We start from the raw sequence: 46,605 nt of genomic DNA on the forward strand, positions 1-46,605 counted from the left end.
GCCCAGCACGTGGCCGGCCCCATCCTCGATGCGGAAGGCATAGGCATCGGGGTAGCGCGTGAAGGTCTGCATCAGCCGGCTTGATGGCTCGAAAGCCAAACTCCCATCCGGCCCTGCCCTCAGCGCCTCGGCGAGGCGGTCGATCTGGTGACTGACCTTTTCACGGCGCAAGCCCTCGGGGTCGGAGCTGTAATAGGCCGTGACGAAGGCGATGTTGAGCAGGGTCAGAAACCCGCCGACCAGCAAAAGCCGGCGGATGAGAGTGATGACAAGCGACCGGCTCATGCCCGATCCGCCTCGGTGAGGAGATAGCCGACGCCCCGGATCGTGTGGATCTCCACATTCGCACCCGCTTCCGCGAGCTGGCGCCGGAGGCGCGAAACGGATGCCTCCAGCGCGTTGGGACCGGGCGCCTCGTCCAGCGTGTAGATCGCATCCTCGATCACCCGGCGCGGCACGGATTGCCCGAGCTTTCGCAGCAGCACTTCCAGCACGTCGATCTCACGGCGCGCGAGGTTCACGGACCGCCCGGCGGCGGTGACCTGGCGCGAGGTGGTTTCGAAGGCGAGATTGCCGAGCTGGAGCTTTCGCCCCAGCAGCCCGCCGGGCCGCCTCAGCAGCGCCCTGCAACGCGCGGCGATCTCGGCCGGGGCCGCAGGCTTCACGATGTAATCATCCGCGCCACGATCGAGCCCGTCGATCCGGTCATTCAGGCCGGCGCGGGCGGTGACAACCAGCACGGGAATGGCGCTGCCTTCGTTCCGCAGGCCATGAAGCAGATCGAGCCCGTCGCCATCGGGAAGGCCGAGATCGAGCACGATCACATCCGGCGGAGCTACCGAGAGGATGGCGCGCGCCGATTCGACGTTCGGCGCATGATCCACCGTGAAACCTTCCGTCTCCAGAGCTTCGCGAGTGAGCTGGGCCAACGGCGGCACATCCTCGATCAGCAGCAGTTTCATCCATCAGGTTCCCGTCAGGCTCGGCCCTTATTGCTCGACGCCCGAGACCGGGAGGTCAAGTCGATGCTGAAACTTCTCGCCACCATCCGCAACCAGATCCCGCTCACGCGCTACGCCTACCGGGGCGAGGAAGCGCCGTGCAACCTCTGCGGTTCGCATCATCGCCTGATCATCGGCCAGACGGACCGGCGGCTGAAGACGCTGAAAACCGTGGCCTGCGAGCAATGCGGCCTGATCCGCACCGATCCGATGCCGACAGATGCCGAGCTCGACGCCTATTATGCCGGTGAGTACCGGCTTGATTATCAGTTCGCCTTCTCGAAGAAGCCGCCGCGCTTTCACATCACCCGCAGCCAGCGCGACGCCGAGGCGCGACTCGCGCTGCTGGAGCCGGCGCTTTCAGGCCCGAAGCGGGTGCTCGATTTCGGCTCCGGCTCTGGAGAGTTCCTCGTGGCTGCGGCAAAGGCCGGCCATGCGGTCGAGGGCATCGAGCCGGGCGAGAGCTTCGCAGCCTTCGCGCGCGAAGCCTATGGCGTGAAGGTCGAGAGCTGCGTGTGGCAGCAGGCCGAATTTACTCCCGGAAGCTTCGATGTCATCACCTCTAACCACGTGCTCGAACATCTGCGCGAGCCGGTGAACGCGCTGAAGCGCATGGCCGAATGGCTGGCGGAGGATGGCGTGCTGTTCGTTTCCGTGCCGAATGCGCTGGGTAAAAGGCAGCACAGCTTCCAGCATTTCCACTTCGCGCATGTCTATAATTTCACGCCGCAGGCGCTGGTCTGGGCCGGTCTGGTCGCGGGGCTGGAGCCCGATCCGCGCTTCATGAATGCCGGCACAACCATTGTTTTCCGCAAGCGGAAAGAGGGCGCGGCGGTGCCCGCCTGGGGCGAAGAGGAGGGGCACCAGGTCGCCTCGCATTTTGAGCCCTCCTCGCCGCTGCGGTTCTTGCTCTCCGGGCGCTGGATCCTCGATGCCCTGCGACGCTTCCGGAAAGTGGCAGGCGACAGCTTCGTGCGCGCCTGAAGGGTTGCGACGCCAATCCTGCGCCCGCCGCGACATGGTTTGCAGCGGCACACGGAACGTGCTATCAACCCAAAATCGAGTTTTGGCCGAATGAATTTGCCCCTGCGGAACCGCGTTTCGCCCTGGCCGACGACCTCTTCCTTCTCATCGATCCAGGCCGTGTCTGCCGGTGCTGATCCAGCTCCGAAAGCGCGGTTGTTTTTCTCGTTTTTTCAAAGGTAGCTCCCCATGCATAACGGAACCGTGAAGTGGTTCAATTCCCAAAAGGGCTTCGGCTTCATTCAGCCGAACAATGGCGGGACGGATGTTTTCGTTCACATCAGCGCCGTCGAGCGCGCGGGCCTCAACGGCCTGAATGAAGGCCAGAAGGTGGTCTTTGACATCGTGGCCGATCGCCGGACCGGAAAGTCGGCGGCTGATCGCCTGCAACTCGCGGATTGATGATCCGCGCCGGCCCCGCTTTCGGGGCCGATTGGCGGCGCGGGCCGGAACCGGCCTCGCGCCTTCCTCTTTCTCTTTTCCGGAGGGTGACCCTTGCAGGTCCTGGTTCGTGACAACAACGTCGAGCAAGCGCTTCGCGTGCTCAAGAAAAAGATGCAGCGCGAAGGCGTTTTTCGCGAAATGAAGCAGCGCAAGGCCTATGAAAAGCCTTCCGAGAAAAAGAACCGCGAGAAGGGCGAAGCCATTCGCCGCGCCCGCAAGGCCCAGCGCAAGCAGATGCAGCGCGATGGCCTTCTGCCTGCCCCCAAGGCCAAGCCCCGTCCCACCGGTGGCCGTGGCCGCCCGGCGGTTGCCGCCGCGCCGGCCGGGCGCTGAATTCAAAATCCGGATCGGGCCGCTGGCCCGCTCCCTCCGCCCGTTTTCGCTTGACATTGCAGTGCAACAAGCGCAGGGCTTTTTCCAGAACGTCAGCGCGATCTCCGCGCTTGAGCGAAGCAGCGTGACAGCGCCCGCCTCTTTGAGGTGAACCGGCGCCGGGCTTCCCCCTTCAATCGTTCCCTTCCGGGCTCCCCCTCACGCGGGTCGCTTTTTTCAGCCTGTTCGCGATGAACGCGTCCGGGCCATTGCGGCTTGCAAGCCGCTGACCCTGAAAGTTAATTCCTTGGCTACCTTCAAAGATTTCGCCCTTCTCGCGCCGTTGAACCGTGCGCTCGAGGCCGAGGGCTACACCACCCCGACCCCCATCCAGCTGCAGGCGATTCCGCATGCGCTGGCGGGCAGGGATCTCCTTGGCATCGCGCAGACCGGCACGGGCAAGACCTGTGCCTTCGCGCTGCCCATCCTCCAGCGGCTCGGCAAGAGCGGCACGACGCGCAAGCCGAAGAGCTGCCGCGCGCTGATCCTCTCGCCGACGCGTGAACTCGCGAGCCAGATCGCGGCGAGCTTCCGCGCTTACGGCCAGTTCATGCATCTCTCGATTGATGTCGTGTTCGGCGGCGTGCCGATCGGCAAGCAGACGAAGCGCCTCGCCACAGGCGCGGATATCCTCGTGGCCACGCCCGGTCGCCTGCTCGATCTCGTCAACCAGAAGGCCCTGCGCCTCTCGGATATCGAGATTCTCGTGCTCGACGAGGCCGACCAGATGCTCGACCTCGGCTTCATCGTGCCGCTGCGCCGCATCCAGGCGATGCTGCCGAAGCCGCGCCAGAGCCTCTTCTTCTCGGCCACCATGCCGGACACGATCTCGGGCCTCGCCAACAGCTTCCTCACCGATCCGGTGAAGGTGGCGGTGACCCCGGTCGCCACCACGGCCGAGCGCGTGACGCAGGGCGTGATGCATATCGCTCAGGGCGCGAAGCCGGCGCTGCTTTCGCGCCTCATCGCCGATGGCGAGCAGGGCCGCACGCTGGTCTTCACCCGCACCAAGCATGGCGCGGATCGTGTCGTGAAGCATCTCGCGCGGGACGGCATCGAGAGTGCCGCAATCCATGGCAACAAGAGCCAGGCCCAGCGCGAAAGGGCGCTCGGTGAATTCCGCACCGGCAAGTGCCGCGTGCTGGTGGCGACCGATATCGCCGCGCGCGGCATCGATGTCGAAGGCGTGACGCATGTCATCAATTTCGACCTGCCGCATGTGCCGGAATCCTATGTGCATCGCATCGGCCGCACGGCACGCGCCGGCGCGGCGGGCATCGCGATCGCGTTCTGCGCGGGCGATGAGCGTCCGCTGCTGCGCGACATCGAGAAGCTGACACGCCAGCCCGTGCCGGTTCTCGCGCTGCCGGAAGGTTTCGCGCCGGAGCCCGCATCGATCCGCGAGGTGAAGGAAGGCGGCAAGCCGCAGCAGCATTCGCGCCCGCCGCAGCAGCATCGGGGTGAGCGGAATCGCTCCGATCAGGGTCGTGGCAAGCCGGGGCAGCATCGCCGGCATGCATCTCGCCGTGCGCGCCCCGGCGCTTCCGCGTCTGGCATGCCGGGTGGTGCGCAGGCCGAATACAGGTAGCCGATCCTGGATCGCCTGATGTCGTCGATCACCACGCGCGGTTTCTGCGCGTGGCCTGCGACCTCAAGCCGTTATGCGACCCGCAGGCGTGCGATCTCTCTGCAGCCGGAATGTCGGAAACGCAGGGGCGATCATCAGCGGCTTCATGATCAAGCTCAGAAGATCATCCCGTCAGCGCGAGCGGGCCGGCCCCCGGCGCGTCGCGAGGGGTCGGGATGACCGCCCTCTAGCCCAGCAGCAGCAGGAAATCGCGGGCCTGGTCGTTGCCCATGTTTGTGGTCGCCTGGGTCAGTTTCTGGCGGATGCCCTCGGCCATGTCGCGCGCCTCCTCCCAACTTAGGTAGGAATCGAGCATCTCGGCCGCGAAATTCTTGAGATCGTTGCCGATATCACGATAGCTCGCCTCCATTGCGGTGAGAGTCGCAAGGCGATCGGTCAGCTGCGCCAGAGTCTGGTCCACCTGCCCGAGAGCGGTAACGATGTTGTCGCGCGTGGCTGTGATCATGTCCTCGGAATTCGCCCAGTTGTCCCACGGCGTGGCCGCGTTGAGCGTATTCACTGTCGTCAGGATCTCGTTGACGGCCACATTGTTGCCGTAGGCGACGCTGGAAAGCGAGGCCACGGTGCGCGCGATACGGCTGTTGAGGATGCGCCCCATGGAGCCGATCTGTTCAAGGATGGTGCGCTCGGGCGGCACATCCGGCGGCGGCCGGTTCTTGATGAAGCGCATCGGGCCTGCCTCGGGATCAAAATCGCCGGTTTGCTCGACAATCGTGATGGCGCCACCATCCTGCGACCGCAGGCGCAGGCTGCCATCGCCGGCGATCTCCGCGATCACGTTGCTGCGGAACCCCTTGATTTCCTCAATCATCGTGATCGGCGAGGTGCTGGTGCCGGAAGCCACCCAGTTGCGGGTGATGCCATCGCCATCGATGAAGGTGATCGAGGTGCCGGCCGAGATCGTCTGTGCCGGGCCGAGCGTCTTCACCGCCGCGCCCCGCCCGAACACCATGCCGTTTTCCTTGGCGGCCAAGCCGACAGCCGGCCATTCGGCGCCATCAGCGAACATTTCCGCGCGGAACGGGCCATCATAGGGTGAGGAGATGCCAAACAGATCATCCACGACCTGCCGCGAGGAGGTGCCGTTGATGCGGAAGCCAAGGCGATCATCGACCGAATAGATCGAGAGGCGCGGCGATCCGATCTGGTTTTCATCGAAGCGGATGCGCACGCCGATATCGGCCAGCGCCAGGGCATCGGCCACCTGGCCCCAGGTTACCGTGTCAGCATCCATGCCAAAGGTGTAGGTGAAATTCGCGCCATTATCGGCGGTGATGGAGAAGCGCATGCCGTTGGTGGCGCCGGAAACGCGGCTGTCGCGGCTAAGCTGTGCGCCAGCGCGCGCGGCACTCGCATCCTCCGCGTGGCTGGGCTGCGGCGGCGGATTCACGTCGCGCGCGAGAGCCATGCTACCGCCGGCCGCAAAGCTTCCCTGCGCGAGCCCCGTGCCGACATCGCCTCCTTGCGTATCACGCAAGCGCAGGCGGCCATCCGCCGTCATTTCGGCCACAACGCTGCCGCGCATCGCATTGATGTCGAGCATCGCCTGACGCACGGTCGCGCCCGAGGAAGTGCCCCATTGGCGAGGCACCCCATCACTGCCGATGAAGCGCAGGACACTGCCGGCGGCAAAACTGCCCGCGCCGGCCGTAACCAGCGAACCGCCCGAGCCGAAGGTGAGCCCCTGCGGGCCCGAGCCACCCATGGCCGAAGAACCGGCACCATCCGTGAATTTCGCGTCGCCATAACCGCCGTCATAGGGGGAGGAGATGCCGACAAGGTCATCCACCACCTGCCGGGAGGAAGTCCCGTTGATGCGGAAGCCGGTTTTGGCATTGGCGGATTCCAGCACGAGGCGCGAACCGCCGGGGCCGCTGGCATCGAAGCGCGCCCGAACGCCGATCTCCGCCGCGTTGAGACTGGCCGCCACCTCGCCCCAGGTCGTGGCATTGCCGGTGAAGGTGAAGATGAAATCCTCGCCGTTATCTGCGGAGATCGAGAGGCGCATCCCGGCAGTCGCGCCCTCGACGGGCGTATTCGCATCGATCGGAACCGTGGTCCGCGCTTCGATGGGCGGCGGGATGAACGGCGTTGCAGGCGGCGGAGCGGGTGTTGTCGGCGGCGCAGTCTTCAGGCTCAGCGCTTTGTTGGCGAGCGACTGGAGGTCGACAATATCCCCCCGCAACGCGATTAACGCATCCTCGGTGTCGTCGATGGGGCGCAGCACATTGAGGAGACGATTGTTGCCGGCATCAAATTCGCGGATGCGGCTTAGCGTGTTGTAGGAGATGCCGGAGCGATCTGGCCCCAGTGTCACGTTCTCGATGAGGGTCGGAACCTGCGGAACGGTCGTGGAGACCGTATAGGCATCAAAAAGGCTGATATAGGGAAATGAAGCAGACCCAACCGTGGTCATTCTGACCTCCATGGATGCAGGAAAAACGGCATCGCGTCTGGGAAAACTCAAACATCATTAAGGTTAAAACTTTCTGAGGGGCGGCACATCGGAATGTCCTTGCGAAGCGGCCAGTTCCCTGTCCCCCGGTTCGGAGCCATACGAGCCGGAACGAGCCGACCAACGCCGAGATGCACCCCGGCGAACCGGGTCGCGGCCAAAAAACCACCGGCATCGGTCGCGCCGGTCACGCCCGGGTGTTTCCACGCCCGGCAAGGCGATGGGCCAGCACGACGCGCATTCGGGCCACTGAACCGCGAAAGACAAGGTCCGGGGCCGCTTGCGGTTTTGGACCTCTCCCTCTCCTTCAGGCCCGGTCGCCGAAATAGCGGGCGGGCGTGGTGCCGAAATGCTGACGGAACAGCGCGATGAAGCTCGAGGGGTTTTCGAACCCCACTTCGAAGGCCGCATCCCCGATGCGCGCGCCAGCTGCGATGGCTTCCAGCGCGAACATCAAGCGCAGCTGCTGCACCCATTCCCTGATCGCGAGCCCGGTTTCGGCCTTCCAATGGCGTTCAAGCGTGCGCAGGCTCGCGCCTGCTTCGGCTGCCAATTCCATGAGAGAACGACGTTCGGCTGGCTTCGCGTAGAAGATCGCCGCAAGCTTGCGCGCCCGAGTATCCCGCAGTTCTGGCAGATGCACCGGCTCCTGCTCCAGCATCACGAGTTCATCGCAGAGCACGCGGGCGAGGCGCGCGCTGCGCCCCTCCGGCGCATGATCCCACGGCGCTTCGACCGCCGCGAGTATCAGCTCGCGCAGAAGCGCCGGCACGGCGATGACCTGCGGCGCGGCGGGGGTTACGATCCAGCCCGCCTCCTCCGCGAGGTAGAGCGTGCGCAGCTCCGCCCGGCGCCTGAGCTTCAGCGCATGGCGGAGGCCACCGGGCAGCAGCAGGGCCCGGCTCGGCGGCAGCACCCATGAGCCAGCTTCCGTGAGCACGGTGAGGCTACCCTCCACCGCATACATCAGCTGGATGCGCCGATGCGCATGCCAATCCGTCTGGCCGGGCTGGTAGCTTTCCGCCAGGCCCACGAGAGGAGCCGGTGCCGCATCGGGATCGCGCAGGAACATGATGTCGTCTTTCCGTTATAAAATGACAGAACATCGATAACGCGTCACGTTAAGCCTGAGGCAAAAGGGCGTCAACGCCGGATGGGCCGGCGACACAGACAGGAAGACACGATCATGTCCAAAGGAGCTCTCGCCATGGCCACCGCCCTCACCCTCGCCGCCCTGCCCGCCACCGCCGGCCAGCTCGGCGTCTTTCAGTCCGATGCCAATGGCTTCGACACCCGCACCTACTGGTACGACGATGGCCGCGAGATCACGGTGTTCGACACCCAGTTCGTGCCGCAGCTGACCGATGCGATGGTCGCGACGATCCGCAAATCCTCCGACCGGCCCATCACCCGCGTGGTGGTGACGCATCCGAACCCGGACAAGTTCAACGGCCTCTCCGTGCTGCACAAGCTCGGCGCAACCTCCATCGCCTCGAAGGCTACCGCCGATGCGATGCCCGGCGTGGATGCCTACAAGCGCTATTTCTGGGTGAAGATCGCCAAGGCCTTCACGGACGAAACCTACCCGGCTTTCGAAGCGGTGAAGCAGACCTTCTCCGGCAAGAGCACGATCACGCTCGCTTCGGGCGAGACGATCACGCTCTTCGAACTGAAGAACCCCGGCGTTTCGGCGACGCAGACCGTGGCGCGCATCGATGCGACGGGCGACCTCATCGTCGGCGATCTCGTGCATCACGGGGCGCATGCCTGGCTCGAGGGCGGCATCGTCGAGGGCAAGCCGCGCCCGGATCTCAAGGGCTGGATTGCGGCGCTCGACGAACTCAAGGCGCTCGGCGGAAAAACCGTCCGCGGTGGACGCGGCGAGGATGCGCCAGTGGAGGCCGCCGCCGCGGGCCAGCAGGCCTATCTCCGCGCCATCGATGCGCTGGTGACCGAGTACATCGCCGGGCTCGGCGCGGCGAAGGCGGAACTCGCGGATCCCGCCAAGGCGGGCAAGCACTACACGGCCATCCAGGAGCTCGCGACGGCGCGCTTCCCGGATCGCAAGCTCGGCTACCTCATCGGCTACGGCATCTATGGCCTCGTGAACAGCAAGCTCTGAGGCGCTGAACATCGGATCGGGAAGGCGGGCTTCGGCCCGCCTTTTGCCGTTGCCTCCCCCATGTCACGGCATCGTGCCGCACGGAAAGCAGGTCGATCATCGCAAGCCGGAATGCCGCCTCTGATCCTCAGGCGCTGCTAAAAGCGGCAGAGCCCGTCCAGGGAATCCCGGCGAGCATGCGCTCGAGCACCGCCATGCGCACATAGCTCGAGAGCTTCACCTGCTCGAAATACCGCGCGTTCGGCAGGGCATCACAGGAGGCATCGAGTTCGCCCTGCCGTGGCAGCGGGTTCAGGATGATGGTGTCCGAGCGCGACTTGAGGATCTTGTCGGCGGTCAGCACGAAGGGGTCCTTTTCGACATAGCTCGGCAAATCCCCGCTCTCGAGCGTGGATTTCACCTTGCTGGTCAGGTCCTGGGTCTGGATGTTCAGAACATCATGGTCGAGGCATTCCTCGATATCGTGCACGATCGAGACCTTGGTGCCGAGGGCGGCAAGACCATCCAGCGCGAGTTGGGTCTTTTCGGAGAAATGCGTTTCCGGATCGACGCAGTAGGTCACTCGCTTCGGCGGCATATGCTTCAGAAGCAGCAGGAGCGAATAGGCATAGCGCGCCCGCGAATCGCAACTGATCGCGAGGCTGAGCTTATCCATCGAACCCTTCATTTCCAGCATGCAGAAGAGGTCGATCAGGGCCTGGGTCGGGTGCTCGTCCGAACCATTGCCGCCATTGATCACCGGCACGGGGGCGAGCCGGGCGACCTCATGGCATTTCAGTTCCTCACTGTGGCGGATGACCAGCAGGTCGGCCAGCTGGGCGATCGTGCGGATATGGTCGGGAAAGTTGTCGCCATTGCTGGAGCCCACGCGGTTGCGTTCGGGATCATAGGCATCGATGGAGCGGTGGCCGAGGCGCAAGGCCGCAACCTCGAAGCCCAGTTTGGTGCGCGTCGAACGCTGGAAGAAAAGGTTCGCCACGATCTTCCGACTGTTGGAGGCGGCGCCGCCGCCCTGTCCATCGGACTGCGCCATGCGGCGGCTGCGGGCCATGATGTCGATGAGGTCGGGCGCGCTGAGATCTGCTGCCGACAAAAGATCTTTTCCGAACGGATGATTGGGTGCCATGCTGAGCCCAGAGCCTGATTTACGCTCTGATCTTAACACTTCCTTAACCAGTCGACGTCCGTTTCCGTCTGGCTTGGTTAATGTTCGCGAGCATCCCGTTCGGCTTCATCTTGTGGACGAGCAAAGGCAGCAGCGAAATGACGTCCATGGGTCGGGCAAAAACATAGCCCTGCACGCCATCGATTCCATAGGCACCGAGGGCGGCCAATTGTTCCTCGGTCTCGATCCCCTCGACGATCACTTCCAGCTCGAGATCGCGGGCGATTCCGGTTATGCCACGCATCATCAAGCCGCTGCGCTGGGAGGTATCGATAGAGGTCGTGAAGGAACGGTCGATCTTGACCTTGTCGAGCGGCAACATCTCCAGATAGCTCAGCGACGAATAGCCGGTGCCGAAATCATCCAGCGCCGTGCGCACGCCGATGGAGCGCAGCCGCTCCAGCGTTTCGATCACAAGACCGGAATCGTCGATCAGGATCGATTCCGTGATCTCCAGAGTCAGGCGGTGCGGCGCGATGCCGGAACTCTGCAGGCAGGAGCGGGCAATCGAGACGAGATCGAGATCACGCCGGAACTGCTTCGCCGAGAGATTAACGCTTACGCCCACATCGACGGGCCAGCTCGTGGCGGCATGGCAGGCAGTCTGCATCGCCCACGTGCCCATCAACGAGATGAGACCGGAAGCCTCGGCGATCGGGATGAACACGCCGGGAGAAATGAAGCCGCGCTCCGGATGCTTCCAGCGCATCAACGCCTCCACCAGTGTCACGCGGCGGGTCCTGGGGTTCAAGATCGGCTGGTAGGCCAGCGACAATTCGCCATTCTCGATCGCGCGGCGAAGATCCTGCTCGAGCAGGATACGCTCGTCATATTTCGCACCGAGTTCGGCCGAGTAGACACAGACTTGGTTCTTGCCGGATTCCTTCGCCTGATAGAGCGCGAGGTCGGCATGCTTCAGCGCCATTTCCGGTGCCAAACCCGCGCCCGTGGCGATGCCGATGCTGGCGCCGGCGCGCAGGCGCACATTGCGGACAAGGAAAGGCAATGTGAGGTCGTTCACGACGTCGGTCGCCAGCGCCATTGCCATGACAGCATCCATGCGCGGCGTGATGATCAGGAATTCGTCACCGCCGATGCGGGCCACCACATCGTCATCCGTGAAATGGCGCGTGATGCGCTGCGCGGCTTCCCGCAGCAATTCGTCGCCCAACGTGTGACCGAACATGTCGTTCACATGCTTGAAATTGTCGAGGTCGATCGAGATCAGCAGGAACGGCTTGTCAGCCGAATGCCAGTTTTCCATCTGCTCCATCAGCGCATAGCGGTTCGCAAGGCCGGTCAACGCGTCGCGCTTCGCGAGCATTTCCAGCTTGCGCATGGTCTGCAGGCGGGACACATAGACCTCATGGATGGTCCGGACGCTCGAGAGCGTCGCAAGCAGCGTGAAGGCAACGGCGATGCCGATCAGCACATAGGCAAGCTCGCCGCTGAAGATCAGCCCGAAGATGAAGGTGATCGACACCAGCGCCATCTGAACCTGGGTGATGTAGGGGCGCGAGGTGTTGCGGCCGGAAACGCCGCCCAGATATCCCATGGTCTGCGCCACACCGAGAATCGAGGCCGCCTGATAGGGATGGGCAAGGACGGAATAGGCCCCGAACAGGCCTACCGTGGCGGCCGTGCTCCAGGCACCCACCAGCGCCATCCGCTCAAACTGGCGTTGCACCGCCCGATCCGTTCGCCCGCGCGCCTTCCGGTTGTAAAGGCGATGGCTGAACCAGCGGAAGCCGTTGATCACAAACAGCAGGCAGGCCAGTCCGAGAATGATCGGGTCACCACTCAAGAAATAAGCGCTGAGGATGATGCCGTTGATGATCATCATGCCAAGGATGACGGCCGAGGGTGTACCATACAACGCCTCGATCATGCTTGCATAAAAGGAATCGTCATTCTCGGGTGAGGGATTCAGCTGAACCGCGAACTTCTCGGGCGCATCTGGCATTGCGTTCGATCCTTGCTCGCCTTCCGCTGCTGACATTACGGCCCTCGTTTCTTAACAATTCGTTCCAAGGGGCGGGGACACACGGTATTCTTCAAAAATAACAGAGCTTTCCCGCTGATTGTCGATGCTGCTTGGGCTGCATCTCGATCAAACACATATCAATCTCTGGTTGTATTTTTATGAACTTATTCCAGAGTTTCGCGACAGGTGTCGCCAGCCGGCGACAAATGCAACGGCTGCACCCTTAACCGCTCGGTCGCGTTTTCCCGGGAGATGTGCATTTGTGCAAAGGCAGGATTAGACCGGATGGCGCATGAGCCATGCAACCGCGCCAGCCAGGCTTCCGGAATTGCCCGTCCACGCGACCGGATGAGGGCTCCAGGCCAGGGAGGAGGAAGCCGGCAGTTCCTTCCGCATGGTTTTCCTTGCGCAGGCTATGGCGGGTCCGGGCACTCCGCCCGGTGAGGCCGATGAAATTGATATCATTGAAATCCGCCATCACAGCGACGCCCATTGCGACAGTCGCGGCGAGCAGCGGCGCCGTCTGGATGGTGAGCGAGCGAAAAAGGGGTGAACTTCGCCAGGCCCGCCGACCATGAAATTTCCATGAGTTTGGAAAGCCCGGATTAAGGCTTCATTAAGGGTGTCGGTCTTCTAGTTTTCCGGCCGTCCCATCCACGGCGCGCGCGACCGATCAACTTCGCGTGAGGTGACGGTGAGGTCCAAAACCGGCCTTATTTTGAGCGCAACTTGAAGAAGTTCGAGAGTGTTGGGTTATTTTTCGCTCGCCGAAATGTTTCCCGTCGAAGAAAGAGCCGCCACGCCGAACGAATGCTCCCTTTCGTTCGGTTCGTCCCCTCTGGAAGGAGATGAGCCAAAGCCATGAGCGCCGCGCCGAACCCGAAGCTTGAACGTGACAGGCGGATCGATCTGTTCCGCGGTATCGCGCTTGTGATGATCTTCATCAATCACATGCCCGCGACGCCGTGGAGCCTGCTGACCTCGCGCGCCTGGGGCTTTTCGGATGCGGCGGAAGTGTTCGTGCTGCTGGCCGGCCTTGCGGCTGCCCTCGCCTATCATCGCTATTTCGCCAATGGCGCGACGGGTATCGGCTTCGCCACCGTCTTCTCGCGCATGTGGAAGCTTTATCGCACGCACCTGTTCCTCTTCCTGATGGTCGGCACGATCTGCGTGATCGGCGCGGAGCGATTCAACGAGCCGAGCCATCTCGAGGCTTTGGGCTTCGACACCTTCCTGCAGAATCCGGGGGCGTTCCTGGCTCATGTGGTGACCCTGCGCTTCCTGCCGGGCTATCTCGATATCCTGCCGCTCTATGTGCTGCTCCTGGCCCTGGTGCCGGCGCTCTTTCTGCTGCACCGCCTGCACTGGATTGCCCCGCTCGCGCTCAGCCTGGCGCTGTGGGGTGCGGTTCAGGGCATCGGCTTCAACATCCCGAACAGCCGCACCGCGCGCGAGTGGACCTTCAACCCCTTCGCCTGGCAGTTGCTCTTCACGATCGGCTTCGTCATCGGGCTCAGGATGCGGTCCGGCCTTGGCCTTGGCCTGCTGGGCCGCCCCCTTGTCGCACGCGGCATCACTATCGCCGCCGCGCTGTTCACGGTCGCGGCCTTCCTGATCAGCGCCCCGTGGCGCGAGATTCCCGGCTACGAGAACGTCTGGCTCGTTGACCCGCTCCGCATTGGCGCGATCTCCAAAACGGATCTCTCCATCATCCGGCTCATCGATGTGCTGGCGAAGTTCTGGCTTGTGATGGTTCTCATCCAGCCGGATGCGCGCTGGCTCTCCTCTGTCCCGGCCCGGATGACGGCACTGATGGGCAAGCATTCGCTGGAAGTCTTCGCTCTTGGCACCATCGGCAGCATCGCCGGCGGCATCGTGATCGTCGTGAACGGCTACCATCCGGCGATCATCGCCGCAGCCGTGCTGACAGGCACCGCGCTGATGATCGGCATGGGCGCTTTCATGGAATGGCGCAGCGGCGCGACGGCGTCCTCGCGCAAGCCCAAGGTCGAGGCGGCACCTGGCTCCGCCCCTGCCCTGCCACCCACGCCCGAGCGGCGCGCCGAACCGGTTTCCTCGCGCTCCACGCTGCTTGCACTCGATCCGCGCGTATGAAACCTTCCAGGGCCAAGATGGTGAGATTCAAACGCCTTAGCCCTTCGAAATCGCTTCTGTCCGTGCTCCTGGCCGGCAGCATGAGCCTTTTCGGTCTTGCAACTGCGCTTTCCCAGTCGCTGCCGCCCCCGGCGGCCCCCGCAACCGTGGTGAGTGTGCCGAAGAAGGCCGAACTCCTTCCGGTGACCGAAATCGAACTGATGGCCAACAGCCAGCCGAGTGCTCTCGCGCTCGACGCGCGCGATGGCTCCATCTGGTTTGCCGCGCCTTCGCTCGGCGCGCTGGGGCGCATCGATGCCGAAACGCTGAAGGTCACCTATCTCTATCTTGGCAAGCGCGCGAAACCCTTCGGTCTCGCCTTCTCGCCGGATGGCGCGCTTTACGCTACCGACAAGACCCTCAACGTCCTCCACCGCATCGATGGCACGACAGGCGAACTGACCCGCATTGCGATGCCGTCAGACCTGCCGACCATGGATCTGTCCGGCCTGCGCTCCGATGGCCTGGGCCGGATCTGGTTTGCGGGCTCGGCCGGCTGGCTCGGCAGGTTTGATCCGCAGAACGGCGCGGTCGAGGTCTCCTCGCACGATGACCTGCAAGGCATGGGGCTGAATGCGCCGGGCGAAGCCGGTGCCATCTGGTTCAGCGCGTGGAAGGCTGGCCGGATGATCCGCCTTGACCCGCAACGTGGCCGCTTTGATTCTACCGCCCTGCCGGAGAGTTTCCGCGGCGCGCGGGGGCTCGCAACCGGGCCAAAGGGCGAACTCTGGGTGTCCTCCGCCAAGACCAATGCCATTGCCCGCTGGGCGGGTCGCGGCTCATGGCAAATCATTCCGCTGCCCTGGCCCGAGAGCCAGCCCCAAGCGCTGCTCGCGCGGGCCGACGGCACGTTGATCATCGCCGATGGCGGACGGCGCGTCCTGCTGCGCTATCGCCCGGAGAAGAATGTTTTCGAGGAGATCGCCCCGCTGGGCGAAGGCGGCATCATCCGCGCGATGATCGAGACGCGCAGCGGCATCGCCTTTGCCGATTCCGGAGGCGACGACATTCGGCTCGTGCCCGACCGGCGGCCGGTCGAGAACTGATTCAAGGACCTAGTCACGAGGACGCGAGAAGGCGAGCCGCATGAGGCTTGACTTCGCAATCTGCTGCGCGAGCAGGGTGCCGGTGCAGAGATGGCCCAAGGCGGTCATGTGCAGGCCATCACCCATCACGAGGTCATCCATCGCCGCGGCTTGCGTGGAAACGAGGTTTTTCATGATCTCGTAGCGGTGGAAGTGCAGCACGCCTTCGGCACGCGCGGCCTCGGCGATCGCTGCCTGCATCACCGGCGTATCCTTGTCGCGATCGACCATCGGCGCGACCTGCAGATCCATCAGAACCACGGGGATACGCTTTTCCCTCAGCCGCTGAAGCGCGATCCGCATATCGGCAATGGCGCTTTCCACGCCATCCATCGAGAGCACGTCATTCACGCCCAACTGCCAGATCACGAGATCCGGCTTCTCGGCGATGACATCGCGTTCGAGCCGCGCAAGCATGTCGGCGATGGTCTCGCCACCCTTCCCGCGATTGAGGATCTCGACGGGGTTCAGCACCTCGCGGGCGAGCACGCGCTCCAGCACGGCGGGGTAGATGTCCTTCTTGGAGAGATTGGGCGTGCCTTCGGTGGAGGAAGAACCCAAAGCGACGATGCGGATAGGCTCACCCGCCTCAAGCCGCGATTCTAGATTGGGCAGCGGCTTTTCCGTGCCGGCGACATGGCGGGCCTTGTTGCAGCGCGGCTCACCAGCCAGAGCCGAAGCTGCAAGCACCAGCGTGAGGCCAAGCCCCGCCAGCGCCAAGGTCGTAACACCCGTTTTCCGCACGTCCCCGAACTCCCGGTTCGCATCAGCGGCGACTGCAGGCTTTCCTTGCTTGCATGGCTGCTCATCGTCCTGCGCAGAATGGAATAAGGCAACCCTTTCGATCATGCCAGCAAAAAAGTTAATCGGTGTTAACGCCCGCGTGCGCTGTCCCTGCTGATCTCGGGAAGGAGGCCAAAAGCATCCTCCAGCCAGCCGGGGTCGAAATCATGCCCGCCGGCATGCAGGCAGAAATCGAGATAGGCCCCGCGCTCGCAGCCTGTCGCGCGACGACAGCCGAGCGCACCAAGCGTGGTGGAAACATCCTCCTCGGCCGGGCGGCAGGCACCGAGTTTGCGCGCGAGATCGATGGCATGGCGGATGCTACCCTGGTGGAACTTGCCGCCGCGCACGGGCCGCCCCTCCAGCGGGAAGGTTACATCGTTGAGGCCGTGGATGTGGCGGATCGCCCGCAAACCCGCCGGGCAGCTTTCCGGCTCCGGCCGCCAGAAAGCGCCGGAGACTGGAAGGTGAAAGCGGAACAGGCCGGGACGCGCGCAGGCGATCGCCCAGACCATCGAGGCTCCCTGACTGAAGCCGGAAGCCCAGAGCCGGTTCTCATCCAGCGGCAAACGCTGGCGCAAATCCGCGAGCAGGCTCTCTACGAAAGCGACATCGTCGCGCAGTTGCGAGGGGGAGCCGGGATGCGACCAGGTCTGCCCCTCCCCTTGCGGCACGACGAGCGCGAAACCGAGCCGACCCGCGATCTCCCGCAGGTCCTCGCGCGCGATCACATCGGCGGCGATTTCGCGAAACCCGTGGAAATGCACGAGCACGGGCAGCGGATCGCGCCCGTTCCAGCCCAGCGGGGTTTCCGCGAAATAGAAGCCGTTGGAGAGGCTGCAGCGCCCGCCCTCACCATCGCAAAGCGGCGAGGCTCCGGCCGATCCAGCAGCCAGAAACAGCGCCAACAACAGAAGGAAAGCCCGAAGCCCCCGCATGCGGGGTGAAGATTGGCACATCTCCGCCTCGGCTGTCGATCACGCTTCGGCGAGCGATGCCGATACCACCCGCCGTCAGATGGCCGTCGCTGCCGGTGCGGGCGAAGCATCCTTCGGTGCCATGTAGCGCGCGGGCACGGATAGCGCGAAGGTTGCTATTTGCCGAAGGGATTCCATCGGCTTGCCATCGCGGGCGCCGATCGACATGCCTTGAACGACGCTCACGAGAAAATCCGTGAGCGCCGCGACGGGCGTATCCGGAATGAATTCACCCGACTGGACGCCCGCCTCAAGTTCTGCGCGGATCACCTCCGCAAAGGCTTTCCGCCGGATGACCAGCATGTTCACGGCTTCTGCATTTTCATTGGAGCAGGAATGCGCGGCCGCGCAGAGAAAGCAGCCGAGCGGCCCGCCCGGTGCGACGAAATTCGTGGCGAAAAGTCCGAACATCGCCTCCAGCCGGCCGAGAGTCGAGCGGATACCCGGCAGCACCTTGTCCCTCTGCTTGGCGAAATCCGCGAGGTAGAGATCGGCGGCTTCGCCGAGCAGCCCAAGCTTGGAGCCGAAGGCCGAATAGAGGCTCGATCTGCGAATTCCCATCGCGTCCTCGAGCTGCGAGAGCGACATCGCTTCAAAGCCATGCTGCCAGATGAGGCGCTGCGCCGAACGGACGGCCATCTCTCGGTCGAAGACGCGCGGGCGACCACGCGGGCGGGCTGTCATTCGCGGGCGGGCTATCATTTTTGTACCGATCCGATCATAATTCTTGACAGGGCGTTCGGCTGCCTGATATTTGTTCCGGTCAGAACATAATCATTCCGGCGGCTTCTGTCACCTTTTGAATGTGTTCGATGTCGCACTCCTGAAAGGATCAGCCCCATGATCTCGCGCCGCTCCCTGCTTGCCTCCTCCCTTGCCGCCGCCTCGCTGGGCGCGACCGGCCTCCCCGCTCTTGCCAAAGCGCCGCTCTCCGGTCGGCAGGTGCCTGGCGTCTTTCGCCAGAAGATCGGGTCCATCGAGATCACCGCGCTGAGCGACGGGTTCGGACCGATCGGCATCGAGGCCTTCACGAATCTCGATCCGGCGGAAGCCCAACGAATGCTCGCGGCGGCCGGCGAGAAGGCGATGGCGCCCACGGCCATCAACGCCTTCGTGGTGAATACCAGCACAAAGACCTATCTCGTTGATACCGGCATGGGTTCGAACAAGGCTTTCGGGCCCTCGCTGGGCCGCATGCGCGCCAATCTCGCCGCTGCCGGCATCGAACCGGGCCAGATTGATGCGGTGATCCTCACCCATGCCCATCCCGACCATGCCGAAGGGCTGATCACCTCGGAAGGCAAGGCGCGCTTCCGCAAAGCCGAGGTGATCCTCCACGAGGCGGAAGCCAATTTCTGGCTCGATGAGGGCGTGTTCTCGCGCGCGCCGGAGGCCGCGAAACCGTTCTTCCTCTCCGCCCGCAACGCGCTGAAGCCCTATGCCAACCGCACCCGCAAGGTGAAGGACGGAGAGGTGGCGCCTGGCCTGACGCTGCAGCTCGCCGCCGGGCACACGCCGGGCCACGCCGTGATCCGAGTCTCCTCCGGCAAGGATCAGCTGCTGATCGCGGGCGATACGCTGCATAACGCCCTGTTCCACACGCTGCGGCCGGAGACGACCTTCGCCTTCGATTCGGATGGGAAGCAGGCGGCGGAGACGCGCAAGAAGATCTTCGACATGGTCGCGACCGACGGCATCCCGATTGCCGCGACCCACGTGCCGTTCCCCGGTTTCGGGCGCATCGTCCGTGATGGTCAGGCCTATCGCTACGTGCCGGCGCAGTGGGGCGACCTCGCCTGATCGCGTTGGGGCAAACGAAAAAGGGCCCGCCTCCGATGAGGCGGGCCCGAAAGTTCAGCGCATCCCCGCGGCTCAGCGCATCGTGGGGATCACGAAATCCGCACCCTGCTTGATGCCCGAAGGCCAGCGCGAGGTGATGGTTTTCGTCTTCGTGTAGAAGCGGAAGGCATCCGGACCGTGCTGGTTGAGATCGCCGAAGCCCGAGCGCTTCCAGCCGCCGAAGGTGTAATAGGCCAGTGGCACGGGGATCGGCACGTTGACGCCCACCATGCCGACATTGACGCGCGAAGCGAAATCGCGGGCCGCATCGCCGTCCCGCGTGAAGATGGCGACACCGTTGCCGTATTCATGGTCATTCGCGAGCTTCAGCCCGGCCTCGTAATCCTGGGCGCGCACGACAGAGAGCACGGGGCCGAAGATTTCCTCCTTGTAGATGCGCATCTCCGGCGTCACGTGGTCGAACAGGCAGCCGCCCATGTAGAAGCCGTTCTCGTAGCCCTGCATCCTGAAGCCACGGCCATCGACCACGAGCTTCGCGCCTTCCTTGACGCCGAGATCGACATAGCCCTTCACGCGATCGAGATGCTGGCGCGTCACCAGCGGGCCGAAATCCGCCGAGCCATCGGTGGAGGGGCCGACCTTGAGGTTCTCGACGCGGGGGATGAGCCGCTTCACGAGTTCATCCGCCGTCTTCTGGCCCACGGGAACGGCCACCGAGATCGCCATGCAGCGCTCACCCGCCGCGCCATAGCCCGCGCCGATCAGCGCATCGACCGCCTGATCCATGTCCGCATCCGGCATGATGATCATGTGGTTCTTCGCACCACCGAAGGCCTGCACGCGCTTGCCCGCCGCGCAGCCCCGGCCGTAGATGTATTCGCCGATCGGGGTGGAGCCGACGAAGCCGATCGCCCTGATATCCGGGTCCTCGATGATCGCGTCGACGCTCTCCTTGTCGCCATTGACGACATTGCAGATGCCCGGCGGCAGGCCCGCCTCGATGAGGATTTCCGCAAGGCGCATCGGCACGCCAGGATCACGCTCGGAAGGCTTCAGGATGAAGGCGTTGCCGCAGACGATGGCCGGTCCGAGCTTCCACATCGGAATCATCGCGGGGAAGTTGAACGGGGTGATGCCCGCGACCACACCCAGCGGCTGGCGCATCGAATAGATGTCGATGCCGGGGCCGGCGCCATCGGTGAATTCCCCTTTCAGCATATGCGGCGCGCCGAGGCAGACCTCGATGACCTCCACGCCACGCTGGATGTCGCCCTTCGCGTCGGGGATCGTCTTGCCGTGCTCGCGCGCGAGGATGTCGGCGAGCTCATCGTTGTACTTCGCGACAAGCTCGATGAAGCGCATCATCACGCGCATGCGGCGCTGCGGATTGGTGGCGGCCCATGTCGGCTGCGCGGCCAGCGCGTTTTCCACTGCGGCGCGCAGTTCCTCCTTCGAGGCGAGCGCGACCTTGGCCCGCACCGAGCCGTCCATCGGCTGGTAGACATCCGCGAAGCGGCCCGATTTTCCGGGCACATGCTTGCCCCCGATGAAATGTCCGTAGGTGATCATGGTTTCCTCCTGTTTGATCGGTTTAGGCTGGGGCCTGCTCGGCCAGTGCCCGGCGCACGGCCGGGCGCGCCTGCATGGCCTGCCGGTGCGCGGCGATTTTCGGGAATTCGTTCACATCGATCTCGAAGCGCTCGAGCCAGCCGGTGAGCGTGAAGAGATAGGGATCGCCGATGGTGTAATCCGCGCCCATCACCCAGGGGCCGTCGAAATACCCTGCCTCGATCAGACGGCAGCAATCGCGCGTGTTCTGCGGCACCTTGGCGCGCATGTCGGCGAAGGAACTCTCCTGATCTGCCCAGCGCGCGGCCCGGCGGAAATGCGCGGTCGCGACATGCATCGTGGAAGAGAGATAGGCCATCAAGGCCTGCAGTTCGGCAAAAGCGAAGGCATCATCCAGCGGCGCGAGACGTGCGGCGGGAAAGTTCTGCGCGATGAAGGTGAGGATCGCCGGCGTCTCCGTGAGAATGCCGCGATCCGTGACGAGCGCCGGTACGCGGCCCTTGGGGTTGATGGCGAGATAGGCCTCGCTGCGCTGCTCGTTCTTCGCGAAATCAAGCGCGATGGCCTGATAATCCGCATCCGCCTCCGCAAGAGCGATATGGCTCGCCAGCGCGATGGTGCCGGGGGCATAGTAAAGTTTCATGCTCATGCTCATGCTGATCCTTCTCCCGCATAACGACGCGCGGTCTCGCGCAAGGCGGCCTGCGCATCGGCCCAGAGCTGGCGGGTGATCTCCGCTGCCGCACCGGGCCGCGCGAGCTTGACACTCTGCCCCGCCCAGAGGGAGAGCGCCTGCGCATCGCCCGCCTTTGCTGCAGCCGCGCGCATTTCCTGCGTCAGCGCATTCTGGATCGGATAAGCTGGAATTTCATCGGAAAACTCCTGCATCTCGCGCATGAAATCATTCTCGATGCCGCGCGCATAGCGCCCGGAGAAGACGCGCGTGAGGTGCGTCGCATCATCCGCGACCTCAGCGATCGCGCGACGCCAGGGCGCGCTGGTCGCGGCTTCCTCGGAGAGAAGATAGGCGGTGCCGATCTGCACCGCCGCAGCCCCCATGGCAAGCGCCGCGGCGATCGCCCTGCCGTCGGTGATCCCGCCGGCGGCGATGACCGGCAGGGCAATCGCCTCTCGGATGGTCGAGAGAAGCGCCAACGTGCCGATCTGGCTTTCGCCGACATGCTTCAGAAAGGTTCCGCGATGGCCACCGGCCTCGAAGCCCTGCGCGCAGACAGCATCCGCCCCCACCGCTTCCCAAGCCTTCGCCTCGGCGACCGTGGTCGCGGTGCCGACCACAAACGTCCCGCGCGATTTCAGCGCAGAAACCTGCTCGTGCGTGAGGATGCCGAAGGTGAAGGAGGCCGCGGGAGGCGCTGCTTCCAGAAGAGCCGCGAATTGCGGTTCGAACGGTTCCGCCCATTGGTTCGGGATGATCTGCGCCGGCAGGCCATAGCGCTCGCGCCATGGTGCGAGGCGTGCCATGGAGTCGCGCACCTCCGCCGCATCGGCCTTAACCGGCGGAAGGACGAAGAGATTGATCGCGAAGGGCTTGTCGGTCTCGCTTCTAAGCTTCACGACCGCTGCCCGAAGCGCGGCGGGCGTCATCGAAGCGGCCGCGAGAGAGCCCATGCCGCCAACCTTCGAAACCGCGAGCGTGAGCGCCTCACCCGCAGCACCGAGCATGGGCGACTGGATGATGGGCATGGCAAGCGATTGCAGAACCACCGGCTTTCCTCCTGCAAATTTTTTGCCTGCAACTTATTGCCCGCAGAATTCTCGGGTATGCCGGACAGAACCTACGACTTGCATCGACGCATAACAAGGCGCAGAAAGGCGCAAGCGTTCCGCATTTCTGGGCTCATCGCATGGATTGGGACATCGCATGGATTGGGACAATGCGCGCATCTTCCTCGCGGTGGCGCGATCGGGCCAGTTTCTCGCAGCGGCGCGGCAACTGGGCCTCGACCATGCGACGGTCGCGCGTCGTGTGAGCGCGCTGGAAAAGGCGCTCGGCTCCGCCCTGTTCGAGCGCCGCACCACCGGCTGCGTGCCCACGCCGGCCGGGGAGCGGTTTCTTGCCTCTGCCGAGCGGATCGAGGCCGAAATGCTCTCGGCGCAGGCCGATCTCGCGGCAACCGGGCTCGATGTCTCGGGCACGGTGCGGATCGGCGCGCCCGATGGTTTCGGCACATTGTTTCTCTCGCCGCGGCTCGGCAAGCTCGCGAGCCTGCATCCCGGCCTCACCATCCAGCTTGTGCCGGTGCCGCGTGCCTTTTCGCTCTCGAAGCGCGAGGCGGATATCGCGATCACCATCGACAGGCCGGAAGCGGGCCGCCTCGCCATCCGCAAGCTCACGGATTACACGCTCCACCTCTATGCCGCACGGAGCTACCTCTCGAAACACGGGGAACCGGAGAGCCGCGAGGCGCTGAAGGCGCATCAGCTCGTGACCTATGTACAGGACCAGCTCTTCTCGCCCGCGCTGAACTTCATGCCCGACCTTTTCGGGCCGGATTATCGCCGCCTCGAATGCGTCAGCGCGGTGGGGCAGGATGCGGCAGTGCAGGCCGGCGCGGGCATCGGAATCCTGCATGATTACCACGCCGCGAAGAATGCGAGCCTCAAGATGGTTCTGCCCGAGCTTTCTTTCCGCCGCACCTACTGGCTCGCCACGCATCTCGACACGCAGGCGAGCTTGCGAATCCGAACGGTTGCGGATTTCATTGTCGCGGAGGTGCAGGCCCATCGCGCCTTTTTCGAATCTGAGGCGGCAGCAGGCGAGGCATGAAAAACCGCACCGGTGGGGGAGCGGGCTTTTGCCTTTCGGCGGGAAAATCAGGTGCTCAATCGTCGCGATAAATCCTCTCGCGGCGCTCATGGCGCTCCTGCGCCTCGATGGACAGGGTCGCGATGGGGCGGGCATCAAGGCGCGCCAGGGTAATGGGCTCGCCGGTTTCCTCGCAATAGCCGTAGGAACCATCCTCGATGCGGGCCAGCGCCGCGTCGATCTTGGCGATGAGCTTGCGCTGGCGATCCCGCGCGCGCAGTTCGATGGCGCGGTCGCCTTCCGAGGAGGCGCGATCCACAAGGTCGGGATGCGCATCGGTATCGGATTGCATGGCGGTGAGGGTCAATTCCGCGTCGCGGATGATCTCGTCCTTCCAGGCGATCAGCTTGCGGCGGAAATACTCGCGCTGCCGGTCATTCATGAAGGGCTCGTCCTCCGAAGGACGATAACCGGATTCGAGATTGACGACCTTGCCCGGCGGGGGCTTTGCGCCGGCAGCCTTTTCGGCCTCCGCCATGGTCGTTTCTTCCGCCCTGCGCGCCATCTCGACTCACTCCCCTGATGCTACGCAACGATCTCGCCCGCACATAACGCGAGAGCCGCAACGAAACAATGACGCTGCGGGGCGATATCACAGAATCATGCGGAAAGGGCCCGGAAGTGCGTCCAATCTGCGACAGCACGCCGCAAGGCGTTGCCAAATGGGGCAATCAGCCGCGTTGGGCCTTGCGCAATTTGGCGAGTTCGACAGCAGCGCGCAGGTCGATGCTTTCGAGAATCCCGTCAAGTCGCGGGTCTCCGCTGAAGCCCTCGTCACGCATCGCGACCGCGAGGCGATTCAGAAGGTCGGGGGTCGGCGAGCCGGCGAGGAGGGCGATCTTCAGTTCGTCGAGCAGGTCGAGCAGGCTATGTCCGCGGCGCAAGCCCCGGCGACGGCGCTCCCTGGTCGTGTCCTCGGACTGAATGGCAATCAGCGCCTCGAGACCGCCGAGGACCGAGGCTGGCGCGGCACCTTCGGCCTTCGCCGTGGCCGTGCCGGAATCGAGGGTGAACCGCGCACCCGCTGACCCGCCCACACGGGCGGAACGGCTGGAAGCGACCGCGTTCACATTCCTCTGATCGACGATCCGCATCGGCTTTCCAAACCTTTTCCGGAAGCCCGGTTTCCCCCCAGGCCTTCACCGGTTCCCGAAATGTGCGGCAAAGGTGGTTAAGCGAGGGTAACCAAGGCAGGAAAATTCTGCCGCATGGGGCGAAATGTGCCGGGCAATACATGGAAAACCGCAGAAAGTTCGAGAGATTTTCGTGAATTTTTCAAGAGACTTAGCCTCTATTTCGATTTGGCATGCCAATCGCAGGCGAAAGTGCCAGAACGTCTCCTGTCTCGCGTGCGTTCACCCGTTTTTCAAAATGTGTAGCGGCTCGACCCGAAGCAAAGCGGGTCTGTCGCGGCCAGGAGCAAGAGGCATGCGGATGAACACTGGATTGATCGAGCAGCTGGGAGGCCTGCGCGACATCGTTCTGGCGGCGAGCCTCGCGGCTGTCGGCATCGTGTTGGCGGCCACGCCGGATGCGAAGGCGCTGTCGCGCATCAAGGACCTCGCGAATGTCGAGGGCGTGCGCGAGAACCAGCTAGTGGGCTACGGTCTCGTCACCGGCCTCAACGGCACGGGCGATACACTGAACAACTGCCCGATGACCCGCCAGTCCATGCAGGCCATGATGGAGCGCCTCGGCGTGAATACACGCGGCGCGAACATCCGCACCGCGAACATCGCGGCCGTGATGGTCACAGCCAACCTTCCCGCCTTCTCCACGCAGGGCACGCGGCTCGACGTGACCGTCTCCGCCCTCTGCGACGCCAAGTCGCTGCAGGGCGCGACACTTCTGGCCACCCCGCTCCTGGGCGCCGATGGCGAGGTCTATGCCGTGGCGCAGGGCTCGCTGGCCATTTCCGGCTTCGCGGCCGAGGGCGAGGCGGCACGCATCACGCGCGGAGTTCCAACGGTGGGCCGCATCGCGAATGGCGCGCTGATCGAGCGCGAGGTAGATTTCCAGCTCAACAAGCTGAACAACCTGCGCCTGTCGCTGCGCAACCCGGATCTCACCACGGCCCGGCGCATTGCCGCGGCCATCAATGATTTCCTCGGGGCAGACACGGCCGAGCCAACCGACCCCTCGACCGTGGTCGTGCAGGTTCCGCGCGCGTTCCCGGGCAACATGGTGCGCCTGCTGACAGAAGTGGAGCAGCTGCGCATCGAGCCTGACCAGCGCGCCCGTGTGATGATCGACGAACGCTCCGGCATCATCGTAATGGGCAAGGATGTGCGTGTCAGCCAGGTGGCCGTGGCGCAGGGCAATCTGACCGTGACCATCACCGAGCAGCCGGAAGTTTCCCAACCCGAGCCATTCGCCCGCGGGCAGACCGTGGTGGTGCCGCGCACCGGCATCCGGGTCGATACGGATGACAAGAGGAAGCTCGCGATCGTGCGGGACTCTGTCTCGCTCCGCGAATTGGTAGATGGCCTCAATGCCCTCGGCGTGGGTCCGCGCGACCTGATCTCGATCCTGCAGGCCATCAAGGCGGCGGGTGCCCTCCAGGCCGATATCGAGGTGATGTGATGAACCCGATCGGCAGCAACCCGGATTATGCCGTCCAGATCCAGCAGGCGAAGGCCGCCGGCCTTCTCCCCAAGGGCATGCCCGTGAACCGCAAGGCGTGGGAAACCGCGCAGGGGCTCGAGGCGAACTTCTTCCAGACCATGCTCGGCTCGATGTTCGAGGGCGTGGATGGCGAGGGCCCCATGGGGGCTGGCCCCGGCCAGGATGCCTGGCGCGGAATGCTGATCGAGAAATACGGCCAGAACATCGCCGCGAAAGGCGGCGTCGGCCTGGCACCGCAGATCTATCGTGAAATGTTGCGTCACCAGGAGTTGTCTGCCCATGCGTCCCAAAGTTCCGGCCTCTGAACGTCCCGACCTGCGCCCGAAGGTGACGCGGCCGGATGAGGCGGAGGCACTCGTTTCCTCCGCGCTGGCGGCTCTCGATGTCCTCGAGCCGCTGATCGAGAAGGAAACCGAACTCTTCCGGAAAGGCCGCGTGCGCGAGGCGCTCTCCCTCGCCATGACCAAGAACGAGGCGGCACAGGATTACACGCGCTGCCTCGAGACACTGAAATCCAACGCGATCGCCATCGGGCGCTTCCAGCCCTCGAACCTGGAGGGCCTGAAGGTTCGGCACGAGGCCTTCGCGCGGCTCATGAGCCTCAACATGGCCGTTGTGGCGACGGCACGCACGGTTTCCGAGGGCCTCATGCGCGATCTCGCCGATACGCTCGGCCAGAATTCGAGCCCGAAAACCTATCTGCGTGGCGGCGGCATGCACCGCAAGGCGGGGACAGCGCCGCTCGCGCTCTCGAAGGCGGTTTGAACGGGCGTTGAGCTGCCTTGATGCACTTTCTCATGGCGCTTGACCCTGATTTGACGTGATTGGATTCAGCCGCACGTAACCAAATCTCTGAACGAAACATAAATCCGCATCCGTTAGCTTGGTTGTCGAGGTCGAGTATTCCGCTCGACCTGTCATGAAGCGAGGATGGCTTCCATGGAAACGCGTTTGACCCCGACGGTCGGCGCTGCGGCGATTGGCCCGGTGCGCGTAGAAGCAGCGCCCGTTCGGAACGCCGTTCGAACCGATCTTGCGCCGCCGAAGGCGGTTTCGGCCCAGGCTGGCGCCGAACAGGTGCGGCAGTCCCGCGACCGGCGCGAGGGCGGAACTTCAGGCGGCAGGGAGACGAGTTCGTCCTTCGACGTCGATCGCGAGACGGGCGAACTCATCTACAAGGTGATCGACCAGGTCACCCAGAGCGTTCTGTCGCAGTATCCTTACGAGGGCCTGCTGAAGTTGAGGGCCTATATCAAGTCAGCGGAAGCGCGGGAGTGAGACCTCCCCCGCCGGGGCCAGGACTTTCCTGCCCCGGCTTTTCTGTCCGCTTTCGGCAAGCATGGTTCGCAAGTTCTTTTTTGTTAAGGTTACCAAATTTAACCAAGCCTTAGCCGCTTGGCGTGCATCCTCCTTCCAGAAAAACCACCGCGCCTGGCCGCTTGTTCCCGACTAACGGGCTAAAGCGAAAGAAATCCCCAGCCAGCCGGTGTTTCACAGAAGGTGACGCCGATGATCCCGACCAACTCCTCGATGACTTCGAGTATTTCGATCCTCAAGCGTACGAACGAACTGTTCGATCTCACGCAGAAGCGGGTCGCCTCGGGCAAGCAGGTCTTCTCCTCCACCGACGATGCCGCCCGCTATCGCCTCAGCGAGAACCTCCTGGGCCGCAACGGCCAGCTCAAGAGCATCAACGACAACGTCTCGCTCGGCCTCGCCACGCTGGAGACGACCGACAACACGCTGAAGCAGATCAGGGGCCTGGTCCAGTCGGCCCTCACCCTCGTCTCGAAGGCGCAGAACGAAGGCTCGAATGGCGTCCGCGCCACCACTTCCACCGCAGCGCTGGACCCGAACTCGGTTGTGACCGGCGTCACCGTGGGCTCGATCTTCTCGATCACCTCGGACAAGGGCAGCACCTTCACCTATACCTTCAACTCCACCAGCGTGACCTGGGGCGAGGTGGCCAATGCGCTCAACGCCTCGAATATCGGTGTCATGGCCGATTTCGTGCCGGGTTCAGTCGCCGGAACCTCGAACCTGCGCTTCCGGTCGATCAACGACAAGGATTTCACCTTCAACGCCACAACCGACCAGAACGTGATGGACGATCTGGCCAGCCTCACCTCCCCCACCGGGCAGGTCTTCAACCCCAACAACCTGTTCGCGAACGGCCTTCTGCCCCCGGCGGCAGGAGAAACGGGCTTCACGGTGGGCTATGGCGGCCATGTCACGGGCACAATCGCCGGCGGCGTCACGCTCGCCACCGTCATTCCGGCCGGCTCCAGCATCGTGTTCGAGGATGGCAACGGCCAATACCGCACCATCAACTACGGCGTGGCGACCACGGTAGGCCAGTTCATCATCGACGTGAACACGATGGGCGCGGGCATCCGGGCGGAACTCGTGAACCAGTCGGGTGGCGTGGGTGGTCCGCTGCAACTGCGCATGCGCAACATGAATTTCGGCAACATGAACATCGTGGGTGCCTCGGGTGCCTTCGCCGCCGGCGGCGCGATGGGCTTCCCCGGCATTATCACTGGTTTCGCCGCCACGCTCACGCAGAACAACGCGCTGCGCCTCGCCTATGGCCAGCAATATGACGCGATCATCGAGAACATCGATTCGCTGGCGCAGAACAATCCTGTACCGCTTGGGCGCAACCTCCTTCAGGGCGAGAACGTCTCGGTGATGCTCGACGAGTTCTCAGGCAACCCGATCAGGCTCGCCGGCGTCATGCTGACGGCGAGCGGCTACCTGACGATGTCGCAGCCCGGCTCCAGCTGGGCGAATGACACCTTCCTGCAGAATTCGGCGACGCAGGCCCGGCAGGCCGAGACCATCCTGCTGCAAACTCAGGCGCAGTTCGCAGCCTTCAACAACTACATTCGCGATCGCTTCGACCTGAACAAGACCTATATGAGCGAAGCGAAGACCCAGGGCGACGAGATCGTGGCCGCCGACCCATCCGAGGAAAGCGCAAGCCTTCTCGCCTTGCAGACCCGACAGCAATTCGCGGTGCAGGCGGTCTCCATCGGCAATCAGGTGCAGCAATCGCTGCTCAAGCTGCTCGGGTGATATCCAGTCCGATCCGAGCGAGAAGAGACAGGGGCCCCAGGGCCCCTTTTGCTTGCTCTGGATTTTAGGGTTGCGTTAGCATTAACAAGCAATCAATCATTTACCGTAAACCCGCATTGCCGCGTTTCCGGCCTTCCGTTTAACGCTGATTTAGAAACGCCTCCCCCACCTTCTGCACGTCGAGGGCCAGCAGGTCTGTGCCTTCGTCGATTCTGGCCAGGATGGCCATTCCGCTTGCAACAGAAGGTGCAACCATGTCTGTCGTTTTCAACGCCGCCACTGCGGCCAACGTCAACATTCTCCAGACCACCAACAAGCTCTTCCAGGTCTCCCAGAAGCGTGTCGCCACCGGCAAGGCGATCTTCGGCGCGGCGGATGACGCCACGAAATACACGATGTCGGAGACGATGCTGAGCCGCTCGGCGAATCTCGACCGCGTCAACAACAACATCTCGACGGCCCTCAAGACCCTCGAATCCACCGATGTCGCGCTGAAGCAGATCCGCAACCTGCTCCAGCAGATGAACACGATGGCGTCGCAGGCGCTGAACGCCGGTTCACAGACCACGGTTCAGGCGACTTCGACCGCCAATATCGGCGAGACGACCGCCGTGGCCGGTGCCTCGGCTGGCATGCGCCTGTCGATCACCGCGGATAATGGCAAGAACTTCACCTACACGCTCACCGGCTCGACCGGCGGCACCACCTGGGGCCAGATTTCGCAGGCGCTGAACAACGCCAATATCGGCGTGACGATGCGCTTCCAGGTGAACGGCACGGGTTCGCAGATCTTCCTCGAATCGACCGACGGCAAGACCGGCTTCACGATCGACGGCGCGACCTCGCAGCAGGTGATCGACGACCTGGCCGGCATCAACTCCGGTTACGATGGTGCCTACGCCGCCTCGAAGTTCATCAACTCGACCAACGTTCCCTCGGGCTTCGGCGGCAGCACCCCCTATGGCCTGCGCTTCGGCACGGGCGGCGCGGTCAGCACCGCCTCGACCTTCGCAGCTTCGTCCGTGGCGGCCGGCACCTCCCTGACCTTCCTCGGCGCGGATGGCGTGGCCCGCACCTGGTCCACGACGACCGTGAAGAACCTCGATGCGGTTCTGGCGGAAATCAACGCGATGAATGCCGGCGTGAAGGCCGAGTTCGTGCAGTCGGCGGCCGGCCAGTTCCGCATCGGCCTGCGCAACCTCGAAGGCAATGCCATCACCGTGCTCAATGGTACCGGCGCCTTCGATTCGGTCAGCGGCTTGGCCCGCTTCAACGCGGCTTCCGGCTCGCCGATCGTGCAGGGCAACCCGATCCTCGGCTCGACGAACAACGCCCGTCGCCTCGAGCTCGGCCAGCAATATGAAGCCTACAAGGTGGAAATCACGAACATCATCAACAACAACGTGGTTCAGGCGGGTCGCAACCTCCTCCGGGGCGAGGGCATGAGCGTGATCCTGAACGAGTTCGCCGCCAACCCGATCGCCATCAATGGCGTGAACACGACGGTGACCGGCAATCTCGGCCTGATCGCCCTCGGCTCGTCCTGGACCACCACGGGCAACATCACCACCTCGCTGGGCCAGGCCCAGACGGCGTTGACGGTTGTCAACAACCTGCAGGCGCAGTTCGGCAACTACGCCTCGTTCATCCAGGATCGCTACGATCTCAACAAGGAGTTCTCGAGCAACATGAAGACCTTGGGCGATGATCTCGTGGCGGCGGATGTCGCCGAGGAATCGGCCAAGCTGACGGCGCTGTCGACCCAGCAGCAATTCGCGGTCCAGGCCTTCTCGGCCGGCTCGTCGAATGCGCAGTCCCTGCTCCGCCTGCTCGGCTGATCCCGCCCTTCTTTCCGCAATCAAACCAGAAGAGGCCCGCTTCGGCACCGAAGCGGGCCTTTTTTCATGGGCGCGGGCAACAGGCTGTTTCAGAATCGTTAACCATCTTCCCTTAGGAATTGATAATGCTCGTCCGACTGCCTTCCGGTGCAACGCGAGCGGCCAGAAGGCCGTTAACCCGCACGGATCGTCGATCGGCAGCCTCCGTTCCTGCGAACGGGGGGTCGCACCAGTTCAGGTTCCGGAGCTCCAGAATGAAGTCGGCAGTGATGTTCGCCAAAGCCGTGGATTGCCAGCTCAATGGCAAGCCCGACGAAGCCAAAGAGCTTTACAAGAAACTGCTGCGATACTACCCGGAATCGTCCGAAGTGCTGGGCAACCTGGCCGTGCTCGTGAAAAAGGACGGCCATGTGCGACTCGCCGAGCAGATGCTTCGCCGGGCGGTCAATGCCAATCCGCAGAACTTTTCGGCGCTGACGACGCTCGCGAACATCAAGATCGCGGACCAGAAATACGCCGAAGCGAAGAAATTCAATGACATGGCGCTCGCGATCGCTCCTGCGGATCTGGATGCCATCGTCAATGAGGGCGTGCTTTTCATCCACGACAACAAGCTCGACGAGGCCGAATTCAATTTCTGGCAGGTGATGCAGCGCGACCCGAAGCACATCACCGCGCGCATGAACTTCGCCAATGTCCGTCGCCTTAAGAAGGACAACATCGACAACACGATCGCGATGCTGAAGCAGGTCGCCGAACAGGACCCCGGCAACGTCGTGGTCAATCTGATGATCTGCGCCGCCAATCAGGATGCGCAGCGCTTTGTCGAAGCCATCGGCTATGCCGAGAAGGCTCTGGCGGCCAGCAACGGCAAGTCGGTCGATGCCCTGAACGCGCTCGCGACCTGCCATATCGTGCTCGGCGAACTCGAAGAGGCGGTCGAGATCTTCCAGCGCTCGCAGGCCATCAGCCCCGACAACGTGCTGACCGGCACGGCCTATCTCTTCGCGCTGAACTACGACGACCGCCGCACCCCGAAGGAGGTCTTCCACGAATATCAGCGCCTGGCGCACCTGCTCGGCAAGGACAAGGTTCAGTACAACCATTCCAAGCGCGGGAAGATCGAAGGCCGGCGCATTCGCATCGGCTATGTCTCGCCCGACTTCTACACCCATGTCGTATCGTTCTTCATCGAGCCGATCCTGCGAAACCACGATCGCACCCGCTTCGAGGTCATCGCCTATGCGAACGTGATGAAGCCGGACGAGCACACGGTGTATCTCAAGCGCTATTTCGACAAATGGGTCGATGTCGTGCGCATGAACGACGATGAAATGGCCGCCCAGATCCGCGCCGACGATGTCGATATCCTGATCGACCTCGCGGGCCACACCCATGGCAACCGGCTGCCCGTGCTGGCGATGAAGCCCGCGCCCATCCAGGCAACCTATCTCGGTTTCGGCTACACCACCGGCTTCGACCAAGTGGATTACTTCATCGGCGACGAAAACTTCACCCCGCCGGGCGCGGAGGCCTATTTCAGCGAGAAGGTGCTGAACATCTCCGCGCCGCTCTTCGCCTATAACCCGCCATGGCATCGCGCGCCCGAAATCGTTCCGCCGCCGGCGCTGACGAAAGGCTACGTGACCTTCGGCACCATGACCCGCATGGTGCGCCTCAACACGCGCCTTCTGATGGTCTGGAAGCAGATCCTCGATCGCGTCCCCGGCAGCAAGCTGCGCTTCGACCAGAAGACCATGGACGATCCCGAAACGGTGGAGCGCTTCTACCGCCGCCTCGAAGGGCTGGGCTTCGAGCGCAGCCGCTTGGAACTCGTGAGCACGCCGGAGCACTGGAACGGCTTTCGCGAATTCGATATCGCGCTCGATTGCTGGCCGCATAATGGCGGAACAACGACCTTCGAAGCCCTGTTCTCGGGCGTGCCGGTGGTGGGGAAGCGCGATCGCGTCTCGGTCGGCCGTTTTGCCGACACGGTGCTGAAACCGCTCGGCATGGAAGAGTGGATCGCCGACACGCCGGAAGAATTCGTGGAACTCGCGGTGAAGCTCGCAAGCGATCTGCCGCGCCTCGCGGATATTCGCGCGAACCTGCGCAAACGGATGACCGAGAGCGCTTTCTTCGATTTCAAGGCGCGCACGCGCGGGCTCGAGGCCGGATATTACGAGATGGTGCGCCGCTACAATGAGGAACGGGCATGAAAGCGGTCATCCTCGCGGGCGGCCTTGGCACCCGCATCTCCGAGGAAACGCATCTGCGGCCCAAGCCGATGATCGAGATCGGCGGAAAGCCGATCCTATGGCACATCATGAAGATGTATTCCGCCCATGGCGTGAATGAATTCGTGATCTGCTGTGGCTACAAAGGCTACATCATCAAGGAATACTTCCAGAACTATTTCCTGCACATGTCGGATGTAACCTTCGACATGCGCAAGAACCGCATGGACGTGCATCGCGAGCAGGCGGAACCCTGGCGTGTCACACTCGTCGATACCGGCGAAGACACCATGACCGGCGGCCGCCTGAAGCGCGTGGCACGCTATCTGCGCGACGAGGAAGCCTTCTGCTTCACCTATGGCGACGGTGTGACAAGCCTCGATATCGCGGCCACGCTCGCGTTCCACAGGGCGCATGGAAAGCTCGCGACCGTCACCGCCGTGCTGCCTCCCGGTCGCTTCGGCTCGCTCGGCCTTGATGGCGACCGCGTGACGGGCTTCATCGAGAAGCCGCGCGGCGAAGCGGGCTGGATCAATGGTGGATTCTTCGTGCTCTCGCCGAAGGTGATCGACTATGTCGAATCCGATTCCATGAGCTGGGAGCTGGAGCCCATGCGCGCGCTCGCCGCCGAGGATCAGCTCCGCGCCTTCCAGCATGACGGCTTCTGGCAACCGATGGATACCCTGCGCGAAAAGAACCTGCTCGAGGAGCTCTGGGCCTCCGGCAAGGCCCCGTGGAAGACATGGTAGCGACGGCCTCGCCAGGTTTCTGGCACGCCAAGCGCGTTCTTCTCACCGGCCATACCGGCTTCAAGGGCGGGTGGACGGCGCTTTGGCTCGCCCGCATGGGCGCGAAGGTCACGGGCATCGCATTGCCGCCCAACACCCATCCGAGCCTCTTCGAGAAACTCGGTCTTGCGAGCCTCGTCGAGAGCCATTTCCGCGACATCCGCGACCGCGAGGCCCTAGCCCGGCTGGTGCGCGCGGTAAAGCCCGAGATCGTGATCCACATGGCCGCGCAGCCGCTCGTGCGCGCGAGCTATCGCGAGCCGGTCGAGACCTTCGCCACGAACATCATGGGCACGGCGCATCTGCTGGATGCAATGCGCGGGCTCGCTGAGCCGCGCGCGATCGTCATGGTCACGACCGACAAGGTCTATCACAATCTCGAATGCCCCTTCCCCTATCGCGAGGAGGACGCACTCGGCGGTTACGACCCCTACAGCGCGAGCAAGGGCGCGAGCGAAATCGTGATCGCGAGCTACCGCGACGCGTTCCTGCGCGCTGAAGGCAAGGCCATCGCTTCGGCGCGCGCGGGCAATGTGATCGGCGGCGGCGACTGGTCCGGGGATCGCCTCATTCCCGATGCCGTGCGCGCCTGGCTTTCCGGCAAGCCGCTGGAAATTCGCCGTCCGCAGGCCATCCGCCCCTGGCAGCATGTGCTGGAGCCGGTCAACGCCTATCTCGTGCTGGCCGAACGGCTCTGGGCCGATACCAGCCTCGCCGGCGCCTATAATTTCGGCCCCAACACGCATGAAGCCGCGACCGTTCGCGCGGTGATCGAACGTGCGCGCGCCGGTTTCCCCAAGGCCGAGGTGATCTACGGCGACGGCACCGCAGGCCCGCACGAAGCGGGCTGGCTGGCGCTGGAAACGGCGCTCGCGCGCACGAAGCTCGGCATTCTGCCGCGCTGGGGCATCGCCGAAAGCGTTGCCCGCACCATGGCGTGGTACAAGGCGGAAGCCGAAGGGCAATCCGCCCTCGCCCTCTGCGATGCCGATCTTGCGGCGTTCACGGAGGCGGCATGAGCATGCTTGCGGTCTCGTCCCTGCCGCTCGACGGCCTGATGCGTGTGGAGCGCAAGCGGCTCGGAGATGCGCGCGGTTTCCTCGCGCGTCTGTTTTGTGCCGAAACGCTTCGCTCGGCGGGCTGGGTGAAGCCGATCGCGGCGATCAACCACACCTATTCAACGCTGAAGGGCACGCTGCGTGGCATGCATTTCCAGCACGCGCCCCATGCCGAGATGAAGCTCGTCACCTGCATCCGCGGGGAAATCCTCGATGTCGCGCTCGATCTGCGCGCAAGCTCGCCGAGCTTCAAAAGCTGGCACGCCGAAACGCTCTCCGCCGAGAATGGCCGGGCGATGCTCATTCCCGAGGGGTTCGCGCATGGATTCCAGGCCCTGACCGATGATGTCGAGATTCTCTACTGCCACTCCGCCGCCCATGCGCCGGCGGCCGAGGGAGCGGTGAATGCGCTCGATCCCGCTTTCGGGATCACCTGGCCCCTGCCCGTCTCGGCGATTTCCGAGCGGGACAAGCGCCATCCGATGACCGATTCCAGTTTCAAGGGGATCATCCTGTGAAATGCCGGCATTGCGGCACGCCGCTTCGTCATACCTTTCTGGATCTCGGCGCTTCTCCGCCTTCCAACGCCTATCTCTCGGCAGAAGGGCTCAAGGCGCCGGAGACGTGGTTTCCGCTGCGCCTGATGGTGTGTGACGCCTGCTGGCTGGTTCAGACCGAGGATTATGCGGGCCGAGAGGCCCTTTTCACCGAGCAATACGCCTATTTCAGTTCCACCTCGACGAGCTGGTTGAAGCATTCGCAGGCCTATGTCGAGGCGATGCGCGCCCGGTTCGGCCTCGGCCCGCAAAGCCATGTCGTGGAGATCGCCGCGAATGACGGCTACCTCCTGCAATATGTGAAGGCGGCAGGCATTCCCTGCACGGGCATCGAGCCGACGCGCAGCACGGCGCAGGCTGCGCGCGCCAGGGGCATCGAGATCATCGAGGAATTCTTCGGTGTCGCTCTTGGCGAGAAACTCGCGCGCGAAGGCAAGGCCGCTGACCTGACGGCCGCGAACAACGTGCTCGCGCATGTGCCGGATATCAACGATTTCGTCGGCGGCTTTTCGAAGCTCCTCAAGCCGCAGGGCGTTTCAACCTTCGAATTCCCCCATCTTCTCAACATGGTCGCACTGAACCAGTTCGATACCGCCTATCACGAGCATTACTCCTATCTCTCGCTCACGGCCGTGCATCGCATCTTCGCGGCAAACGGGCTCAGCCTGTTCGATGTCGAGGAAATTCCAACGCATGGCGGCAGCCTGCGCGTCTTCGCCCGGCGCACCGACACGGGCAAGCACGCGATCACCCCCGCCGTGGCTGCGATGCTCGCGCGGGAGGAGGCGGCGGGCCTGACGCGGCTTGAATACTACACTCCCTTCCAGAAGCAGGCCGAGCGGGTGAAGGACGACATTGTCGCCTTCCTGATCGAGGCGAAGCAGAAGGGCCTGCGTGTCGGCGCCTATGGCGCGGCGGCAAAAGGCAACACGCTGATGAATTTCGCCGGCATCCGGCCCGATCTGGTGCCTTACGTGGTCGATCGCGCGGCGGCAAAGCAGGGGCGCTTCATGCCCGGCAGCCGCATCCCCATCGTGGAAGAGGCGCATCTCTGGGCGGACAAGCCTGATCTTGTGCTGATCCTGCCCTGGAACATCCGCGCCGAAGTGATGGGGCAGCTCGCAGGGATCCGCGCCTGGGGCGGAAAATTCATCGTCGCGGTGCCGAAGATGGAGGTGACATGATCGTCATCCACCCCACTGCCCGCATCTCGAAACTGGCGGATATCGAGGATTCAACCCGAGGCACGCGCATCGAGATCGGCGCGCATTCGGTGATCGACAGCTTCGTGAAGATCAAGCCGGCCGGCGGCTCCGGGGATCTCGTCATCGGGGAACATGTCTATCTGAATTCCGGCTGCGTGCTCTACACGGGCCAGGGAATCCGTATTGGCGATTCGGTGGCCGTCGCGGCGAATTGCACCTTCGCGCCGGTGAACCACGCCTACAGGGATGCCTCGCGCCTCATTCGCGAGCAGGGCTTCCTGCCCGGCAAGGGCGGTATCGTGATCGAGGATGATGTCTGGATCGGCGCGAATTGCGTGCTGCTCGATGGCGCGACCCTGCGCCGGGGCTGCGTGATCGCCGCCGGCACGCTCGTGAAGGGCGAATGCGAGGCCTATACGGTTTATGCCGGCAATCCGGCGAGACCGATCGGGAAACGCGCATGAGCCAATTCACCATCCTCGGCGCGAGCGGCACGGTGGGGCGAGCCCTCGCCGAATATCTGCGCGCGGCAGGCGAAGAGGTTCTCGCCCCGGCGCGTGGCGATGATGCGATCTGGCGCGAGGATCTTGGCCGCGTGGTCTATTGCATCGGCGTCACCGCAGATTTCCGCACACGCCCGCTGGAAACGATCGAGGCGCATGTCACCGTGCTGCATCGCCTGCTCGCCGAAGCGCGGTTCGAGCGGCTGGTCTATCTTTCCTCCACCCGCGTCTATGGCGGTGTGGGCGCAGATGATGCGCCGGCCCGGGAAGACCGCACGCTGACGGTTGATCCGCATTCGGGCTCAGACCTCTACAACCTCTCGAAGCTCATGGGCGAGAGCCTTTGCCTGCACGGGAGCAAGGGCCGGGCCTGCGTGGCGCGACTCTCGAATGTCGTGGGCGGGGAGGACGAGGACAGCCAGAACTTCCTGCCGTCGCTGCTGCGCGAGGCGCGCGCGGGGCATGTCCATCTGCGCTCGGCGCTGGATTCCGCCAAGGATTACATCCACATCGAAGATGCCGTGGCCGTGCTCACCACCCTTGCGAAAGGCCCGTCACAGGGCATCTACAATGTCGCGAGCGGTATTCGCACCCCGCATTCCGAGTGGATCGCCGCCATCCAGGCCGCGACCGGCGCAACCCTGAGCGTGGAGGCGAACGCCCCGCGCATCCTCTTCCCGCCCATCGACATCACCCGAATCCGCTCCGAATGCAGCGTGCAGCCGCGCTCGCCGGTGGAGAGCATTTTCCCTGATTTCCGCGCGGCCCCGTCCCGCAGCCAGAAATCCGCCTGAAGGAGGCCCCATGGAACCGATCGCCGCATTCGCCGAGGAACGCCGCCAGCATCTCGCGGCCTACGCGAAGGACACCGAGTTCCGGAGCCTGTCGCAGCGCTGGCTCGAAGCCTCGATGCGCAGGAAATACGTCTACAATTTCGATTGGCTTGGACGCCCGATCATCCAGTACCCGCAGGATATGTGGGCGGTGCAGGAGCTGGTCTGGCAGGTGCGGCCGGATCTCATCATCGAGACCGGCATTGCCCATGGTGGTTCGCTCATCCTCTCGGCCAGCATGCTGGCGATGCTCGATTATTGCGACGCCATGGCGGCCGGCAAGACACTCGATCCGCGCGCAAGCCAGCGCAAGGTGATCGGCATCGACATCGACATCCGCCCGCACAATCGCGCTGCGCTCGATGCGCATCCCCTGCGCCCGCTACTGCACCTCATCGAGGGGTCGAGCATCGCGGCGCAAACCGTGGCGACGGTGAGGGAGGCCGCGAAGGGTCACAAGACGGTTCTCGTCTTCCTCGATTCCATGCACAGCCACGCACATGTGCTGGCCGAGCTCGAGGCCTATGCGCCGATGGTGACGAAGGGCAGCTATTGCGTGGTGTTCGACTCGTTCGTCGAGGACATGCCCGCGGACCTCTTCCCCGATCGCCCCTGGTCGCCCGGCGACAACCCGAAGACCGCGCTCCACGAATATCTCAGGAGCCACCCCGAATTCATGATCGAAAAGGCGATCGAGGGGCGCCTGATGGTTACGGTTGCCGCTGACGGATTCCTCAAGCGGGTCGCCTGACGGCCGGTTTTGGAACCGTCATGGCGCGGCCGGGCGTGTTTCTACTTTTGGTTGCAAAAAGCGCACGAGTCGGCGAGAATCAAATCGTCTGCAACGAGTTGTTTACACCGTTGTGGTGAAGTTCTCTCGCACCAAGGAGGCCGCCCGTGGCCCTGAAAGTTGAGCTGAAGCCCAACGAACGCATTATCATTGGCACCGCAGTTGTCCGCAACTGTGACCAGCGCACGAGCCTCATCATCGAGGGGAATGCGCCGATCCTGCGCGAGAAGGACATCCTCAGCCCGAAATCGGCGGATACGCCGGCCAAGTTGATCTACATGACCATCCAGTTGATGTACATTGATGGGAAGATCTCTGAAAATATTGGCCTTTACAATAAATTCGTCACGGATTTCCAGAAGGCCGTGCCGAGCGCCACAAACATCCTGATGAGTATTCATAACCACATTCTGGACGGCGAGTTCTATAAAGCCCTCAAGGAAGCAAAGCAGCTTCTGGCGTACGAGAGGAAACTGTTCGAGCATGCAGCCCGCAATTCAGGCGTACAACAAGATCCAGACTCTCGCGCTCAGCCAGCGCGAGCTTGAAGCCCGCGCGCTGCTGAAGGCGGCGAGCAAGCTGCAATGGTTGAAGGAAAACTGGGAGCCAACCATCGCCACGATGGAAGATCCCCTTTCCCACAACCGTCAGGTGTGGACTATCTTCCTCGATGCCGCGACCGACCCGCAGAGTCCCATGCCTCCCGAGATGCGTTCGAACATGATCGGCTTGTGCCGGTTCGTGATCAACCAATGCATGCGGATGCTGTTCGAGCCGGACCCGAAGAAGCTCGATCTCATGATTGAGATCAACCAGCATATCGCAGCCGGCCTGCGCGGACGTGAGGGCTACGACCTGCCGAAGACCGAGCCCCGCAAGCCGGAAATGTCGGCAAGCTGAAGATCAGGGGCGCCGCCGCCCTCCCCAAATGCAGCCCAGATCGCGAGGCGGCCCCTGAAACGGGGCGCCTCTCGTTTGCCGGAACCTTCGCATCATCATGAAAGAGGGCGCCCGAAGGCGCCCTCATCCGTGGCGAATACTTGTCTGCCCGTCAGCGCAGATAGTTCACGAGCGACAATTGCGAGAGCCGCGAGGTGATCGTGTAGCTCGCTTCCAGCGTGGTCTGCAGCGAGGTCAATTGCAGGATCGCCTCTTCCTTGTTGGTGTTCTCGATCTCGGCAAGCACCGAAGTGAGGAAGACTTTCCGGTCCTCGTGACGTGTTTTCGTGCTCAGCAACAGGGCGCCGGCGCGGCCGAAATCCCCGTTCATCTCGAGGATGGCATTGGGGCCGCCGGTGGTGTTCATCACCTGGATCGCACGGCTCGATGCAGCATCATACCGATCCTTCGTGGAGGCGAAGCCCGGCGGATAATCCTCGGCCAGGAACATGCCGAGGGCCACCATGGAATCGCGCAAGGCGGTCTCGTTCGCGCGGGCACCGAGGCTTATCGCCGTGCCGGAATCGATTTCGGCGCGCTGGGTGTCGCGGGCATTCACGAGCGTGTCGTCGTCCCCCCTGTACCAGATCACCGTCGGCAGCGAGCCCACAGGGGCATAGGCGATCGATGTGTCGAAAGGCGGGCCCGCAACACGCTGGACCGGATTGGTGACGGAGCCATCGAAGAACTGGCGGGCCGCGATGAGGCCGGAGGCCGCACGCAATTCGCCCTGGCCAATGGACGAGAGGCGCGAATTGATCGCTGCCTGCAGGTTCGCAGCCGTCGCGGCGGGCGTCGCGCCGATATTGAAGACCGTATCGTCGGCGGTGCCGGCCTCGTTGGCCGCGAAGCCGAGATTCATCGTCTTGCCATCCGGCAAGGTCACCGAGAAGCTGATGCGCTCGCCGTTCAGAGGCAGGCCAGTGAAGTTGAAGTTAATCTGTGGCGGCGCGCCGGCCGGGCCTATCACCGTGATGTTCGACATCGAGCCGCCCACGGAGCCCGCAACGAGCTTGATGCCGAAGGGGTTTCCCACGGCATCCTCGGCGAGGGTCACGTTGCTGCCGACGAGGCTCGTCGTCATGCGGCCGAGGCCGGTGACCCCGAGATCGGCCAGGCGGCGCTCGTCGATCACCTGGCGCAGGCCGGCATTGGTGCCGTCACCCCACATGATCGTGTTGACATCCACCACCGGGCGCGTATCCCGCGTGCGGCCGGAATAGAGGTAGAGCCCCTCATGCTGGGCGTTGAGGGATGTCACCATCTGCTCGAACTGCGCCTGCACCTGCTTCACGGATGCGGTGATCTCCGGATAGCCGCCGGTGCCGCGCGTTTTCAGCATGGTGCCGCGGGCACCATCCACAAGAGTACGCAACTCGTTGGTGCTTTGATCCATGATCTTGAGGCGGATCTCGGTGAGGTCGATGACGTTGGAATAGCCATCGGTCACGCCGGTCTGGTTCCGGAAAGTGAGCGAACTCACGCGCATGTCGCCGAGACCGCCGAAGGTCTGCGATTTCTTGCCGCTGGCGATCTGCTGCTGCAGATCATCCATCTGGCCGCGCATCTGCAACAGCAGCCGAGCATATTGCTGGTTCCGGATGGTGCCGCTCGAGAAGGGGAACATCGAGTTGGTAACGGTCATGGTCAGATCCTCAGCAGGGCGTCGAACATGTCGCGGACGGAAGAGATGATGCGGGCATTGGCAGCGTAGATGTTCTGGATCTCGACGAGATCGGCGAGTTCCTTATCGGTGTTGACACCCGAAACTTCGGAGGCGCGCTCGCGAAGGGTGGAGAGCACCACCTCCTGGCCTTCGGCCAAAGCCGTCGCATTGCTCGATGCCTGGGTCTGCGCCGCAATCATGCGATCGAGGAACAGGCTCGACGTGCCGCGATAGATCGCGGTCGAACCGGTCAGCGCGATGGCCGGGGTGAAATCCGTTTCCCAGCTCTGGAGCTGGTCCCGCAGGAAGCTCGGACGGGCCGGATCGCCGCTGGGCGTGGTGTTCGGTATGGTCTGGAAGACCACGAGGCGGCTGGGATCGGCCAGCAGCGCCGGGTTGACGCGGATGCCAGTCGAGAAGCCGCGCTTCTGCGAGCCGCTGTCGAAAGAGCCGGTATAGAGCTGCGAACCCGCATTGCCATCGACGAAGAGCGGCAGGGCGAGACCCTGGTCGGTCAGCGCCGTCACGGTGGCGCGGGCCGAGAGCGCGTTGATGTCGCGGGTGTTGCCTGCGCCATCATCGAGGATCTGCACGACGCCTGCACCGAGGTTGTTGACGGCAAAGGGCGCGCCCAGCGCCGTGCCGATGGCCGCAATCGCGGCAGGCATGCCGCCGGAGAAGTCGATGCCGTATTCAATGTCGTTCGGGTCGGCGGTCGCGCCCGCCGGAAGCGGCAGCGCGGCGGGGTTCTTCACCGCGATGAACGACACCTTCTGCCGCGTGCCGGCCGGCTGGATCGTGTATTCCAGCGTGACCACGTTGCCGCTCTGCAGCGCATTGAGGTCGAGGTTGAAGCCTTTCTGCAGCCCGACGGTCGCCGCGGTGCCTGCGACCGTGCGATCACCGAGCGAGGTCGTGACCGCCGCGGCGAATTCATCGAGATGCGCCTGGGTCTCCACAAGAATGCGATCTCGCAGATCAAAGAGGGCGGCCATGCTGCCGGAACGGACCAGCCCGTTGCGGGTAAGGTCGATCTGACTGCCGATCGGGTCGGACATCACGAGACGGCCCAACGTGGAGAGCGCCGGGTCCGGATCATAGATGCTGTTTGCGTTAACGGCGAACCGCCCGTCAAACTTTACGCGCAGGCTGCGCCCCTCGATGAAGAGGGGGCCGCCCGAGCTTGTGTAGATGTTGAAGTTTCCGGTGCCGTTATCGAAGGTCTGCAGGTCGAAATAGTTCGAGAGATCATCGATGTAGCGGTCGCGCTCGTCGAGCAGACCCTGGCGGGTCGAATCGTCGAACACCTCATTCAGGCGCTTCGTGGCCTTCTCGATGCCTTCGAGCAAGCCGTTGACCTTCTGGGCATCGTTGGCGATGCGCGCCTCGATCTCGGCGCGCATCGCCTGCACGTTTTCCGACAGCGAGCTGATGCCCGAGGCAAGGCTCTGCGCCTTCGCCAACACTCCCTGCCGGGTCGTGGGCGAGGCCGGATCGGCCGCGAGCTGCTGCATCGCGGTCGAAAAATCCGCGAAGGTCTTGTTGATGCCGTTGGAGCTGCCCGGCTTGCCGAACATCGAATCGATGCGCGAGAGGAAGTCGGCCCGGATGGAGGCATAGCCCCCGCCCGAGGCTTCCGTGCGGAGCTGCTTCTGGATCAGGGTGTCGAGCATGCGATCGACGCCGATCTCGCGCACGGCACCGGCCGTGATGCCGGTGGCGCTCGTCTCCTGCGTGCGCAGGATACGCCGGTTGTAGCCGATCGTGTTCTTGTTCGCGACGTTGCGCGAAACGATGTCCATCTGGGACTGGTTGACCGTCAGCCCCGAGACCGCATTGCTGAGCGCGGAAAGCAGACCCATTTGACCCTCCTGTGCCCGGCCACCCGGCCGGTTCTGAAGCCGCTACCGGACGATGTTGATCGTATCCTGCAGCATCTGTTGCGCCGTGGTGATGATCCGCGTGTTGGCCGAATAGGCCTGCTGCGTGACGATCATCTTCGAGAATTCATCCGCGATATCCGCATTCGAGGCTTCAAGAGACCCGCCGATGAGATTGCGTCCGGCATCGAGATAGATCGGCCCGCCGCTCTGCAGCGTTTCCTCGAACGCCCCGCCATCCTTCCGCTTGAGCAGGTTGTCGGAGGCGAACTGGGCGAGCGGCACCTGCGCGAGCGCAACCGTCTGCCCATTGGAATAGATGCCCGTGACTCGACCGCCCTCGCCGATCTCCAGCCCCGTGCGTATGCCGGAGGGATAGCCATCCTGGGACAAGGTGTTGATGTTCACGGTGCCGTTCGGATCCGCGAACTGGCTCAGGCCGGTCGCGCCAAACACGATATCGATCGCGCCACTCGTCAAACCATCGACCGTGAAGGTTACCGAAACGCTGCCGGAAGCCGGCGCAATCATGGCGCCATTGCTGTCGAAGGTCACGCCGGAGGCCAATTGCGTCCATTTCGGCGCGGCACCGGTCGCATCGGTATCGCTGAGATAATACGCCGACCAGGTCTCCGCGCCAGTCGTGTTCGAGGTCTTGCCCCAGCGGATCTGCGCATCGATCGACGTTCCGATTGTGTTGTAGACCGTGATGGCCTGACCGGCAATCGTTCGGTTCAGGAAGCCGGTCTCGTCGCCCGCGGCAATCGTCGCGCCGGTATAGGCCGCGCCCGAGAGAAGCTCGGAGCCGGGGATCGTGACGTCCGACAATCCGGTCTGCGGATAACGCGGCAGGTTTGCGCGATAGGTCACCTCGGTGGTGGCACGCGCCGCCAGGTTGTCGTTCGATACGCGGATCACCTGCAACGCCGAACCCGTGGGCGAGCCCGTGATGGGATCGACCGGGTAGCCCATGAGGGAATAGCCCGAGCCGTTCACGAGGAAGCCGTTGCGGTCGAGATCGAAATCGCCGCGCCGGGTGTAGAGGTTCTGGCCACCGAAGACCGGGACGCCATCCGAAACGGAGGTCCGCTGCTTCACGGTGAACAACCCCTCACCGGAGATGGCCATGTTGGTGTTGACCACGCTCGAGAGCACGTCGCCCTGCTTGCTGATCATGTTCCGGCTGAAAGCGCCGACAGACCCCGAGACCTCGCGGCCGCTCGGCAGATCCGGCACCAGCGTGGAAAAAACCGTATCGACCCGCTTGAAGCCGGTCGTGCGCGAATTGGCGATGTTGCCCGAGATGTTCTCGAGCGAAAAACTCTGGGCGGTGAGGCCGGAAACGGCCGTTGTCAGCGCACCGAAGATACCCATGGCAGAAACCTCGTCGTTCAGGGACTGGACAAGCCCCCGGCCGACGAAGCCTTCTGCAAGCGGACCGGGCGCTGCCAGGTCGCACGCAGAATTCATGCCAAAGTTGTGCACATTGATATTACACAACTTATAATTGTGTATGGCATCCCGTGTGCCGCCTCGCAGAACCCTTCTGCCGGGCTGGCGGCAAATTCTGCCGCGTCGGGCATGGCTCGCCAGAAGGCCGGCAAGGCGATGGGCCGCCTCGCCGGTCTTCTGGAGTTCATGCCTGTCCCGAACGGGAATCATGGGGTTACGCTCTGGCCCGACGCGCCAGCCTTCCTGCTCAGCGGATGATGTTGATCACGTCCTGCAGCATGGTCTGCGCAGTGGAAACCACGCGGGTATTCGCGGAATAGGCTTGCTGCGTGATGATCATCTTCGAGAATTCGTCGGCGATGTCGGAGTTCGAATTCTCGAGCGAGCCGCCCAGAATATTCCGCCCGGCATCGACAAGCAGCGGCTGGCCACTCTCGAGGGTCTGCTCGAAGATGCCGCCATCGCCCCGCTTCAGCAGATTGTCGGCCGGGAACTGGACCAGCGGGATCTGTGCGAGCGGCACGGTCTGGCCGTTCGAGTAGGAGCCCATCACGCGGCCACCCTCCCCCACCTGCACACGCTGGAACTTACCGGTCGGATAACCATTCTGGCTGATGCGGTTGGGAACCAGCTGGCCGTTCGGATCGGCGAACTGTGTCAGCCCGACGGTCCCGAAGTTGATGTCGATCGCGGGCGTGGTCACGCCATTCACCGTGAAGGCGAAGGCGGGGATGATGCCGGTGGCCGGGTTGGTGAGCTGGCCCGAGGCGTTGAACTGGATCGTGTTCGAGATCTGCGTCCATTTCGGCGCGGGACCCGTTGCCGCGGAATCCGACAGGTAGTAGGCGCTCCAGGTTTCCGGCGATGCGTTGGTGGTCTTGCCCCAGCGGATCTGGACATTCACCGGCGAGCCGGCCGCGTCATAGACCGTGACCGACTGGCCAGCAATCGTCCGGTCGAGGAAACCGTTCTCATTCACCGCGGCCACTGTCGCTCCGGTAAAGAGCGGGCCGGTCAGGAGTTCCGAACCCGGAACGGTAGGCTTGGCATTGTTCGTCAGCGGATATTTCGGCAGGTTGACGTTATACTCGATCTCGCTGGTGGCGCGGGCCGGCAGATTGTTCGGCGAGATGCGCAGGACCTCAATCGCCGAGCCTATCACCGCACCGTTGAGCGGGTTCACCGGATAACCCATCAGGTAGTAGCCGGTGCCGTTCACCAAATAGCCGTTGCGGTCGAGTTCGAAATCGCCGCGGCGGGTATACAATTGCTCGCCGGCAAAGACAGGCTGGCCCGCCACATCGCCGGTGGGCTCACGGACCGGGAAGAAACCCTCGCCGGAAATCGCGATATGCGTGCCAATCTGGCTCGCCTGAATGTCACCTTCGACGGTCGCGGTGTTGCGGCTGAAGGCGCCCACGCTGCCGGAACGCTCGCGCTTGGGCGGAAGATCCGGGACAAGGTCCGCGAACGACGTGTCGACCCGCTTGAAGCCGGTCGTCCGCGAGTTCGCGATGTTGCCCGAGATGTTTTCAAGGGCGAAGCTCTGGGCGGTCAGGCCCGAGATCGCCGTGGTCATTGCACCGAAGATACCCATGGACGCGAACCTCGATCGCTCACAAGAAAAAACTGGCGGCGAGGGTCACGACGCTAGACCTGACCAGACCCCGGCCTGCCGATGAGGTTCGCAAGGGTCGTGCCAGAGCAACAGAATAATATTTCTCAATAGGTTAGACAGATATACAAC

At 63.5% G+C, this 46,605-nt stretch carries 43 protein-coding genes; 25 read left to right on the forward strand and 18 right to left on the reverse strand.

The genetic code is table 11. The features are described 5' to 3' along the window. Nucleotides 1-285, reverse strand: a 285-nt coding sequence (locus tag ACKODO_RS14955) for a hypothetical protein (protein ID WP_408984243.1), incomplete at its 3' end; no start/stop codon positions are given. Next, entirely contained in the window at nucleotides 282-962 is a 681-nt protein-coding gene (locus ACKODO_RS14960) for a response regulator (protein WP_408984244.1), read from the reverse strand. The genes ACKODO_RS14955 and ACKODO_RS14960, both read right to left, overlap by 4 nt. Nucleotides 963-1,025: 63 nt before the next feature. Here ACKODO_RS14960 and ACKODO_RS14965 point away from each other — a divergent pair, with 63 nt between their 5' ends. The 4 genes from ACKODO_RS14965 (at nucleotide 1,026) to ACKODO_RS14980 (ending at nucleotide 4,428) form a co-directional block, all read left to right on the forward strand. Continuing rightward, nucleotides 1,026-1,985 carry a methyltransferase domain-containing protein gene (locus ACKODO_RS14965; RefSeq protein WP_408984245.1) on the forward strand — a complete coding sequence of 320 codons (960 nt, stop codon included), beginning with the start codon at nucleotides 1,026-1,028 and terminating at the stop codon, nucleotides 1,983-1,985. A gap of 228 nt (nucleotides 1,986-2,213) precedes the next feature. Further along, nucleotides 2,214-2,426 carry a cold-shock protein gene (locus ACKODO_RS14970; RefSeq protein ID WP_408984246.1) on the forward strand — a complete coding sequence of 71 codons (213 nt, stop codon included), beginning with the start codon at nucleotides 2,214-2,216 and terminating at the stop codon, nucleotides 2,424-2,426. 93 nt (nucleotides 2,427-2,519) lie between these two features. Next, nucleotides 2,520-2,801: a 30S ribosomal protein S21 gene (gene rpsU, locus ACKODO_RS14975; RefSeq protein WP_408984247.1), complete on the forward strand. Its 282-nt coding sequence runs from the start codon at nucleotides 2,520-2,522 to the stop codon at nucleotides 2,799-2,801. Nucleotides 2,802-3,087: 286 nt separating this feature from the next. Next, nucleotides 3,088-4,428 (forward strand): DEAD/DEAH box helicase, encoded by a 1,341-nt coding sequence (locus tag ACKODO_RS14980; protein WP_408984248.1) that lies wholly within the window; start codon nucleotides 3,088-3,090, stop codon nucleotides 4,426-4,428. Nucleotides 4,429-4,654: 226 nt separating this feature from the next. On the opposite strand, the gene ACKODO_RS14985 is transcribed toward ACKODO_RS14980, so the two are convergent. After that, the gene (locus tag ACKODO_RS14985) at nucleotides 4,655-6,904 is read right to left on the reverse strand and encodes a hypothetical protein (protein WP_408984249.1); all 2,250 of its coding nucleotides are present in this window, start codon (nucleotides 6,902-6,904) and stop codon (nucleotides 4,655-4,657) included. A 346-nt stretch (nucleotides 6,905-7,250) separates the two neighbouring features. Continuing rightward, a complete protein-coding gene (locus tag ACKODO_RS14990) occupies nucleotides 7,251-8,015 on the reverse strand; it encodes an AraC family transcriptional regulator (RefSeq protein ID WP_408984250.1) in 765 nt (254 codons plus the stop codon). Nucleotides 8,016-8,150: 135 nt separating this feature from the next. On the opposite strand from ACKODO_RS14990, the gene ACKODO_RS14995 reads away from it, so the two are divergent. Further along, nucleotides 8,151-9,065, forward strand: coding sequence for an MBL fold metallo-hydrolase (locus ACKODO_RS14995; RefSeq protein WP_408984251.1), 915 nt, complete (start codon nucleotides 8,151-8,153; stop codon nucleotides 9,063-9,065). A gap of 127 nt (nucleotides 9,066-9,192) precedes the next feature. Here ACKODO_RS14995 and ACKODO_RS15000 read toward each other — a convergent pair whose 3' ends face one another. Beyond that, nucleotides 9,193-10,191, reverse strand: coding sequence for an aspartate carbamoyltransferase (locus ACKODO_RS15000; protein ID WP_408984252.1), 999 nt, complete (start codon nucleotides 10,189-10,191; stop codon nucleotides 9,193-9,195). 43 nt (nucleotides 10,192-10,234) lie between these two features. Next, complete coding sequence (locus ACKODO_RS15005) at nucleotides 10,235-12,193, reverse strand: putative bifunctional diguanylate cyclase/phosphodiesterase (RefSeq protein WP_408984253.1); 1,959 nt, start codon at nucleotides 12,191-12,193, stop codon at nucleotides 10,235-10,237. 882 nt (nucleotides 12,194-13,075) lie between these two features. Here ACKODO_RS15005 and ACKODO_RS15010 point away from each other — a divergent pair. Together ACKODO_RS15010 and ACKODO_RS15015 are read left to right on the forward strand one after the other, a co-directional pair. Then, nucleotides 13,076-14,329, forward strand: a complete 1,254-nt coding sequence (locus ACKODO_RS15010) for an OpgC family protein (RefSeq protein ID WP_408984254.1) — start codon at nucleotides 13,076-13,078, stop codon at nucleotides 14,327-14,329. A gap of 80 nt (nucleotides 14,330-14,409) precedes the next feature. Further along, nucleotides 14,410-15,414 (forward strand): hypothetical protein, encoded by a 1,005-nt coding sequence (locus ACKODO_RS15015; RefSeq protein ID WP_408984255.1) that lies wholly within the window; start codon nucleotides 14,410-14,412, stop codon nucleotides 15,412-15,414. Nucleotides 15,415-15,423: 9 nt separating this feature from the next. On the opposite strand, the gene ACKODO_RS15020 is transcribed toward ACKODO_RS15015, so the two are convergent. The 3 genes from ACKODO_RS15020 to ACKODO_RS15030 form a co-directional block, all read right to left on the reverse strand. After that, nucleotides 15,424-16,197, reverse strand: coding sequence for an SGNH/GDSL hydrolase family protein (locus tag ACKODO_RS15020; protein ID WP_408984256.1), 774 nt, complete (start codon nucleotides 16,195-16,197; stop codon nucleotides 15,424-15,426). Between the two features lie 128 nt (nucleotides 16,198-16,325). Continuing rightward, entirely contained in the window at nucleotides 16,326-17,147 is an 822-nt protein-coding gene (locus tag ACKODO_RS15025) for an alpha/beta hydrolase family esterase (RefSeq protein WP_408984257.1), read from the reverse strand. Nucleotides 17,148-17,249: 102 nt separating this feature from the next. Beyond that, nucleotides 17,250-17,897 (reverse strand): TetR/AcrR family transcriptional regulator, encoded by a 648-nt coding sequence (locus ACKODO_RS15030; protein ID WP_408984258.1) that lies wholly within the window; start codon nucleotides 17,895-17,897, stop codon nucleotides 17,250-17,252. A 156-nt stretch (nucleotides 17,898-18,053) separates the two neighbouring features. Here ACKODO_RS15030 and ACKODO_RS15035 point away from each other — a divergent pair, with 156 nt between their 5' ends. Continuing rightward, entirely contained in the window at nucleotides 18,054-19,013 is a 960-nt protein-coding gene (locus tag ACKODO_RS15035; protein ID WP_408984259.1) for an MBL fold metallo-hydrolase, read from the forward strand. A 72-nt stretch (nucleotides 19,014-19,085) separates the two neighbouring features. On the opposite strand, the gene ACKODO_RS15040 is transcribed toward ACKODO_RS15035, so the two are convergent. From ACKODO_RS15040 to ACKODO_RS15050, 3 genes are read right to left on the reverse strand one after another with little or no spacing between them, the layout of a single operon-like run. Beyond that, on the reverse strand, nucleotides 19,086-20,582 hold the full coding sequence (locus ACKODO_RS15040) for a CoA-acylating methylmalonate-semialdehyde dehydrogenase (RefSeq protein WP_408984260.1): 1,497 nt from the start codon (nucleotides 20,580-20,582) through the stop codon (nucleotides 19,086-19,088). Nucleotides 20,583-20,604: 22 nt separating this feature from the next. Next, the gene (locus tag ACKODO_RS15045; RefSeq protein ID WP_408984261.1) at nucleotides 20,605-21,231 is read right to left on the reverse strand and encodes a glutathione S-transferase family protein; all 627 of its coding nucleotides are present in this window, start codon (nucleotides 21,229-21,231) and stop codon (nucleotides 20,605-20,607) included. Nucleotides 21,232-21,233: 2 nt separating this feature from the next. Next, nucleotides 21,234-22,307, reverse strand: a complete 1,074-nt coding sequence (locus ACKODO_RS15050; RefSeq protein ID WP_408984262.1) for an NAD(P)H-dependent flavin oxidoreductase — start codon at nucleotides 22,305-22,307, stop codon at nucleotides 21,234-21,236. Nucleotides 22,308-22,464: 157 nt separating this feature from the next. Here ACKODO_RS15050 and ACKODO_RS15055 point away from each other — a divergent pair, with 157 nt between their 5' ends. Further along, nucleotides 22,465-23,370 carry a LysR family transcriptional regulator gene (locus ACKODO_RS15055; protein ID WP_408984263.1) on the forward strand — a complete coding sequence of 302 codons (906 nt, stop codon included), beginning with the start codon at nucleotides 22,465-22,467 and terminating at the stop codon, nucleotides 23,368-23,370. Between the two features lie 55 nt (nucleotides 23,371-23,425). Here ACKODO_RS15055 and dksA read toward each other — a convergent pair whose 3' ends face one another. Then, nucleotides 23,426-23,791 carry an RNA polymerase-binding protein DksA gene (gene dksA, locus ACKODO_RS15060; protein ID WP_408984285.1) on the reverse strand — a complete coding sequence of 122 codons (366 nt, stop codon included), beginning with the start codon at nucleotides 23,789-23,791 and terminating at the stop codon, nucleotides 23,426-23,428. 289 nt (nucleotides 23,792-24,080) lie between these two features. Next, nucleotides 24,081-24,503, reverse strand: a complete 423-nt coding sequence (locus ACKODO_RS15065) for a flagellar assembly protein FliX (protein WP_408984264.1) — start codon at nucleotides 24,501-24,503, stop codon at nucleotides 24,081-24,083. A gap of 334 nt (nucleotides 24,504-24,837) precedes the next feature. Between ACKODO_RS15065 and ACKODO_RS15070 the strand changes: the two genes are divergently transcribed. The 16 genes from ACKODO_RS15070 (at nucleotide 24,838) to flaF (ending at nucleotide 39,821) form a co-directional block, all read left to right on the forward strand. Further along, nucleotides 24,838-25,992, forward strand: coding sequence for a flagellar basal body P-ring protein FlgI (locus ACKODO_RS15070; protein WP_408984265.1), 1,155 nt, complete (start codon nucleotides 24,838-24,840; stop codon nucleotides 25,990-25,992). Then, the gene (locus tag ACKODO_RS15075; protein ID WP_408984266.1) at nucleotides 25,992-26,339 is read left to right on the forward strand and encodes a rod-binding protein; all 348 of its coding nucleotides are present in this window, start codon (nucleotides 25,992-25,994) and stop codon (nucleotides 26,337-26,339) included. The genes ACKODO_RS15070 and ACKODO_RS15075 overlap by 1 nt, the downstream gene beginning before the upstream one ends. Continuing rightward, nucleotides 26,314-26,799: a hypothetical protein gene (locus ACKODO_RS15080; protein WP_408984267.1), complete on the forward strand. Its 486-nt coding sequence runs from the start codon at nucleotides 26,314-26,316 to the stop codon at nucleotides 26,797-26,799. Before ACKODO_RS15075 ends, ACKODO_RS15080 begins: the two co-directional genes overlap by 26 nt. Nucleotides 26,800-26,973: 174 nt before the next feature. Continuing rightward, nucleotides 26,974-27,312: a flagellar protein FlaG gene (locus ACKODO_RS15085; protein WP_408984268.1), complete on the forward strand. Its 339-nt coding sequence runs from the start codon at nucleotides 26,974-26,976 to the stop codon at nucleotides 27,310-27,312. A 231-nt stretch (nucleotides 27,313-27,543) separates the two neighbouring features. Beyond that, on the forward strand, nucleotides 27,544-29,112 hold the full coding sequence (locus tag ACKODO_RS15090) for a flagellin (RefSeq protein WP_408984269.1): 1,569 nt from the start codon (nucleotides 27,544-27,546) through the stop codon (nucleotides 29,110-29,112). Between the two features lie 254 nt (nucleotides 29,113-29,366). After that, on the forward strand, nucleotides 29,367-30,950 hold the full coding sequence (locus ACKODO_RS15095) for a flagellin (protein WP_408984270.1): 1,584 nt from the start codon (nucleotides 29,367-29,369) through the stop codon (nucleotides 30,948-30,950). Nucleotides 30,951-31,204: 254 nt separating this feature from the next. Continuing rightward, complete coding sequence (locus ACKODO_RS15100) at nucleotides 31,205-33,169, forward strand: tetratricopeptide repeat protein (RefSeq protein WP_408984271.1); 1,965 nt, start codon at nucleotides 31,205-31,207, stop codon at nucleotides 33,167-33,169. Next, complete coding sequence (rfbF, locus tag ACKODO_RS15105; RefSeq protein WP_408984272.1) at nucleotides 33,166-33,936, forward strand: glucose-1-phosphate cytidylyltransferase; 771 nt, start codon at nucleotides 33,166-33,168, stop codon at nucleotides 33,934-33,936. The genes ACKODO_RS15100 and rfbF overlap by 4 nt, the downstream gene beginning before the upstream one ends. Then, nucleotides 33,930-34,994, forward strand: a complete 1,065-nt coding sequence (rfbG, locus tag ACKODO_RS15110; RefSeq protein WP_408984273.1) for a CDP-glucose 4,6-dehydratase — start codon at nucleotides 33,930-33,932, stop codon at nucleotides 34,992-34,994. The genes rfbF and rfbG overlap by 7 nt, the downstream gene beginning before the upstream one ends. Beyond that, on the forward strand, nucleotides 34,991-35,551 hold the full coding sequence (locus ACKODO_RS15115; protein WP_408984274.1) for a dTDP-4-dehydrorhamnose 3,5-epimerase family protein: 561 nt from the start codon (nucleotides 34,991-34,993) through the stop codon (nucleotides 35,549-35,551). The genes rfbG and ACKODO_RS15115 overlap by 4 nt, the downstream gene beginning before the upstream one ends. Next, entirely contained in the window at nucleotides 35,548-36,774 is a 1,227-nt protein-coding gene (locus tag ACKODO_RS15120) for a methyltransferase domain-containing protein (protein ID WP_408984275.1), read from the forward strand. Before ACKODO_RS15115 ends, ACKODO_RS15120 begins: the two co-directional genes overlap by 4 nt. After that, entirely contained in the window at nucleotides 36,771-37,259 is a 489-nt protein-coding gene (locus ACKODO_RS15125) for an acyltransferase (RefSeq protein ID WP_408984276.1), read from the forward strand. Before ACKODO_RS15120 ends, ACKODO_RS15125 begins: the two co-directional genes overlap by 4 nt. After that, complete coding sequence (locus ACKODO_RS15130; RefSeq protein ID WP_408984277.1) at nucleotides 37,256-38,092, forward strand: NAD-dependent epimerase/dehydratase family protein; 837 nt, start codon at nucleotides 37,256-37,258, stop codon at nucleotides 38,090-38,092. The genes ACKODO_RS15125 and ACKODO_RS15130 overlap by 4 nt, the downstream gene beginning before the upstream one ends. A gap of 10 nt (nucleotides 38,093-38,102) precedes the next feature. Then, nucleotides 38,103-38,882: a cephalosporin hydroxylase family protein gene (locus tag ACKODO_RS15135; protein WP_408984278.1), complete on the forward strand. Its 780-nt coding sequence runs from the start codon at nucleotides 38,103-38,105 to the stop codon at nucleotides 38,880-38,882. 146 nt (nucleotides 38,883-39,028) lie between these two features. Next, nucleotides 39,029-39,469, forward strand: a complete 441-nt coding sequence (gene flbT / locus ACKODO_RS15140; RefSeq protein ID WP_408984279.1) for a flagellar biosynthesis repressor FlbT — start codon at nucleotides 39,029-39,031, stop codon at nucleotides 39,467-39,469. Next, nucleotides 39,405-39,821, forward strand: a complete 417-nt coding sequence (gene flaF, locus ACKODO_RS15145) for a flagellar biosynthesis regulator FlaF (protein ID WP_408984280.1) — start codon at nucleotides 39,405-39,407, stop codon at nucleotides 39,819-39,821. Before flbT ends, flaF begins: the two co-directional genes overlap by 65 nt. Nucleotides 39,822-39,972: 151 nt before the next feature. On the opposite strand, the gene ACKODO_RS15150 is transcribed toward flaF, so the two are convergent. From ACKODO_RS15150 to ACKODO_RS15165, 4 genes are all read right to left on the reverse strand, one after another. Next, complete coding sequence (locus ACKODO_RS15150) at nucleotides 39,973-41,505, reverse strand: hypothetical protein (RefSeq protein ID WP_408984281.1); 1,533 nt, start codon at nucleotides 41,503-41,505, stop codon at nucleotides 39,973-39,975. A gap of 2 nt (nucleotides 41,506-41,507) precedes the next feature. After that, nucleotides 41,508-43,388 carry a flagellar hook-associated protein FlgK gene (gene flgK, locus ACKODO_RS15155; protein ID WP_408984282.1) on the reverse strand — a complete coding sequence of 627 codons (1,881 nt, stop codon included), beginning with the start codon at nucleotides 43,386-43,388 and terminating at the stop codon, nucleotides 41,508-41,510. A gap of 42 nt (nucleotides 43,389-43,430) precedes the next feature. Continuing rightward, complete coding sequence (locus ACKODO_RS15160) at nucleotides 43,431-44,780, reverse strand: flagellar hook protein FlgE (RefSeq protein ID WP_408984283.1); 1,350 nt, start codon at nucleotides 44,778-44,780, stop codon at nucleotides 43,431-43,433. Between the two features lie 325 nt (nucleotides 44,781-45,105). Beyond that, the gene (locus ACKODO_RS15165) at nucleotides 45,106-46,455 is read right to left on the reverse strand and encodes a flagellar hook protein FlgE (RefSeq protein WP_408984284.1); all 1,350 of its coding nucleotides are present in this window, start codon (nucleotides 46,453-46,455) and stop codon (nucleotides 45,106-45,108) included. Between the last annotated feature and the right edge of the window lie 150 nt (nucleotides 46,456-46,605).

It is taken from the genome of Rhabdaerophilum sp. (assembly GCF_046092605.1).
GTDB lineage: Bacteria > Pseudomonadota > Alphaproteobacteria > Rhizobiales > Beijerinckiaceae > Rhabdaerophilum.

Coding starts and splice junctions, on each gene's coding strand:
- ACKODO_RS15035 (WP_408984259.1), top strand. CDS start 18,054: ATGATCTCGCGCCGCTCCCTGCTTGCCTCCTCCCTTGCCGCCGCCTCG.
- ACKODO_RS15125 (WP_408984276.1), top strand. CDS start 36,771: ATGATCGTCATCCACCCCACTGCCCGCATCTCGAAACTGGCGGATATC.
- ACKODO_RS15000 (WP_408984252.1), bottom strand. CDS start 10,191: ATGGCACCCAATCATCCGTTCGGAAAAGATCTTTTGTCGGCAGCAGAT.
- ACKODO_RS15040 (WP_408984260.1), bottom strand. CDS start 20,582: ATGATCACCTACGGACATTTCATCGGGGGCAAGCATGTGCCCGGAAAA.
- ACKODO_RS15165 (WP_408984284.1), bottom strand. CDS start 46,455: ATGGGTATCTTCGGTGCAATGACCACGGCGATCTCGGGCCTGACCGCC.
- ACKODO_RS15095 (WP_408984270.1), top strand. CDS start 29,367: ATGTCTGTCGTTTTCAACGCCGCCACTGCGGCCAACGTCAACATTCTC.
- ACKODO_RS15090 (WP_408984269.1), top strand. CDS start 27,544: ATGATCCCGACCAACTCCTCGATGACTTCGAGTATTTCGATCCTCAAG.
- ACKODO_RS15075 (WP_408984266.1), top strand. CDS start 25,992: ATGAACCCGATCGGCAGCAACCCGGATTATGCCGTCCAGATCCAGCAG.
- rfbG (WP_408984273.1), top strand. CDS start 33,930: ATGGTAGCGACGGCCTCGCCAGGTTTCTGGCACGCCAAGCGCGTTCTT.
- ACKODO_RS14995 (WP_408984251.1), top strand. CDS start 8,151: ATGGCCACCGCCCTCACCCTCGCCGCCCTGCCCGCCACCGCCGGCCAG.
- ACKODO_RS15070 (WP_408984265.1), top strand. CDS start 24,838: ATGCGGATGAACACTGGATTGATCGAGCAGCTGGGAGGCCTGCGCGAC.
- ACKODO_RS15135 (WP_408984278.1), top strand. CDS start 38,103: ATGGAACCGATCGCCGCATTCGCCGAGGAACGCCGCCAGCATCTCGCG.
- ACKODO_RS15085 (WP_408984268.1), top strand. CDS start 26,974: ATGGAAACGCGTTTGACCCCGACGGTCGGCGCTGCGGCGATTGGCCCG.
- ACKODO_RS15045 (WP_408984261.1), bottom strand. CDS start 21,231: ATGAGCATGAAACTTTACTATGCCCCCGGCACCATCGCGCTGGCGAGC.
- flgK (WP_408984282.1), bottom strand. CDS start 43,388: ATGGGTCTGCTTTCCGCGCTCAGCAATGCGGTCTCGGGGCTGACGGTC.
- ACKODO_RS15080 (WP_408984267.1), top strand. CDS start 26,314: ATGCGTCCCAAAGTTCCGGCCTCTGAACGTCCCGACCTGCGCCCGAAG.
- rfbF (WP_408984272.1), top strand. CDS start 33,166: ATGAAAGCGGTCATCCTCGCGGGCGGCCTTGGCACCCGCATCTCCGAG.
- ACKODO_RS15160 (WP_408984283.1), bottom strand. CDS start 44,780: ATGGGTATCTTCGGTGCGCTGACAACGGCCGTTTCCGGCCTCACCGCC.
- ACKODO_RS15015 (WP_408984255.1), top strand. CDS start 14,410: ATGAGCCTTTTCGGTCTTGCAACTGCGCTTTCCCAGTCGCTGCCGCCC.
- flaF (WP_408984280.1), top strand. CDS start 39,405: ATGCAGCCCGCAATTCAGGCGTACAACAAGATCCAGACTCTCGCGCTC.
- ACKODO_RS15115 (WP_408984274.1), top strand. CDS start 34,991: ATGAGCATGCTTGCGGTCTCGTCCCTGCCGCTCGACGGCCTGATGCGT.
- ACKODO_RS14960 (WP_408984244.1), bottom strand. CDS start 962: ATGAAACTGCTGCTGATCGAGGATGTGCCGCCGTTGGCCCAGCTCACT.
- ACKODO_RS14990 (WP_408984250.1), bottom strand. CDS start 8,015: ATGTTCCTGCGCGATCCCGATGCGGCACCGGCTCCTCTCGTGGGCCTG.
- ACKODO_RS15005 (WP_408984253.1), bottom strand. CDS start 12,193: ATGCCAGATGCGCCCGAGAAGTTCGCGGTTCAGCTGAATCCCTCACCC.
- ACKODO_RS15010 (WP_408984254.1), top strand. CDS start 13,076: ATGAGCGCCGCGCCGAACCCGAAGCTTGAACGTGACAGGCGGATCGAT.
- ACKODO_RS15065 (WP_408984264.1), bottom strand. CDS start 24,503: ATGCGGATCGTCGATCAGAGGAATGTGAACGCGGTCGCTTCCAGCCGT.
- ACKODO_RS14970 (WP_408984246.1), top strand. CDS start 2,214: ATGCATAACGGAACCGTGAAGTGGTTCAATTCCCAAAAGGGCTTCGGC.
- ACKODO_RS15055 (WP_408984263.1), top strand. CDS start 22,465: ATGGATTGGGACAATGCGCGCATCTTCCTCGCGGTGGCGCGATCGGGC.
- ACKODO_RS14985 (WP_408984249.1), bottom strand. CDS start 6,904: ATGACCACGGTTGGGTCTGCTTCATTTCCCTATATCAGCCTTTTTGAT.
- ACKODO_RS15100 (WP_408984271.1), top strand. CDS start 31,205: ATGAAGTCGGCAGTGATGTTCGCCAAAGCCGTGGATTGCCAGCTCAAT.
- ACKODO_RS15150 (WP_408984281.1), bottom strand. CDS start 41,505: ATGACCGTTACCAACTCGATGTTCCCCTTCTCGAGCGGCACCATCCGG.
- dksA (WP_408984285.1), bottom strand. CDS start 23,791: ATGAATGACCGGCAGCGCGAGTATTTCCGCCGCAAGCTGATCGCCTGG.
- ACKODO_RS15130 (WP_408984277.1), top strand. CDS start 37,256: ATGAGCCAATTCACCATCCTCGGCGCGAGCGGCACGGTGGGGCGAGCC.
- ACKODO_RS15030 (WP_408984258.1), bottom strand. CDS start 17,897: ATGACAGCCCGCCCGCGTGGTCGCCCGCGCGTCTTCGACCGAGAGATG.
- ACKODO_RS14965 (WP_408984245.1), top strand. CDS start 1,026: ATGCTGAAACTTCTCGCCACCATCCGCAACCAGATCCCGCTCACGCGC.